The organism is Nocardia sp. NPDC004860 (assembly GCF_040609015.1).
In the GTDB taxonomy this organism is placed as follows: Bacteria; Actinomycetota; Actinomycetes; order Mycobacteriales; family Mycobacteriaceae; genus Nocardia.
This window is the reverse complement of record NZ_JBEXJI010000023.1, coordinates 113,802-160,497: the sequence shown is the minus strand read 5'-3', so window position 1 is coordinate 160,497 and position 46,696 is coordinate 113,802. Positions and strand designations below refer to the sequence as shown.

41 protein-coding genes, 1 rRNA gene and 3 pseudogenes (1 of these 45 running past the window's edge) are annotated in these 46,696 nt (G+C 69.4%); 29 read left to right on the top strand and 16 right to left on the bottom strand.

Annotation, left to right across the window (positions count from 1 at the left end):
* Window positions 1-152 precede the first annotated feature (152 nt).
* The 7 genes and pseudogenes from rrf to recN all read left to right on the top strand — a co-directional run bounded on the left by rrf (window position 153) and on the right by recN (window position 7,470).
* Window positions 153-269: ribosomal RNA gene (gene rrf, locus ABZV44_RS32785) — 5S ribosomal RNA — on the top strand.
* Between the two features lie 1,284 nt (window positions 270-1,553).
* Window positions 1,554-2,285, top strand: a pseudogene (locus tag ABZV44_RS32780) (hypothetical protein); the annotation flags it as partial.
* Window positions 2,286-2,558: 273 nt separating this feature from the next.
* Complete coding sequence (locus ABZV44_RS32775) at window positions 2,559-3,461, top strand: HAD-IIA family hydrolase (RefSeq protein WP_354844862.1); 903 nt, start codon at window positions 2,559-2,561, stop codon at window positions 3,459-3,461.
* A 165-nt stretch (window positions 3,462-3,626) separates the two neighbouring features.
* Entirely contained in the window at window positions 3,627-3,857 is a 231-nt protein-coding gene (locus tag ABZV44_RS32770) for a hypothetical protein (protein ID WP_354844860.1), read from the top strand.
* Between the two features lies 1 nt (window position 3,858).
* A complete protein-coding gene (locus ABZV44_RS32765; RefSeq protein WP_354844858.1) occupies window positions 3,859-4,749 on the top strand; it encodes a TlyA family RNA methyltransferase in 891 nt (296 codons plus the stop codon).
* Window positions 4,746-5,711, top strand: a complete 966-nt coding sequence (locus tag ABZV44_RS32760; protein WP_354844855.1) for an NAD kinase — start codon at window positions 4,746-4,748, stop codon at window positions 5,709-5,711. Before ABZV44_RS32765 ends, ABZV44_RS32760 begins: the two co-directional genes overlap by 4 nt.
* Window positions 5,689-7,470, top strand: coding sequence for a DNA repair protein RecN (recN, locus tag ABZV44_RS32755; RefSeq protein ID WP_354844853.1), 1,782 nt, complete (start codon window positions 5,689-5,691; stop codon window positions 7,468-7,470). The genes ABZV44_RS32760 and recN overlap by 23 nt, the downstream gene beginning before the upstream one ends.
* 97 nt (window positions 7,471-7,567) lie before the next feature.
* On the opposite strand, the gene ABZV44_RS32750 is transcribed toward recN, so the two are convergent.
* Window positions 7,568-7,987: an SRPBCC family protein gene (locus ABZV44_RS32750; RefSeq protein WP_354844850.1), complete on the bottom strand. Its 420-nt coding sequence runs from the start codon at window positions 7,985-7,987 to the stop codon at window positions 7,568-7,570.
* A 274-nt stretch (window positions 7,988-8,261) separates the two neighbouring features.
* Between ABZV44_RS32750 and steA the strand changes: the two genes are divergently transcribed.
* The 5 genes from steA to xerD all read left to right on the top strand — a co-directional run bounded on the left by steA (window position 8,262) and on the right by xerD (window position 14,029).
* Entirely contained in the window at window positions 8,262-9,473 is a 1,212-nt protein-coding gene (steA, locus tag ABZV44_RS32745) for a putative cytokinetic ring protein SteA (RefSeq protein ID WP_354844847.1), read from the top strand.
* Between the two features lie 7 nt (window positions 9,474-9,480).
* The gene (locus ABZV44_RS32740; protein ID WP_354844845.1) at window positions 9,481-10,401 is read left to right on the top strand and encodes a copper transporter; all 921 of its coding nucleotides are present in this window, start codon (window positions 9,481-9,483) and stop codon (window positions 10,399-10,401) included.
* Between the two features lie 152 nt (window positions 10,402-10,553).
* Window positions 10,554-12,281 (top strand): CTP synthase, encoded by a 1,728-nt coding sequence (locus ABZV44_RS32735; RefSeq protein WP_354844842.1) that lies wholly within the window; start codon window positions 10,554-10,556, stop codon window positions 12,279-12,281.
* A 95-nt stretch (window positions 12,282-12,376) separates the two neighbouring features.
* Window positions 12,377-13,030 (top strand): NUDIX hydrolase, encoded by a 654-nt coding sequence (locus tag ABZV44_RS32730; protein ID WP_354844839.1) that lies wholly within the window; start codon window positions 12,377-12,379, stop codon window positions 13,028-13,030.
* A gap of 78 nt (window positions 13,031-13,108) precedes the next feature.
* Window positions 13,109-14,029, top strand: a complete 921-nt coding sequence (gene xerD, locus ABZV44_RS32725; protein WP_354844836.1) for a site-specific tyrosine recombinase XerD — start codon at window positions 13,109-13,111, stop codon at window positions 14,027-14,029.
* A 155-nt stretch (window positions 14,030-14,184) separates the two neighbouring features.
* Here xerD and ABZV44_RS32720 read toward each other — a convergent pair whose 3' ends face one another.
* Window positions 14,185-14,757, bottom strand: a complete 573-nt coding sequence (locus ABZV44_RS32720; protein ID WP_354844833.1) for a TetR/AcrR family transcriptional regulator — start codon at window positions 14,755-14,757, stop codon at window positions 14,185-14,187.
* A 251-nt stretch (window positions 14,758-15,008) separates the two neighbouring features.
* Here ABZV44_RS32720 and ABZV44_RS32715 point away from each other — a divergent pair, with 251 nt between their 5' ends.
* Window positions 15,009-15,653, top strand: coding sequence for a nitroreductase family deazaflavin-dependent oxidoreductase (locus ABZV44_RS32715; protein WP_354844831.1), 645 nt, complete (start codon window positions 15,009-15,011; stop codon window positions 15,651-15,653).
* A 74-nt stretch (window positions 15,654-15,727) separates the two neighbouring features.
* Here ABZV44_RS32715 and der read toward each other — a convergent pair whose 3' ends face one another.
* The 8 genes and pseudogenes from der to ABZV44_RS32675 all read right to left on the bottom strand — a co-directional run bounded on the left by der (window position 15,728) and on the right by ABZV44_RS32675 (window position 25,511).
* On the bottom strand, window positions 15,728-17,143 hold the full coding sequence (der, locus tag ABZV44_RS32710) for a ribosome biogenesis GTPase Der (protein WP_354844828.1): 1,416 nt from the start codon (window positions 17,141-17,143) through the stop codon (window positions 15,728-15,730).
* Window positions 17,140-17,808 (bottom strand): (d)CMP kinase, encoded by a 669-nt coding sequence (cmk, locus tag ABZV44_RS32705; protein WP_354844899.1) that lies wholly within the window; start codon window positions 17,806-17,808, stop codon window positions 17,140-17,142. The genes der and cmk overlap by 4 nt, the downstream gene beginning before the upstream one ends.
* Window positions 17,809-17,873: 65 nt before the next feature.
* Window positions 17,874-18,731 (bottom strand): annotated as a pseudogene (locus tag ABZV44_RS32700) (pseudouridine synthase); the annotation flags it as partial.
* Window positions 18,732-19,498: 767 nt separating this feature from the next.
* The gene (gene scpB, locus ABZV44_RS32695; protein ID WP_354844897.1) at window positions 19,499-20,152 is read right to left on the bottom strand and encodes an SMC-Scp complex subunit ScpB; all 654 of its coding nucleotides are present in this window, start codon (window positions 20,150-20,152) and stop codon (window positions 19,499-19,501) included.
* A gap of 410 nt (window positions 20,153-20,562) precedes the next feature.
* A complete protein-coding gene (locus tag ABZV44_RS32690; RefSeq protein ID WP_354844894.1) occupies window positions 20,563-21,432 on the bottom strand; it encodes a segregation/condensation protein A in 870 nt (289 codons plus the stop codon).
* An 89-nt stretch (window positions 21,433-21,521) separates the two neighbouring features.
* Window positions 21,522-22,418, bottom strand: a complete 897-nt coding sequence (locus tag ABZV44_RS32685) for a ParA family protein (protein ID WP_354844892.1) — start codon at window positions 22,416-22,418, stop codon at window positions 21,522-21,524.
* Window positions 22,419-23,274: 856 nt separating this feature from the next.
* Complete coding sequence (locus ABZV44_RS32680; protein WP_354844825.1) at window positions 23,275-24,540, bottom strand: hypothetical protein; 1,266 nt, start codon at window positions 24,538-24,540, stop codon at window positions 23,275-23,277.
* A gap of 65 nt (window positions 24,541-24,605) precedes the next feature.
* Entirely contained in the window at window positions 24,606-25,511 is a 906-nt protein-coding gene (locus tag ABZV44_RS32675; RefSeq protein ID WP_354844823.1) for a LysR family transcriptional regulator, read from the bottom strand.
* A gap of 113 nt (window positions 25,512-25,624) precedes the next feature.
* Between ABZV44_RS32675 and ABZV44_RS32670 the strand changes: the two genes are divergently transcribed.
* Complete coding sequence (locus ABZV44_RS32670; protein ID WP_354844820.1) at window positions 25,625-26,965, top strand: MFS transporter; 1,341 nt, start codon at window positions 25,625-25,627, stop codon at window positions 26,963-26,965.
* Here the strand turns inward: ABZV44_RS32670 and ABZV44_RS32665 are convergent.
* Window positions 26,931-27,212, bottom strand: coding sequence for a hypothetical protein (locus ABZV44_RS32665; protein ID WP_354844817.1), 282 nt, complete (start codon window positions 27,210-27,212; stop codon window positions 26,931-26,933). The genes ABZV44_RS32670 and ABZV44_RS32665 overlap by 35 nt on opposite strands.
* A gap of 215 nt (window positions 27,213-27,427) precedes the next feature.
* Window positions 27,428-28,159, bottom strand: coding sequence for a TetR/AcrR family transcriptional regulator (locus tag ABZV44_RS32660; protein ID WP_354844814.1), 732 nt, complete (start codon window positions 28,157-28,159; stop codon window positions 27,428-27,430).
* Window positions 28,160-28,263: 104 nt separating this feature from the next.
* Between ABZV44_RS32660 and ABZV44_RS32655 the strand changes: the two genes are divergently transcribed.
* Window positions 28,264-29,214, top strand: coding sequence for an ATP-binding cassette domain-containing protein (locus ABZV44_RS32655; RefSeq protein ID WP_354844811.1), 951 nt, complete (start codon window positions 28,264-28,266; stop codon window positions 29,212-29,214).
* Window positions 29,214-29,981 (top strand): ABC transporter permease, encoded by a 768-nt coding sequence (locus tag ABZV44_RS32650; protein WP_354844808.1) that lies wholly within the window; start codon window positions 29,214-29,216, stop codon window positions 29,979-29,981. Before ABZV44_RS32655 ends, ABZV44_RS32650 begins: the two co-directional genes overlap by 1 nt.
* A 141-nt stretch (window positions 29,982-30,122) precedes the next feature.
* Here the strand turns inward: ABZV44_RS32650 and ABZV44_RS32645 are convergent, their stop codons facing one another.
* The gene (locus tag ABZV44_RS32645) at window positions 30,123-30,290 is read right to left on the bottom strand and encodes a hypothetical protein (protein ID WP_354844805.1); all 168 of its coding nucleotides are present in this window, start codon (window positions 30,288-30,290) and stop codon (window positions 30,123-30,125) included.
* A gap of 395 nt (window positions 30,291-30,685) precedes the next feature.
* Between ABZV44_RS32645 and ABZV44_RS32640 the strand changes: the two genes are divergently transcribed.
* The 9 genes and pseudogenes from ABZV44_RS32640 to ABZV44_RS32600 all read left to right on the top strand — a co-directional run bounded on the left by ABZV44_RS32640 (window position 30,686) and on the right by ABZV44_RS32600 (window position 39,218).
* Window positions 30,686-31,534 carry a lysophospholipid acyltransferase family protein gene (locus tag ABZV44_RS32640; protein ID WP_354844802.1) on the top strand — a complete coding sequence of 283 codons (849 nt, stop codon included), beginning with the start codon at window positions 30,686-30,688 and terminating at the stop codon, window positions 31,532-31,534.
* 498 nt (window positions 31,535-32,032) lie between these two features.
* Window positions 32,033-33,115: a polyprenyl synthetase family protein gene (locus tag ABZV44_RS32635; protein WP_354844799.1), complete on the top strand. Its 1,083-nt coding sequence runs from the start codon at window positions 32,033-32,035 to the stop codon at window positions 33,113-33,115.
* A gap of 496 nt (window positions 33,116-33,611) precedes the next feature.
* Window positions 33,612-34,637 (top strand): polyprenyl synthetase family protein, encoded by a 1,026-nt coding sequence (locus ABZV44_RS32630; protein WP_354844797.1) that lies wholly within the window; start codon window positions 33,612-33,614, stop codon window positions 34,635-34,637.
* Window positions 34,591-34,881 (top strand): annotated as a pseudogene (locus ABZV44_RS32625) (4-hydroxy-3-methylbut-2-enyl diphosphate reductase); the annotation flags it as partial. The gene ABZV44_RS32630 and the pseudogene ABZV44_RS32625, both read left to right, overlap by 47 nt.
* Window positions 34,882-34,939: 58 nt before the next feature.
* The gene (locus ABZV44_RS32620; RefSeq protein ID WP_354844889.1) at window positions 34,940-35,245 is read left to right on the top strand and encodes a flavodoxin-dependent (E)-4-hydroxy-3-methylbut-2-enyl-diphosphate synthase; all 306 of its coding nucleotides are present in this window, start codon (window positions 34,940-34,942) and stop codon (window positions 35,243-35,245) included.
* Complete coding sequence (locus tag ABZV44_RS32615; protein ID WP_354844887.1) at window positions 35,242-36,318, top strand: polyprenyl synthetase family protein; 1,077 nt, start codon at window positions 35,242-35,244, stop codon at window positions 36,316-36,318. The genes ABZV44_RS32620 and ABZV44_RS32615 overlap by 4 nt, the downstream gene beginning before the upstream one ends.
* Before the next feature lie 173 nt (window positions 36,319-36,491).
* A complete protein-coding gene (locus tag ABZV44_RS32610) occupies window positions 36,492-37,061 on the top strand; it encodes a hypothetical protein (protein WP_354844794.1) in 570 nt (189 codons plus the stop codon).
* An 88-nt stretch (window positions 37,062-37,149) separates the two neighbouring features.
* Complete coding sequence (locus ABZV44_RS32605) at window positions 37,150-38,259, top strand: PrsW family intramembrane metalloprotease (RefSeq protein ID WP_354844791.1); 1,110 nt, start codon at window positions 37,150-37,152, stop codon at window positions 38,257-38,259.
* A gap of 59 nt (window positions 38,260-38,318) precedes the next feature.
* Complete coding sequence (locus ABZV44_RS32600) at window positions 38,319-39,218, top strand: GNAT family N-acetyltransferase (RefSeq protein ID WP_354844788.1); 900 nt, start codon at window positions 38,319-38,321, stop codon at window positions 39,216-39,218.
* Window positions 39,219-39,281: 63 nt separating this feature from the next.
* Here ABZV44_RS32600 and ABZV44_RS32595 read toward each other — a convergent pair whose 3' ends face one another.
* Complete coding sequence (locus ABZV44_RS32595; RefSeq protein WP_354844785.1) at window positions 39,282-40,301, bottom strand: alpha/beta hydrolase family protein; 1,020 nt, start codon at window positions 40,299-40,301, stop codon at window positions 39,282-39,284.
* A 199-nt stretch (window positions 40,302-40,500) separates the two neighbouring features.
* Between ABZV44_RS32595 and ABZV44_RS32590 the strand changes: the two genes are divergently transcribed.
* From ABZV44_RS32590 to ABZV44_RS32575, 4 genes are all read left to right on the top strand, one after another.
* Window positions 40,501-40,950: a helix-turn-helix transcriptional regulator gene (locus ABZV44_RS32590; protein ID WP_354844782.1), complete on the top strand. Its 450-nt coding sequence runs from the start codon at window positions 40,501-40,503 to the stop codon at window positions 40,948-40,950.
* Between the two features lie 5 nt (window positions 40,951-40,955).
* Window positions 40,956-41,369 (top strand): VOC family protein, encoded by a 414-nt coding sequence (locus ABZV44_RS32585; RefSeq protein ID WP_354844779.1) that lies wholly within the window; start codon window positions 40,956-40,958, stop codon window positions 41,367-41,369.
* A 46-nt stretch (window positions 41,370-41,415) separates the two neighbouring features.
* Window positions 41,416-43,797 (top strand): excinuclease ABC subunit UvrA, encoded by a 2,382-nt coding sequence (locus tag ABZV44_RS32580; protein ID WP_354844776.1) that lies wholly within the window; start codon window positions 41,416-41,418, stop codon window positions 43,795-43,797.
* 80 nt (window positions 43,798-43,877) lie between these two features.
* On the top strand, window positions 43,878-45,089 hold the full coding sequence (locus ABZV44_RS32575) for a serine hydrolase domain-containing protein (protein WP_354844773.1): 1,212 nt from the start codon (window positions 43,878-43,880) through the stop codon (window positions 45,087-45,089).
* Here ABZV44_RS32575 and trpS read toward each other — a convergent pair.
* On the bottom strand, window positions 45,086-46,159 hold the full coding sequence (gene trpS / locus ABZV44_RS32570; protein WP_354844884.1) for a tryptophan--tRNA ligase: 1,074 nt from the start codon (window positions 46,157-46,159) through the stop codon (window positions 45,086-45,088). The genes ABZV44_RS32575 and trpS overlap by 4 nt on opposite strands.
* A 152-nt stretch (window positions 46,160-46,311) precedes the next feature.
* Window positions 46,312-46,696, bottom strand: partial view of an MFS transporter gene (locus ABZV44_RS32565; protein WP_354844770.1) — the end only. 920 nt of this gene lie beyond the right edge of the window; only the last 385 of its 1,305 coding nucleotides appear in the window; its start codon lies beyond the right edge, outside the window — the gene reads right to left on this strand; its stop codon occupies window positions 46,312-46,314.

Sequence of the window (46,696 nt, the reverse complement as noted above, 5' to 3'; positions counted from 1 at the left end):
GTAACAGATGTAGGTGACTGGTACTAATAGGCCGAGGACTTACCAACAAAGAAGCTACGCGTCCACTGTGCAGTATCTGAAACAACACACAGATCACTGAGACTCACAGCCCCGCTCGGGGTTTGGCTCTCTGTGTGACAGTTTCATAGAGTTACGGCGGCTATAGCGGTGGGGAAACGCCCGGTCCCATTCCGAACCCGGAAGCTAAGGCCACCTGCGCCGATGGTACTGCACTCGACAGGGTGTGGGAGAGTAGGACACCGCCGGAACATCCTTCGCGAAAGGGGACCCTTACCGGGTCCCCTTTCGGCGTTTGACCACCCGGTGCTGCGTTGACGCTCGAGAGCGGCGTGATTGAATTCATGGGTAGGTGGGATCGCCCGCCGGCCCTCCTCACGCGCTCCAGCGCCGTGGCCGGGTACCGCAGGCTACAAGAACAGAGAGGGATCACCGTGGCGGAGCAGAACGACGGCCGCAAACCCTTCCGCCGTAACAGTGGTGGGACCGGACAGGGCGGCTATGGCCGGCGCGACGAAGGCGAACGCCGCGACCAGGGACGGTCGTCGGGCGGACCGCGCCGCGAGCGCGATGGCGGCCGTGAGGGCGGATTCAACCGCAGCGGTGGCGGATTCAACCGCGGTCGTGACAATGAGCGTGGCGGCTACCGCTCCGAGGGCGACCGCGATCGCGGCGGCTATCGGGGCGAGGGCGGCAGCCGCGGCGGGTCCGAGCGCGAAGGCGGCCGGGGCGGCTACAACCGCGAGGGCGGATTCAACCGCGGCGAGCGTCGCGAGGGCGGCTTCGACCGTGGTGACCGTCGTGAAGGCGGTTTCCATCGTGGCGAGCGTCGCGAGGGCGGCTCCGATCGCGGCGGTGATCGTCGTGAGGGCGGCTTCAACCGTGGTGACCGTCGTGAAGGCGGTTTCCATCGTGGCGAGCGTCGCGAGGGCGGCTTCAACCGAGGTGGCGACCGTGACGGTGGCTTCAACCGCGGCGGCGAGCGTCGCGAAGGTGGCTTCAACCGTGGCGACCGTGACGGTGGCTTCAACCGTGGTGACCGTCGTGAAGGCGGTTTCGACCGCGGTGAGCGTCGTGAGGGCGGTTTCCAGCGCAGCGGTGATCGTCGTGAGGGCGGTTTCCAGCGCAGCGGTGATCGTCGTGAGGGCGGATTCAACCGTGGCGAGCGTCGCGAGGGCGGTTTCGACCGTGGCGATCGTCGCGAGGGCGGTTTCCAGCGCAGCGGTGATCGTCGTGAGGGTGGATTCAACCGTGGCGAGCGTCGCGAGGGAGGTTTCAACCGGGGAGACCGTCGTGAAGGCGGCTTCAACCGGGGAGACCGTCGTGACGGTGGCTCCGATCGCGGCGGTGATCGTCGTGAAGGCGGGTTCAACCGTGGTGGGGGACGGGGCTTCGACCGGGACCGCGGGGAGCGGGAGGAGCGGAAGGGCTTCGCGCGCAACGGGTTCGCGGATGAGCGTCCGGAGTACCCGGGGGCGGGACAGGATGCCGAGCGGGCCGGGAACGGTGCGAGCGCGAGGTCGTTCGAGGGCGAGCGTCGCCGCGGTGGCGAGGGCGCGCGGGTCAGCGGCGGCCGGCCGGGGGAGCGGCGTTCGGGTCGTCCCGATGAGCCGAACCTGCCGGACGACGTGCAGGCCTCCGATCTCGAGCCGGCGGTGCGGCGCGATCTGCTGAGCCTGGACAAGGGCAATGCCGAGTCGGTGGCCCGGCACCTGGTCATGGTGGCGCAGCTGCTGGACGAGGATCCGGAGCTGGCACTGGAGCACGCCCGCGCTGCCCGGCAGCGGGCCGGCCGCATCGCGGTGGTGCGCGAGACCGCCGGTGTCGCGGCCTATCACGCGGGTGAATGGGCCGAGGCGCTGTCGGAGCTGCGGACCGCGCGCCGCATGTCCGGCGGCTCGGGTCTGCTGGCCGTCATGGCCGACTGTGAGCGTGGTCTGGGCCGTCCCGAGCGTGCCATCGAGCTGGGCCGCAGCGATGAGGCCCGGGCCCTGCAGGGCGACGAGGCCACCGAGCTGCGCATCGTGGTCGCCGGCGCCCGGATGGATCTGGGGCAGTTCGACCAGGCCGTCGTCACGCTACAGACCGCCGAGCTGGATCCGGCGCGCACCGGTTCCGCGGCCGCGCGCCTGTTCTACGCCTACGCCGAGGCCCTGCTGGCAGCCGGTCGCGAAGACGAAGCGCTGACCTGGTTCATGAACGCCGCCTCCGCCGACCTGGACGGCGAGACCGACGCCGAGGACCGCGCCGCCGAACTCTCCGGCGACGGTGACGGCGGCGCGGACTGGACCGCAGCGTTCGACGAGGACGACGACGAGGACGAGGACGACGCGGATTCCGCTGCGGCGGAGGAGGATTCCGACGCCGAGGACACCGCTGCCGAGTCGGAGCCGTCCGGGAAAGCCGCGGATGGTTCGGGCAAGCCCGCGGACGACTCCGAGAACTGAGGACCGGCAAGTGATTTCGACCGTGCGGCCGCGCAACAGCGCAGCCGCACGGTCGTTTTTGATTCTGTGAAGAGTGACGAGAGGGACGGCGTAATGCGACTGCGGGATCGGTTCGAGGCATTGCTGTTGGATCTGGACGGAACGCTGTTCCGCGGCCACGAGCCGATTCCGGGTGCGTCGGAAGCACTTTCGGCGGGCGATCCGGAACAGCGCCTGATGTATGTCACCAACAATGCGAGCCGCTCGGCCGACGCGGTGGCCTTCCACCTGCGGGAGCTCGGTTTCGACGCCCACGAGGACGAGGTGGTGACCAGCGCGCAGGCAGCCGCGCGCGTGCTGGCGCAGCGGATCCCGCCGGGGTCGACGGTGCTGGTGGTCGGCACTGATGACCTGATGGCCGAGGTGGAGAATGTCGGCCTGCAGGCGGTCCGCCGCTTCGACGGCCTGGTGCCGAGCGCGGTGGTGCAGGGCCATTCGATGCAGACCGCCTGGGCGGATCTGGCCGAGGCCGCCTACGCGCTGCGGGCGGGGGCGCTGTGGGTGGCCGCCAATACCGACGCCACGCTCCCCACCGAGCGTGGCCTGGCTCCCGGCAACGGCTCGATGGTCGCGGCGCTGCGGCAGGCGTCGGGCCTGGAGCCGATCGTGGCGGGCAAGCCGTATGCGCCGCTGATGGAGGATGCGCTCGAGCGGGCCGGTACCCGCGACGCCCTGGTGGTCGGCGACCGCCTCGACACCGATATCGACGGTGCGCACGCTACCGGCCTGGAGTCGCTGATGGTGCTGACCGGCGTGAGCACGCTCGAGGATCTGGGCACCCAGCCCTCGGATCGCATGCCGACCTACATCGCCGAATCCCTCGACGCGCTGAATCACCCTGTCGCCGACTTCGATCCGGTCGTGCCGGGCGTCGGAGACATTGCGAAGGAGATCACGACCCGCCTGGACGCGGCCCCGGGCCGCGCCATCCGGGTCTCCTCGACGCCTCGCGGGTAATCCAGGATGTGCCGGTCGGCGGGGGATCGGTAAGCGGTGGGGTACGTGTGTTCGAATGCGGGTTCGGGTAGCGTTGTCGCCACGATGACTATGCCCACGCCTCGCCCGCAGTTTCCCGCGCCGGGATCCCCTCTCGGGACGCCGGGGCCCCGTCCGGGGGCGCCGTTGCCCGGGCAGCATCTGCCGGGTGCGAATCAGGAGTTCGCCGACCCGGAGCGGGTGAAGGTGGAGGTGGCCGCGCTGCTGGCCGAATTGTCGGCGGGCGCACCGAATCCGGGCTTCCCGGGCGCGCCGAGTGTGCACTCGGAGGGCACCGATATCGTGCGGCGGGCCAAGATTCTGGAGCAGGCGCACGAGGTGCTGGTACAGGCCCTGGCCACGGTGGACAAGATCTGAGGTGGCCAGGCGCGCACGGGTGGACGCGGAACTGGTTCGCCGTGGATTGGCGCGGTCGCGGGAACACGCGGTCGAGCTGATCAACGCGGGCCGCGTCCTGATCAATGGGTCGGTCGCCACCAAGGCGGCCACGGGAGTCGAGGCGGGCACGCCGCTGCTGGTGCGGGAGGAACCCGACGAGGTGCAGTGGGCCTCGCGCGGCGCGCACAAACTGCTGGGCGCGCTCGAGGCGTTCGAGCCGCAGGGCGTGTCGGTCGAGGGCAAGCGGTGCCTGGACGCGGGCGCGTCTACAGGTGGATTCACCGATGTGTTGCTGTCGCGCGGAGCCGAGGAGGTGGTGGCCGCCGACGTCGGGTACGGCCAGCTGATCTGGCGGCTGCAGAACGATGACCGCGTCCGCGTGCACGACCGCACCAATGTGCGGCAGCTGACGCCCGAACTCATCGGCGGCACAGTCGAATTGGTTGTCGCCGACCTGTCGTTCATCTCTCTCGGCCTGGTGCTGCCCGCGCTGGCCGCCTGCTGTGCGCCGGGCGCGGATCTGCTGCCCATGGTGAAGCCGCAGTTCGAGGTGGGTAAGGATCGCGTGGGATCCGGTGGTGTGGTGCGGGATCCGGCCCTGCGCGCCGAGGCGGTGCGCGAAGTCGCCGCCGCGGCAGCGAAACTCGGGCTGCGCACGCGTGGCGTGACGGCCAGCCCGCTGCCCGGTCCGTCCGGGAATGTCGAGTATTTCCTCTGGTTGCGCAAGGAGACCGGCGCGCCGGCGCGTCCGGAGACCGAGCCCGCTGCGGCCGGTGACGGCGCGGACGTCGGTGGGGGCGCATACGATGCAGACGAGGCGGCGCGTGTGGCGGCGCTGATCGAGCGTGCGGTGCAGGAGGGTCCACAGTGAACGCGGCTAGCCCGGCCAGGGAGGTTCTGCTGGTCGCGCATCCGGGACGGCCGGAGATCCTTGATACCGCGCACCGGGTCGCGAAGATCCTGTGCGGGGCCGGGATGGGGCTGCGCGTGCTCGAGGACGAGGCGTACAGCACCCGCTTCGACATCGACGACGACGGCGCGGCCGATGGGTACCCGGTGCGGGTAATGGCACACGATCTCGACGCGGCGGTCGGCACCGAGATGGTGCTGGCGCTCGGCGGTGACGGGACGTTCCTGCGGGCGGCCGAACTCGCCCGCAGTGCCTCGGTGCCGGTGCTCGGAATCAATCTGGGGCGCATCGGTTTTCTCACCGAGGCCGAGGCCGAGCACCTGGACGAGGCGCTGTCCCAGGTGGTGCGGCGCGACTACACCGTCGAGGAGCGGATGACCATCGACGTCACCGTGCGCGTCGACGATGTGGTGGTGGAGCGCGGCTGGGCGTTGAACGAGGCCAGCATCGAGAACGCGGCGCGCATGGGCGTGCTGGAGGTGGTGCTGGAGGTGGACGGCCGACCGGTGTCGGCCTTCGGCTGCGACGGTGTGTTGATCGCCACGCCGACCGGGTCCACCGCCTACGCCTTCTCGGCGGGCGGGCCGGTGGTGTGGCCGGAACTCGAAGCGCTGCTGGTGATCCCGTCCAATGCGCACGCCCTGTTCGCGCGGCCCCTGGTGACCAGCCCGAATTCGCTGATCGCGGTGGAAACCGTTGCGACGGGCCATGATGCGATCGTTTTCCTCGACGGCCGACGCACCCTCGCACTGCCGCGGGGCGGCCGGGTCGAGACGGTCCGCGGGACCGACCCGGTGCGGTGGGTTCGGCTCGACTCCGCGCCGTTCGCCGATCGGATGGTGCGCAAATTCCAGTTGCCCGTGACAGGCTGGCGTGGCCGACGGCGAACGGAGAGCACGAGTGCTGACAGAGATCAGGATTGACGGGCTGGGCGTAATTTCCACCGCCACCGCACAATTCCACGAGGGTTTGACCGTTTTGACCGGTGAGACCGGTGCGGGCAAGACCATGGTGGTGACGAGCCTGCACTTGCTCAGCGGCGCCCGCGCCGATGCGGGACGGGTGCGCCTCGGGGCGTCGCGGGCCGTGGTGGAGGGCCGTTTCACCGTGGACGAGGTGCACGACGGCGCCCTCGGCGAGGTCGAGCAGGTGCTGGAATCCACCGGCGCCGAACGCGATGACGACGGCAGCATCATCGCCGTCCGCACGGTCGGATCCGATGGCCGCTCCCGCGCCCACCTGGGTGGCCGCAGCGTGCCGGCCGCGGTGCTCGCGGACTTCACCACCCCGCTGCTCACCGTGCACGGGCAGAACGATCAGCTGCGGCTGCAGCGGCCCGACCAGCAGCTGCACGCGCTGGACCAGTTCGCCTCCGACGCGGTGGCGCCGCTGCTGGCCAAGTACCAGAAGGCCCGAAAGGCCTGGCTGGACAAGCGCAATCAGCTGCTCGAGCGGACCGCGCGCAGCCGGGAGCTGGCCCTGGAAGCCGACCATCTGACGCAGTCGCTGGCCGAGATCGACGCCGTCGCGCCGGAACCCGGCGAGGACGACCACCTGGTGGCCGAGGTGCGCCGGCTGTCGGATCTGGATTCGCTGCGCGAGGCCGCCTCCACCGCGCACGACGCGCTGGCCGGTCCGGCCGATTCGCCGGGTGAGGACGCGGGCGCCCTGGATCTGCTGGGCACCGCGCGCGCCCGCATCGAAGCCTCCGACGATCCGATCCTGACCGCGCTGGCTCCCCGTCTGGGCGAGGCGATTTCGGTGGTGGTGGATCTGACCACCGAGCTCAGCTCCTACCTGTCGGACCTGCCGTCCGATCCGGGCGCGCTGGAGTCCATGCTGACCCGCCAGGCCGAGCTGAAGACGCTGACCCGCAAGTACGCGCCGGATATCGACGGGGTCATCAAGTGGGCCGAGGAGGCGCGCACGCGCCTGGACTCGCTGGACGTGTCGGAGGAGGCGCTGGCGGCGCTGGCCGCGGATGTCGAGACCGCGGCCGAGAAGGTGCGTGAAACGGCCAAGAAGCTGACCGCGGCCCGCAGCAAGGCTGCGGGGAAGCTGGCGTCGGCGGTGAGCACCGAACTGGGCGGTCTGGCCATGGGTCGTGCCCGGCTCGAGGTCGGTGTCGGTCCCGTCCTTGCGGGCGTGCAGGATTCGGCCCCGCTGGTCATCGACGGCACGGAACTGCATGCCGGCTCGACCGGCGTGGACGAGGTGGAATTCCGCCTGGCCGCCCACTCCGGCGCGCACCCGCTGCCGCTGAGCAAGAGCGCCTCCGGCGGTGAGCTCTCCCGGATCATGCTCGCCCTGGAAGTGGTTCTCGCCAGCTCCGAACATGGCACCACCATGGTCTTCGACGAGGTTGATGCCGGTGTCGGCGGCCGCGCCGCCGTCGAGATCGGCCGCCGCCTGGCCCGTCTGGCCCGCACCCACCAGGTCATCGTCGTCACCCACCTGCCGCAGGTGGCCGCCTTCGCCGACACCCACTTGGTGGTCGACAAGCTCGACGACGGCAAGGCCGTCAGATCCGGTGTCAAGGCCCTCACCCAGGACGAACGCGTCGTCGAACTCGCCCGCATGCTGGCGGGCATGGGCGACACCGAAACCGGCCGCGCCCACGCCTGGGAACTTCTCACCACCGCGGACGCCGAGAAGGTCGGCGCCGCCGTCTCGGGCGAGTAACCGGGCACCGAGACAGAAAAACCGGCCGGGACCGCGAAGGATCCGGCCGGTTCTGTCCGTGCCGCCGCGCCGACTCCGAAGGCGCGGTGGCCGAGCGTTACTTGATCGCCTTGCGCACTCCGCCGATGAGGGCGTTGGTGAGGGCGCGGAGGCCGGGCTCGAGGATCTGGGCGGGGACGGGGAGGCTGGGCTCGGACTCCATGGTGTAGACGACCCGGGTGCCGCCCGGCGCGTCGGAGAAGCTGATGGTGCCGACGTGCCGCTTGACCGGGGCGCCCGCGATGACGCGGTAGACCATGCGCTCATTGGGGACGAGCTCGGTGGTCTCCTCGGTCGGGCCGATGCCGGCCAGGCCCAGGTGGTACTGCGCGCCGACGCCGGACGGGCTCCCGATACCCGGCTTCTTCAGTGAAATCTGAATGGGCAGAAAGGCATTGAGGCTGTCGCGCTCGGTGAAGAGCTTGTAGACGACCTCACGCGGGGCGGGTAGGACGGTATCAACGGTGGTGCTGGCCATGTCCGGAGCATAGCCTTACCGGTCGGTAAGATGGAAGGTGCGATCGGCCTGCGCCCGCGGCGCCCGTATGCGGGCGTGACTACTGATTTCGTGCCGATTGGGGTAACTCGCCGGGTACGTCCGACATAGATTCGGCACCAAACTGATAGCACGGATGCATGACCGTTGAGGGCTCTCGGCTGCCCGCTGAAGTTCCGGGGGAGGCGGAGCGGATAGTTTGCTGACCGGCGCGCCTCCATCAAAGGTTGAGACTTTGCCGTAATCATCGATCGTTATGAAGATGCTGGCCCTCTTGTCGCGTAATACCGAAACGCTGCCGGGTCTGACCGGGATGGCCCGGGTGGACCGCAACACCAGGCGTTTGCTCCAGCGCGTGGGGCCTGGCGACGTGGTGGTGCTCGATGAGATGGACCTGGATCGGCTCACCGCCGACCGGCTCGTCGAAGCACAGGTGGCGGTGGTGGTGAACGCCTCGCCGTCGATCTCCGGGCGATATCCGAACCTCGGTCCGGAAGTGCTGGTGGCCAATGGCATCCAGTTGCTTGACGCGGTGAGCTCGGATGTCTTCAAGAAGATCAAGGACGGCGCCAAGGTTCGCGTCGAGGGTGGCGTCGTCTACGCGGACAAACTGGCGAAGAAGGAACCCGAGGCACTCGTCGAGGGCATCGAGCTCACCGAGGTCACCATCGCCGAGCGCATGATCGAGGCGCGCAACGGGCTCGCCGACCATCTGGAAGCCTTCTCCGGCAACACCATCGAGTTCATCCGCACCGAATCCTCCTTGCTCATCGATGGAATCGGCGTGCCGGATGTCGAAGTCGACATGAAGAAGCGGCATGTCGTGGTGGTGGCCGACGGTCCCGAGCACATCGACGACCTCAAGCGCATCAAGCCGTTCATCAAGGAGTACGCGCCGATCCTGATCGGCGTCGGCCGGGGCGCGGACACCCTGACCCGCCACGGCTACCGGCCCGACCTCATCGTCGGTGACCCGGAGGAGATCACCGCGAACACGCTGAAGTCCGGCGCGGAGGTGATCCTGCCCGCCGATACCGACGGCCACGCCAAGGGTTTGGAGCGTATCCAGGATCTGGGCATCGGCGCGACCACCTTCCCGTCCTCGGGCGCGCCCGCGGATCTGGCGCTGCTGCTGGCGGATCACCACGGCGCGTCGCTGATCGTCACCGTCGGTGCGGCGGCCTCGCTGGACGACTTCTTCGACCGTGGCCGGCGCGATTCGAATCCGGCCACCTTCCTGACCCGCCTGAAAATGGGCACCAAGCTCATGGACGCGAAAGCCGTTGCCTCGCTGTACCGACACCGGGGCTCCGGCTGGGCGGTCGCGCTGGTGGTGCTCGCGGCGCTGGTGGCCCTGGTGGTCGCGCTGCTGGCCACCCACATGGGCGTTGAGGCGCTGACCTGGACCGCCGACACCTGGCATCGCGGATCGCACTGGGTGCAGGGCCTATTCGACCGGCACAGGTAGGGGACCGATGATTTCCTTTCGCCACCACGCGATTTCGATCGCCGCGGTATTCCTGGCCCTGGCGGTCGGCGTGGTGCTGGGCACCCGCGCACAAGGCAATGGGTTGTTTCCCGGCACGGGCGACCGGCAGCAGATCGACGATCTGCGTGCCGAGAACGGGCGTTTGAACGAACAGGTGAAGGCGGCCGACGCCTTCCTGTCGGGCTCGGCGGGCAAGCTGCTGGCGGGCGCGCTGGCCGACCGATCGGTCCTCGTCTTCACCACCCCCGACGCCGACAGCGGCGACGCCGATGCCGTCACCGCGGCCCTCACCACCGCGGGCGCCGCGGTCACCGGCCGGATCGGCCTGACCGGCGCGTTCGCCGACTCCTCCGAGGGCGACCGACTACGTACCGCGCTGCTGAACGTGGTCCCCGCCGGCGCGCAGCTGAAGGTCGACGCCGTCGATCAAGGCAGCCTCGCGGGCGATCTGCTCGGCCAGGTGCTGCTCGACGATCCGGTCAGCGGGCAGGTGCGCGGCACCCCGCAGGAGCGGGGCCTGGCCCTCGAGACATTGCGCGGCGGCGGCTTCCTGACCTTCGCCGAGGTGCAGCCCGCCCAGCTGGCCGTGGTGGTCACCGGCGACGGGGCGCGGGCCGACGAGAACAACCGCGGCACCATCATCGCCCGGTTCGCCGGGGGTCTGCGGTCCCACAGTGCCGGGGTGGTGCTGGCGGGTCGCTACGGGGCCGCCGAGGGGCCCGGGGCGATCGCCGTGACACGGTCCGAGGGTGGGCTGTCGACCGTCACGACCGTCGACAATGTCGATCGTGAGATCGGGCGGATCACCACCGTGCTCGGGCTCACCGAGCAGTTGAACGGCGGTACCGGCCGTTACGGCACGGGTGAGAAGGCGACCTCGCTCACAGTCGCGGCCATGCCGCACTGAGACGATCCCCGGGCCGCAGGTCGGAAAGCCCCGGCCACGCCGATGGCGGCATGGGGAAGGCTTCCCGCGACACGCGGAATCGAGCCAATCGCGGGCAACCAACATGCGCGGCATGCGATCGGCGTCGCCGATCCGTGTTACCGTGAAGTCCCGTGGGTCAATCACGGATTCCGGCGCGCGCGGCCACGAAACATATCTTCGTCAGCGGTGGCGTCGCCTCTTCACTCGGTAAGGGTCTGACCGCCTCCAGCCTCGGTCAGCTGCTCACTTCACGCGGACTCCGCGTCACGATGCAGAAGCTGGATCCGTACCTGAATGTCGATCCCGGCACCATGAACCCCTTCCAGCACGGTGAGGTGTTCGTGACCGAGGACGGCGCGGAGACGGACCTCGATGTCGGCCACTACGAACGGTTCCTGGATCGCGATCTGTCCGGGGACGCCAATGTCACCACCGGTCAGGTGTACTCGAAGGTGATCGCCAAGGAGCGCCGGGGTGAGTACCTCGGTGACACCGTGCAGGTGATCCCGCACATCACCGATGAGATCAAGAGTCGCATTCTCGCCATGACGGGACCGGACCTGCACGGGCAGGCGCCGGATGTGGTGATCACCGAAATCGGTGGCACCGTGGGCGATATCGAGTCGCAGCCGTTCCTCGAGGCGGCGCGGCAGATTCGCCACGAGGTGGGTCGCGACAACTGCTTCTTCCTGCACGTCACGCTGGTGCCCTACCTGGGTCCCTCGGGCGAGCTCAAGACCAAGCCGACCCAGCACTCGGTGGCGGCGCTGCGCAATATCGGTATCCAGCCCGACGCGCTCATCCTGCGCTGCGACCGCGAGGTGCCGCAGCCGCTGAAGAACAAGATCGCGCTCATGTGCGACGTGGATGTGGACGCCTGCATCTCCACGCCGGACGCGCCGTCGATCTACGACATTCCGAAGGTGCTGCACCGGGAAGGCTTGGACGCCTACGTCGTTCGCAAGCTGGGACTGCCCTTCCGCGACGTCGACTGGACGGTCTGGGGCGATCTGCTGGACCGCGTGCACAACCCGCGCGAAGAGGTCACCGTCGCGCTGGTCGGCAAGTACGTGGACCTGCCCGACGCCTACCTGTCGGTCACCGAGGCGCTGCGCGCGGGCGGTTTCGCCTCGCGGGCCAAGGTGAACATCCGCTGGGTGCAGTCCGACGAGTGCGAGACCGAGGCGGGTGCGCGGTCGCACCTGGCCGACGTGGACGCCATCCTGATCCCGGGCGGTTTCGGCATTCGCGGCATCGAGGGCAAGGTGGGCGCCATCCACTACGCCCGCGAGCACAAGATTCCGCTGCTGGGCCTGTGCCTGGGTCTGCAGTGCGTGGTCATCGAGGCGGCGCGCTCGGTGGGCATGAAGGACGCCAACTCGGCGGAATTCGAGCCCGACACCAAGTACCCGGTCATCTCGACCATGGCCGACCAGGAGCAGATCGTGGCCGGCGAGGCCGATCTGGGCGGCACCATGCGGCTCGGCGCGTACCCGGCTGTGCTGCAGCAGGATTCGCTGGTGGCGCGGGCGTACGGCGAGACCGAGGTCTCCGAGCGGCACCGGCACCGGTACGAGGTCAACAACACCTTCCGCGACAAGATCGCCAAGAGCGGCCTGAAGTTCAGCGGCACCTCCCCGAACGGCCACCTGGTCGAGTTCGTGGAGTACTCGCAGGACAAGCACCCGTTCCTGGTCGCCACCCAGGCGCACCCGGAGCTCAAGTCCCGTCCGACGCGCCCGCACCCGCTGTTCGCGGCGCTGATCTCGGCGGCGCTGGAATACAAGGCCGCCGAACGGCTTCCGGTGGAGATTCCCGACGAGGTGCCCGCCGCGGAGGCCGAGAAGGTCTCCAAGTGATCCCCGCCTGACCGGGATTCCACGGCCCGCCCGAGCATTCGACGAGTGCTCGGGCGGTTTCGTATCCGCCCGGGTATCCGCGCTACGGTTCTGGAATGACCTCCTCGGAACCGGTCCCCGGCACACACGATTTCGATGTCCTGTCCAGTCGCACGGTGTACTCGGGCGCGATCCTGGCGCTGCGGTTGGACCAGGTGGTCATGCCCGGTGGCAGGGTCGCCGAGCGAGAGGTGATCGAGCATCACGGGGCGGTCGCCGTGGCGGCGCTGGACGACGACGACAATCTGGTGCTGGTGAATCAGTATCGGCATCCGATCGGGCGGCGGCTGCTGGAGCTGCCGGCCGGACTGCTGGACAAGGCGGGCGAGGATCCCCTCGAAGCCGCCCATCGGGAGCTGGCCGAGGAGACCGGGCTGGCCGCGCGCGAGTGGTCGGTGCTGGTCGATGTGGCGCTCTCGCCCGGGTTCACCGATGAGGCGCTGCGGGTGTATCTGGCGACCGGGCTCTACGAAATCGACCGTCCGGACCCGGAAATGGAGGAGGCCGACCTCCAGATCCTGCGGATGCCGTTGACGGAGGCCGTACACGCCGCGCTGGCGGGCGACATCACCAATGCCACCGCCGTGGCCGGGGTGACCGCGTTGATGACGGCCCGGTCCAGCGGGGCTCGGCTGCGGCCCGCCGATGCGCCCTGGCCGGGTATGCCCACCGCGTTCCTGGATCGCAAGGCGCGGGAGGCATCGCAGTAGATCCCGATTGGGAAACTTGTTCGCTTCGCCGGGTTCGGGTCGGGGAGTTCGTCGGTGGCGGCTGCAAAGATGTGAGCCGTGCTGAAGCGGCAGATCGACGCGTACCTCGACCATTTGGCGGTCGAGCGCGGCGCCGCGCGCAATACGCTCAGCGCCTATCGGCGGGATCTGGGTCGCTACCGGTACTTTCTGACCGAGCGCGGAGTGGAAACGCTTGCGCGCGTGGCCGAATCGGACATCGCCGACTACATGGTGTCGCTGCGGTCGGGGGACTCCGAGCATCCCGCCCTGGCGGCCTCGTCGGCGTCGCGGGCCCTGGTCGCCGTCCGCGGGCTGCACCGGTTCGCGACCGCGGAGGGCATCACCGACGCGGATGTAGCGCACCCGGTGAAACCGCCGACACCCGCCCGCAGACTGCCGAAAGCCCTTCCGTACGACCAGGTTTCCCGCTTGCTCGACGCCGCCGGGGGAGATATCGCCGACGGCCCGCGCGGGCTGCGCGACCGGGCACTCCTGGAGTTGCTGTACTCCACGGGCGCTCGCATCTCCGAGATGGTCGGGCTCGACGTGGACGACATCGACACCGCCGAACGCGCGGTGGTCCTGCGCGGCAAGGGCGGCAAACAGCGCATGGTCCCGATCGGCCGCCCCGCCCTGGCCGCCCTCGACAACTACCTGGTCCGAGGCCGCCCGGCCCTCGCCACCCGAGGCAAAGGCAACGCCGCCCTCTTCCTCAATCACCGCGGCGGCCGCCTCTCCCGCCAATCCGCCTGGCAGGTCCTGCAATCAGCAGCCGACCGGGCCGGGATAGCCGCTCAGGTCTCCCCCCACACCCTGCGTCACTCCTTCGCCACCCACCTCCTCGACGGCGGCGCCGACGTCCGCGTCGTTCAGGAACTACTCGGCCACGCCTCGGTGACCACCACCCAGATCTACACCCTGGTCACCGTCGGCACCCTGCACGAGGTCTGGGCCACCGCCCACCCCCGAGCCCGCTGACCCCGCGTACAGCCTTCGAGTTGGCAACAGGGCCCGGACGATTGGCGGACGCGGTGCCGATTGTTCCGCGGAGTCCGGCGCTCGGAGATGTCGGGCTGCGTGCGATTCGGGAATTTGGGTGGCGGCGGGACCGGTCATGCCGCGGATGGCAGGGCTCAGAGACGCAGGAGGGTACGGATGATCTGGCGGACTCGGGTGGGGGCGAGTTCTGTGCCCTGAGAGGTGAAGAACAGGTGGTGGATCGAGCCGACGAGGGCGAAGGCGAGGGTGTGGGTGTCCTGGCCGGGCAGGAGGCGGCCGGCGGTTTGTTCGGCGGACAGATAGTCGGCGAAGAACCGCTCGCTGGTGTTGAGGGCCGAGTCGGCGGCGATCGCGGTGCCGATGCGGGTGGCCAGTGCGGGCCGGGCGGAGATCAGGGCGGCGGTCGGGAGGGCGCCGGAGTCGAAGAGAGTGACGGCGGCCTCGGTGAGGTTGTCGAGGATGTCGCCCTGCCCGGCGCGGGCCGGGAGGCCGGAGAGCTCGTCGACGGCGCGTTGCAGACGGTCGGCGGCGTACTCGGTGAGGAAGCCTTCGAGTCCGTCGAAGTGGTTGTGCAGGATGCCTTTCGCGCATCCGGCCTCATCGGTGATGGCTCGGCTGGTGAGGCCCGCGGCACCCTCGCGCGCCAGGATCCTGTCCGCGGCGGCGAACAGTTCGGGGCGCAGATCGGGCCGTGGAACGCCACGCATGCTTCGCTCTTCCCCTTCCGGCGTCGGATCGACCGATTCGCCGACCGCCCTGAATATCCGGTCAAGTCTATTGGCCCGCGCCCGGGCAACGACTCTCGAGGCTCACACCAGGCCGGAATCTCCCGGCTCGCACATCGGCGGAAACCGTGGCTTCGCTCTCAGCGGTGCAGTGTTGCCTACTATGGGCGATCGCCCATAGTATATGGGCAAATGCCCATAGTGGTTCTTGCCTGTTGAGGAAAACGCGAATCATGAACCCCACGAGAAATCTTCATGCCATGCCCGGTTCCCGCCGCCGCGGCATCGCGGCCGTCGGCGGGCTGGGCACCGTGCTCATCGCCCTGCATCTGGCGATCGCCGCGTTCGGCGCCGCCGCGCTGTGGGATTGGCTCGGCGGGCTGCTCGCCGGATTGTTCCTGGTCGTCTTCGCCGCCGTGCATGTCCTCGGCGGTGCGCGACTCGGCCACAACCTGGTGGGACGAGCCGTCTCGATGCTGGCGCGGTCCGGCGTCCGGCTCGGACCGGTCGCGCTACTGACCGTGGCAGGCAGGCAATCCGGCCTTCCCAGAACCAATCCCGTGGACGTCTTCGGTGAGGGCGACCACCGCTGGATCATCGCCACCCATTCCGGCAACGCCCAGTGGGTCCGCAACCTCCGCGCCGCAGGCCGCGCCTCCCTGGGCACCGGCCCCACCCGCACCGACTTCACCGCTGTCGAACTACCCACCGACCAAGCCACCCGGATCCTGAAAGACGTTGTCGCCCCGAGACTCTCCCGCCCCGTCGGCGGCCTGGTCCTACGCCGCACCCTCGGCCTGCCCACCCAGCCGACCACAGCAGACCTCGCCCGCACCGCCGCCACCCACCCCGTCTTCGCACTGACGCCACTGCCCTAGTCTGCGGCGGCAACGAGAAAGCCCGGGGAACGGTGCAGACCGTCACCCGGGCTTGTCTTCGGCCGTGGCGTGAGTTACTTCTTGCGTTCGCGCTTTTCGCGGACGCGGACATTCACGCGGACCGGGGAGCCGTCGAAGTTGAACTCCTCGCGGAGCTTTCGTTCGAGGAAGCGGCGGTAGCCGGCCTCGAGGAAGCCCGTGGTGAAGAGGACGAACGTCGGGGGGCGGGTGGAGGCCTGGGTGGCGAACAGGACTCGGGGGAGGCGGCCGCCGCGCATCGGGGGCGGGGTGGCGGCGATGACCTCCTTGAGCCAGTTGTTCAGGCGGCCGGTGGAGATGCGCTTGTCCCAGGAATCCAGGGCGGTTTCCATGGCGGGGACCAGCTTCTGGACGGCGCGACCCGTCTGAGCGGAGATATTGACGCGCTGGGCCCAGCGGACCTGGACCATTTCGCGGTCGATCTCGCGCTCGAGCATCTCGCGCCGGTCCTCGTCGACCAGATCCCACTTGTTGTAGGCGATCACCAGGGCGCGGCCGGCCTCGGCCACCATGGAGATGACGCGCAGGTCCTGCTCGGTGATCGGCTCCGAAGCGTCGATCAGCATGACCGCCACCTCGGCGGCCTCGATGGCCGACTTGGTGCGCAGTGACGCGTAGAACTCGTGGCCGCTGGCCGTGCTCACCTTGCGGCGCAGGCCCGCGGTGTCCACGAAACGCCAGGGCTTGCCGCCCAATTCGACGAGCGAGTCGACCGGGTCGACGGTGGTGCCCGCGATATTGTGGACGACCGAGCGCTCCTCGCCCGCCAGCCGGTTCAGCAGTGAGGACTTGCCCACATTCGGCTTGCCGACCAGCGCCACGCGGCGCGGGCCGCCGGTGAGGCCCGTTCCCTCGCGCGGGGTTTCGGGCATCACCTCCAGAATGAGGTCCAGCAGATCGCCGGTGCCGCGACCGTGCGCGGCCGAGACCAGGCGCGGCTCACCCAGGCCCATCGACCACAGCTCGGCCGCATCGGCCTCCAGCTTCTGATTGTCGACCTTGTTGGCCACCAGGATGACCGGGGTCTTGCTGCGACGCAGCGTCCGCGCCACCGCCTCGTCGGCGGAGGTCGCGCCCACGGTGACGTCCACCACCACGACGATCGCGTCGGCGGTCTGCATGGCGACCTCGGCCTGCCGGGCCACCGACTGCTGCAGGCCCTTGGCGTCGGGCTCCCAGCCGCCGGTGTCCTGCACCAGGAACCGGCGTCCGGCCCAGTTGGCCTCGTAGGAGATCCGGTCCCGGGTCACGCCAGGAATGTCCTCCACGACGGCCTCGCGGCGCCCCAGAATGCGGTTCACCAGGGTCGATTTGCCGACATTCGGCCGGCCGACGATGGCCACCGTCGGCAGCGGGATGTGCTCGGCGTCCTGCTCGCCCTCGAATTCGGCGATGTCCCAGTCGGATTCGTCCGACCAGATGCCATCACCGGCGAAGGTGTCCTGCGTCACTGCGCGCCTCCCGCTGAAATCCGTTCGGCCACTACGCGGTACAGCTCGTCGATGACCTCGTCCTTGTTCAGATCGCTGGTGTCGACCAGCACGGCGTCCTCGGCGGGACGCAGCGGCGACACCTTGCGGGTCGAATCCAGGGTGTCGCGGCGCTGCACATCGGCCAGCACGGCCTCGAAATCGTCACCCCGGCCCTCGGCGATGTTCTGCGCATTGCGTCGCGCGGCGCGGGCCTCGGCCGAGGCGGTCAGGTAGATCTTCACATCGGCCTCGGGCAGCACGACGGTGCCGATATCGCGGCCCTCGACCACGATTCGCCCCGCCGCCGCGGTCAGGTCCCGCTGCAGGGCCACCAGCTGCTCGCGCACCTCGGGCACGGCGGACACCGCCGACACCGCCTTGGTCACCGCATTGCCGCGGATCTCGTTCGACACATCCTCATCGTCGAGCAGGATGACCTCCCGGCTCGGATCGGTGCCGATGGTCAGCGGCAGCTCCTTGACCGCGACCGCGATGGCCGCGGCGTCGTCCAGGTCCACGCCGGTGCGCAGCACGCGCAGTGTCGCCACCCGGTACATGGCACCGGTGTCGAGGTAGCTGGCCCCGAGCCGGGTCGCCAGCAAGCGCGACACGCTCGACTTGCCGGTGCCCGACGGGCCGTCCATGGCGACGACCAGCCGCGCCCACCCGGTCAGCGCGCCGGTCGCGTCGATCAGACTTCCCACACCGTTCACAACGACACCGCCTCGTAGAGCTTCCCGATTTCGTCCCGGCCCAGCACGCGCAGCGTGCCCGGCCGCTGATCGCCCAGTGCGACCGGTCCAATGTGGGTGCGCACCAGCGCGGTCACCGGGTGGCCGACCTCGGCCAGCAGGCGGCGCACGATGTGCTTGCGGCCCTCGTGCAGCACCACCTTCACCAGCGACTTGCCCTGGCCGACCTCGAGCACCTGGAACCGGTCCACCTTGGCGGGGCCGTCCTCCAGCTCGACGCCGTCCTTGAGCAGCTTGCCGACCTCGCGGTTCTTGACCTCGCCGTTGACCGTGGCCAGGTAGGTCTTGGACACCTCGAAGGACGGGTGCATGAGCCGGTGCGCGAGATCGCCGTCATTGGTGAGCAGCAGCAGGCCCTCGGTGTCGGCGTCCAGGCGGCCGACGTGGAACAGCCGCTGCCCGGCCGCGATCCGCTCGGCGACGATGTCGCCCACGCACGGGCGGCCCATCTCGTCGGACATGGTCGACTGCCAGCCCTTGGGCTTGTTCAGCGCCAGGTACACCTGCTCGTCGCGGATGACGACACGCACACCGTCGACCCGGACCACGGCGGTCTGCGGATCGATGCGCAGGCCCTGCTCGCGCACGATCTTGCCGTCGACCTCGATGCGGCCGGCGTCGATCATCTCCTCGGCCGCGCGGCGCGAGGCCACACCGGCCTTCGCGAGGACCTTCTGCAGGCGCTCGCCCTCGCCCCAGGGCAGCTTCTTCGGACCGCGCTCCTCGAGGTCCACGTGCTGGTGACGCGCGGGCTTCGCATTGCTGATCAGCACGGGCGCGACGATCTTGCGCTCCGGCTTGGCGGCCTTCTTCTTGGCGGGAGTGTTCGGGGAGGTGTGCGGAGCCAGCGGGCTACCGCCGCCGATCCGGCCGCGCGAGGCATTGCGGTCCTGGCCGAAACCGGAACGGTCGGAGCCGAATCCGGTGCGCGACTGGCCGCCACGGCTGTCGCCGCCACGCCCGCCACGCGAGTCGGAACCCCAATCACCGCGAGACTGGTTGCCGCGCGCGGAGTTTCCGTACGACGAGCCGCCACGCGAGGGCGCTCCACCGCGCGAACCGCCACCGCCCCACTGGCTTTCGCCACGCGAGCCGTAGCCTTCGCGCGAGCCCGAAGCGCCGCGCGAACCGTACGAGCCGGAACCGCCACGCGACGCACCGGTTCGGGAGTCGCCGTAGGAGCCGCCGCCGCGGGAAGCGCCGCCGCGGGAGTCGCCGTAGCCGGAGCCGCCGCGGGAATCGCCGTACGAGCCGCTGCGGGATCCGCCGGCGCGCGAGTCGTAGGACCCGCTGCCGCGTCCACCGCCATACGAGCCACTGCCGCCGCGCGAATCACTGCCGCCGCGCGAGTCGCCACGGGAATTTCCGCCCCACGAGGGCGAGTCACCGCGCGAGCCGCCGCGATTCGCGGAGCCGCCACGGGGGTTGGCGGAGCCTCCGCCGTACGAGCCGCCGCCTCGCGCGGACCGGTCGTCTCCGGTCCGGCCGCGGGCGGCGCGGGAACCGCTGGGCGGTTCGCTGCCACGTTTTCTACGATCCGGTGTGCCATCTCGGCGAGCGGGTGTATTCACGTTGTCCTATTTCAATCATCGGTACCGAGGTCGATATCGGCCTCGGCCGGTTTCTTCAGCCTGGTGTACCGGGGGTCGGTGTCCAGGCTCTCGTTGATCTCGTCGATCAGATCGACGCCCGGGAGCAGTGGGGCCAGCGGCGGTAGATCCGCCAGTGACGCAAGTCCGATCCGTTCCAGGAACAGCTCGGTGGTGATGTACAGAGTGCCGTTGGTCTCCGGGTCCGCTCCGGCCTCCGCGATCAGGCCCCGCGCCAGCAGGGTCCGGATCACGCCATCCACGTTCACACCGCGCACCGCACTCACGCGTGCTCGGGTAACCGGTTGACGGTACGCGATCACCGCCAGGGTTTCCAAAGCGGCGCGTGTGAGCTTCGACCGTGCGCCGTCCAACAGCATACGTTCCACATAGGGGGCGAATTCCGTCCGCGTGTAGTAGCGCCACCCGTCGCCCACGAACCTGAGATCCATGCCACTGCGTCGCGCGGTCAGTTCCGCCGACATCTCCCGCAGCGCGGTCTCCACCCGGATCGGATGATCCCGCAGAGCGGACGCCAGCAACTCCACCGGCGCAGGCGCATCCACCACCAGCAGCATCGCCTCGAGCGCCGCCCGGAACTCGTCCTCCTCGAGCGCCTCCTCGTCCTCGAACTCCTCCGCATCGATGCCCGGCCCGTCCGGCGCCACGACCCCCGCCCCAGGTCGAGAGACTTCAGCCACAGACTCGGCAGCGCCGGTGATGGACTGGGAGGCATCTGCCACGGCCGCCGGGCCGTCGTTCACGGACTCGGGCGCGTCGGGCGCGGGCTCCGTGGCGGCGGACTCGAGCATGGTCACTTCGCCGGTGAGCGCCGCACCCTCCGCCGGGGCCTCGACGCCCTCGGCCGTTGTTTCGGCGCTTCCACCGCTGGGCTCGGTGACCTCGGCCGCGGGCTCGGCGGCATTCGCCCGGGCTGCGCGGGCCTTCGCTGCCGCGGCCGCTTCGGCCACGATCCTTTCGGCCAGGGTCGGTTGGGGCGCTGCCTGGTTGGCGGCGGCCGGGTCGTGCGCGTCGTCACCCAAGTTCTGCACCTCGGTCACCCGTAATCCTCTTCAATCGTCACCGGTTGGGCCGGTTGGTCTTCGAGCTCGCCGATCCAGCTGATGGACAGCGGGCCCAGGGGGTCGGGCTGATCGAACTCGATCGTCTTGCCCCGGTAGAGTTCGAGCAGCGCGAGGAAGCGGGCCACGATCTGGATCGGCAGTTCGCAGTCGGCGCAGAGTTCGTGGAAGGTCGTCCAGCCGCCCGCGCCACGGCTTTTCAGCATCTCCAGCACCAGCGCGGCCTGTTCGGCGATCGAAATCGCATGGGCGTGGATGTGATCCAGCCCCACCCTCGGTTTCGGACGCGGCCGGAACACGGTGGCTGCGACCTCGGCGAACCCCGCGGCGTCCACCCCCAGCGTAACCTCTGGCAACAGCGCCAGATACCGCTCCTCCAGCGACACCGCGCGCGGATAGCGTTGCAGCGCCGCGGCCTCCAGCTCGCCCAGCAGTGCCGCGACCTGTTTGAAGGCGCGATACTGCAACAGCCGTGCGAACAGCAGGTCGCGGGCTTCGAGGAGCTCGAGGTCCTCCTCGTCGGAGACCTCGCCGGAGGGCAACAGCCGGGCCGCCTTCAGATCCAGCAGGGTGGCCGCGATGAGCAGGAATTCGGTGGTCTGGTCGAGGACCTTGTCGGCGCGCAGCCCCTTTTCCTCCGAGAGCCGGGCGGTGAGCGCCTTGGTGTGGGCGATGAATTCGTCGGTGACCTTGTGCAGCGCGATCTCGGTGACGTCGAGCCGTCGCGAGCTGATGAGCTGCAGCAACAGGTCGAACGGGCCCTCGAAGTTGGCGAGCTTCAGGTGAAATTTGCCCGTTGCGTTCCGATCGTCCGATGGTCCGGCAGTACCGCCGCCTGCGACGATATCCGCCAGGACCGGCGAGTCCGGATCTCCGGCGGGCAGGGCTGTATCCGCGTCCGCCGGGTCGTGCTCGGACGAATCGAGAGGATCGCTCAACGGCCCGACCGCTGGATGACTTCCCGGGCCATGGCCCGATAGGCTTCCGCGCCACCGGATTTCGGCGCCCAGGTGGTAATGGGCTCGCCGGCGACACTGGCGTCGGGGAAGCGGACGGTCCGCGAGATCACGGTGTCGTACACGAGGTCGCCGAACACCTCGACCACGCGCGTCATCACCTGACGTGAATGCAATAGGCGAGCATCGAACATGGTGACCACGATGCCGTACAGGGTCAGTTCCGGATTCAGCCGGTCCCGCACCTTCTCCACGGTGTCGTTGAGCAGGGCCAGGCCGCGCAGCGAGAAGTATTCGCACTCCATGGGAATGATGACGCCGTCGGCGCAGGCCAGGGCGTTCACGGTGAGCAGGCCCAGCGAGGGCTGGCAGTCGATCAGGATGTAGTCGTAGCGGTCGCGCAGCGGCGCGATGGCGCGGCCCAGCGTCTGCTCCCGGCCGACCTCGTTGACGAGCTGAATCTCCGCCGCCGACAGGTCGATATTGCTGGGCAGCAGATCCATGCCCTCGACCTTGGTGTTCATCAGCACGTCGTCGACATTGACCTTGCCGGGGCCGACGAGCAGGTTGTGCACGGTGACGTCCAGATCGTGGTGCGCCACACCGAGTCCCGCCGACAGCGCGCCCTGCGGATCCAGGTCGACCAGCAGCACCTTGCGCCCGTATTCCGCCAGCGCCGCACCGAGATTGATGGTCGAGGTGGTCTTGCCGACGCCGCCCTTCTGATTGCACATGGCGACGATGAGGGCGGGTCCGCTGTGGTCGGCGTCGAGCGGCACGGGGATCTCGCGCACCGGGCGTCCGGTCGGACCGACTTCCCGGCCGTCGTGCACCACATCGGGTGCCTCCCACAGTGTTTGCGCGGCGGTTTCGATCCGCTGGCCCGCACCACCGGTAGTCGTCACGTCCGCTGCTCCTTCGACGTTCCTGCCCTTGCTCCGTGCACCGACCTGCCGTGGACGAAGCGCCCGGCCACGTGTGCGACCGGGTCCCTCCTAGACGCTACCGCCTGTTCACGCAAGACCAACGCTCGGACACGCACCCTAAACCTGCACTTCAGGGCGGGTAAGGGTGTCCTCGGTCGGACTGGTGTCCGGTCAGGAGCATTCTTCGCTTGTGGGACAGCAGGTTACGGCCTATGCACCAGGACTGCGGGAGATCAGCGGGGGTTTCCCCGAATCCTGTCCGATCCGGCCCACCCGATTTCCCTCCGGCTCGGTCGATTTCCCTCCGGCTCGGTCGATCCCTCCCGGCGAAACCGCCTCCCGTCGCCGCCCCCCACACCTCGACCCCGCGACGTGATCCGCCATCAACCCTGACGGCAACTGCCCACTATAAGCCCCGAGCCGCCAATCGCGACACCGCAGCGCGCCCGGACACCGATGTCCGCGCCCCCCGCCCCGGACGACCTCGGCCACCGCCAGCAAACCCCCGAGCCGACAGCGCACCCAGTATCGCGAACTTGGATGGGCACCGGTCCTCACGTGAACCTCACCGTCTCCCGGACGATCGACCGACTACAGCCACAGCATGATCAAAGCAGTCGAACTGGCATGTGATTCACCGCCTGGGCGACGGGTTCGGCTGTCACCCAGACGTTCTCGTCCCGCGATTTCTTTCGGATCGGTGCGGTGAACGCCAGCTACGATCCGGACTTCCGGACCCTCGCGAGTCCGGCGGCCACCGGCACCCTGGCGAACTCGGCGATCCCCTGATCTTGTGGTATCGGATCTACTGATCCTGCTCGACCCGCTCGGGCCGCAGACGTCGCAGCGCGATGACGGCGGCCAGGCATCCGGCCCCGAGAGCGATGGCCATCCAGGCGGCGCGGTCACCCGATTCGGCGGTCCGGTTGGGATGCAGCGGGAACGCCTCGCAGCCACGGAATTCCAGCGTGAGCACGGCGGTCGGAATGAACAGCAGGCCGATCGCCAGCACGGTCCCGGCCGTGCCGCGGGTGGTGACCGCGCCGAAGCTGTACCCCGCCAGCGCGGCAATGGCGCAGCTGCCGATCAGCGCGCTCCACGAATCATCGTGCCGCGTGCTGGGAACCAGTAGCGCGAACACCCCGAGGGCGACGATCGCGACCGCGGCGACGACCGGCGCCGCGCGCCGCAGGCCCGTCGCCAGGCCGATCGCCAAGACCGAGAGAATCGGCGCGAGCTTCCAATGCGCCTGGGCCGCGATGGCGATCGCGCTGCCCGTCGCGGCGAGCGCCACCGCGAGCAGGGTGAGGGTGCCGTCGCGTTCCGGCAGCAGCAGCGCGGCGATCACCGCCGCCGCGAGCACCGCGAGCGTTCCGGCCACGATGACCGCGGTGCCGCTCGTCGCCGTGGTGAGCCGCTCCGACACCATGTCGACGGTGGTGACCACCACGGCCGCGGCGAGCACGGGCGCGAACGGCAGGTTCAACGCGGTGGGGTAGAACGCCTCTCCCGCGCGCGGGCACAGGACGCAGCACACGGCCAGCAATCCCATTGTCGGTACGGTGACCCAGACCGGCGGCAGATCCACGAAGGCGCGTTCGAGCAGCGACAGGGTTCCGTGCTCGGCCGAGATTTTCTCGATGTGGTCGCCCACCGTGACGCCGATGAGCCCCCCGAGCAGGTATCCGATTGCGGGCGGCCGGTATTCGAGCGCCGCCGCGCCCGCCGCGCCGAGCAGCACCCCCGCCGCGATCGAATCGACGAAGTTGGCGGTGGCCATGGTCACGGAGGGGGTAGGCACCAGGTGGTCGGTGACCAGAATCAGTGTCGCGACCGCGGCGGTGCCCCAGGCGGTGCGAGAGCCGAACATGCGCACGCACACCGCGGCCAGCACCGCGACGATCACGCCCGCGGCCGTGGCCCGGGGCACGGTCACGCTCAGCAGCGTCATCTGCAGCGCCGACGAGCCGGCGGCGCACCCGGTGTCGACGGGCACGATGAGGGCCAGGCCCGCGATCGCGGCGGCCGCGCACGCGCCCACCGTGTCGAGGGCCGCGCGATACCGCTGCACGGGCGGCTCCCAAGGTCTGAAGCAACAGGTCAGTTACCGTCCAGTCACCGTAACAGCGCGCGCATTCACCGGGGGTGACGGCGGGCCGCCCAGTCGGCGGCGAAATCGCGGAACCGCCGCACCGCCTCCGACGGCGTGGCGGTCGCCGACCAGATCAATCCGACATCGCGGGACGCGCCCGCGTCGGCGAGCGGGACGACGGCCAGCCCCGGCGGCATCGGTTCCTCGGCGGGCACCAGCGCGACGCCGAGCCCGGCCGCCACCAGCCCGGAGACCGTCACCAGATCGCTGGACTCGAAGACGATGCGCGGCCGGATCCCGGCCGCCGCGCACAGTTCGTCGAAGATCCGCCGCATGCCGAATCCCGCATGCATGGTGATGAATTCGGCGTCGGCCAGCTCGGCCAGCCGGATCGGCCGCTGCCCGCTCTTGCCGGACGGGGCGGCCAGCCGGTGGTCGGCCGGAACCGCCAGGACCAGCGGCTGATTCAGCAGGGTGCGCCACCCGATGCCGGGCTCACCGGGCCGCGGCGACACCAGCGCCAGATCGGCCTCGCCGTCGAGCACCTGCCGGGTGATGACCTCGGCCGCGCCCTGATACAGCGTGAAGCCGACCCGCCCCGAGCCGCGCCGGAATTCGCCGATCAGCTGCGGGGCCAGCCGGCCGCCGAAGGAATGCAGGAACGACAGCCGGACCACTCCCTTGGCCGGATTGATGCGGTCGGCGACGGCCTGCTCCCCGGCGTGCAGTTCGGCGCGGGCGCGGCGGGCGTGCTCGTAGTAGAGGCGGCCGTACTCGTTGAGCCGGATGCGCTTGCCGTGCCGGTCGAACAACGGTGTGCCGAGCCGCTGCTCGAGCCGGGCGAGCATGCGCGACAGCGTGGGCTGCGCCAGGTGCAGCCGGTCGGCGGCCGCGCTGACATTCTCCGTTTCGGCGAGTGTCGTGAACCACTCCAGATCCGAGCCGAGCACGCCGCCTCCTCACTATATGTCGGCAGAGCATGAGTACTTCCATAATCATGCATTTCCGTTCTAAGTGCCAGCGTCGCACCCTGGATCCCGCACCCCCGTACCGAGAGGATCCGATGACAACCGTGCAAGGGACCACCAGCACCGCCGCGTCAGGGCCGACCGGTACGGCGACATCGCAACCGACGGCAGCGCAGGAGCTGACCAGCGTGGCCACGCAGGAGCCGACCAGCGCGGCCACGCCGGGGCCGACCGGTACCGCCGGACCCGGCCGGCCGACGCACGCACACGAGAAGCGGGTCACCGCAGCCCTTTTCGCAGCCGGGCTGACCACGTTCGCGGCCATGTACTCCACCCAGTCGCTGCTGCCGAGCCTGTCGGCCGCCTTCGCGGTCCCGCCCGCGCACGCGGCCCTCGCCGTCTCACTGACCACGGGTTTTCTTGCGCTGGCCATCGTTCCGGCAGGTGCGCTGTCGGCGCGGATCGGCCGCACCCGGGTGATGATCGGATCGGCGGTGGTGGCTTCGGCGCTGGGTCTGCTGCTGCCGCTGTGCCCGACCCTCGACACCCTGCTGGCGGTGCGGGCCGTACAGGGCGTTTCGCTGGCGGGCGTGCCCGCGGTGGCCATGGCGTATCTGGCCGAGGAGATCGGGGCGGCCGGACTCGGCGCTGCCATGGGCGTCTATATCGCCGGGACCACCATCGGGGGGCTGGCGGGCCGGTTGATTCCCTCGCTCGCCCTCGGGCTGGCCTCGTGGCGCTGGGCGGAGCTGGCGGTTTCGCTGGCCGCCGCGGCGTGCACGGTCTGGTTCGCGTGCACCCTGCCGCCCTCGCGCGGATTCGCCGCGCGCCCGGCCGGTTTCGGCACCATGATCGGCGATCTCACGGCGCAGCTGCGGCATCGCGGCCTGATCGCGCTCTTCGGTCTGGCCTTCCTGCTGATGGGCAGCTTCGTGTCGGTCTACAACTTCCTGGGCTACCGCCTGACCCATCGTCCCTTCGAATTGCCCGCGGCCCTGGCCGGATCGGTGTTCGTGCTGTACCTCGCCGGGACGGTCGCCTCGGCGTACACCGGCAGGCTCGCCGATCGTCGCGGCCATGCACGGGTCCTCACCGCCGCGGTGACATTGATGGCCCTCGGTGCGCTGATCACCATCCCCGATCACCTGACCACGGTGCTGATCGGCATCCTGCTGTTCACCACCGGGTTCTTCGCCGCGCACACCACGGCCAGCGCGTGGGTGGGCACGCTGGCCGAAAATCGCGGCGCGGCATCGTCTCTCTACATGTTCGCGTACTACCTGGGCAGCGCGGTGGTCGGCAGCGCGGCCGGGATCGCTTACGCGGCCGGCGGCTGGGCCGGGCTGGTGGCCTGTGTGGCAGCGCTTTTCGTGATCGCGGCGCTGCTGCTGATCTCGCTGGTCACGGCCGGCCGGCCGGCGCGGGGTCGGCACTGATGTCGGTATCGGTGTCCGCGCACGCCGGATTCGGGCTGTCCTCGGTGACCTCGGCGCACACCGGCGGTACCGCCGGGGGATCGGTGTGGACCTCGATCGGCGCGGGCGCGCGTTCGGCCGGACCGGCCACGGCGGGCACCGCGAGGTAGACGAAGGCAGTGGTCAGCCCGGCCAGGACGAGAACCATGGCCCCGGCCGCCAGCGTGGGGAGGGCGGTGGTGGAACGTGCCCACGCGACAACGGCCATGCCCCTCACCTCCTCGCAGCAGGACGACGATGCGTCTATCTCTCATCGCGTCGTAACGCGAGCCGCCCGCACCGGCCGTGCGGGCCCCATGAGGCCATGGTCGGGTTCGGCTCGGGGCCGGTCAAGCGGTAGCGGGGTCCATTTGCATGATGTTTACGCACGGTCGACACGGGCCTGTGCCGTTCCCGCCCAGCGCAATCCGGCGGTGACCGGAATCAGGCTCCGGTGTGCCTGTCGATGAAGACCTGGTAACCGTCCAGCAGCCGATCCAGGGCGAAGCTGAAATCGGCTTCTTCCCAGTGCATGTCGTCGGCGTCGAAGGCGCGGTTGGCGAGGGCGGCACTCACGATGGGGAAGCGCCCGGGATCGAGCACCGCGGTCAGGATGGCGGTGAAGTCCTGGTCCTGATTGTTCTGCTGGATGGTGTCGCGCAGGAAGCGGGTGCGGCCGATGACATAGATCGAAAGGTTCACCAGCAGTTGCAGTTTGAGCGGTTCGGCGAGGTCGAGACCGGATAGCACGCGCATGCCCGCCTCGAGCCAGGCCATATTGTTCGGGCCCAGCGGGGGCGAGGTCATGGGGATGTCCAGCCACCAGTCGTGGGCGCGGATGGTGTGGAATTCGGCCCAGGCCCAGGCTTCCAGCCCGGCGCGCCAGCCGTCGGCCGGCAGGTCCGGGGTCACGTCGAAGATGCGGTCGTGCAGCAGCTCGACGAGGGTGTCCTTGCTGTCGACGTACCGGTAGAGCGACATCGTGGTGAACCCGAGCTCCTTGGCGACCCGGGCCATGGACAGCGCGGCATAGCCCTCGGCGTCGGCGACCCGCACGGCGGTGTCCAGGATCTGATCGAGGCTCAGCCCGCGCTTGGGTCCACGGCTGCCCGCGTCGTCCAGATCCCACAGCAGCTTCACCGCCTTGGGCAGGACTCGTTCGTCGGGCCCCTTCATCTGACCTCCTGTCGTCGTTCCGCCTCCATCTTGCGCCATCCCGGAAACTGTGTAGCCTATAAACGAAGTATACGGCATAAACAGTTTCTGATCGGAGTCCCTCCATGACCACATCCAGACCCGAACCCGCCATCGCGGTCACCGGCCTCACCAAATCCTTCGGTGATCAGCCCGTGCTGCGCGGCATCGATGTGACCGTGCCCGCCGGCACGGTGTTCGCCCTGCTCGGCCCGAACGGCGCGGGCAAGACCACCGTGGTGCGCATCCTCACCACGCTGAACCGGCCCGATGGGGGACAGGTGCGGGTGGGCGGCCACGATCCGGTGCGCGAGCCGGACGCGGTGCGCGCGGCCATCGGCGTCACCGGGCAGTTCGCGGCCGTGGACGAGATCCTCACCGGCGCCGAGAATCTGCGCCTCATGGGGCGGTTGCTGCATCTGGGTTCCGGCGAAACCGGCAGGCGCACCGCACGATTGCTGGAGCAGTTCGATCTCACCGATGCCGCGGGCAAGCGCGCGGGGTCCTATTCCGGCGGTATGCGCCGCCGCCTCGACATCGCCATGAGCCTGATGGGGCGGCCGCGCATCGTGTTCCTCGACGAGCCGACCACCGGCCTGGATCCGCGCAGCCGCCGCGAGCTGTGGCGGGTGATCCGGGGTCTGGTCGCCGACGGCGTGACCATCTTCCTCACCACCCAGTACCTGGAGGAGGCCGACCAATTGGCCGACCGCATAGCGGTTCTCGACGCCGGGCGCATTGTCGCCGAGGGCAGCGCGGCGGAGCTGAAACGGCTGGCGCCGGGCGGCCACCTGCGACTCGGCTTCGCCGATGAGCACGGCCTGGCGGCGGCCGCGCGGGCCCTGCCCGGGGCCGAACCGGATACCGAGCAGCTGGCGCTGCGGGTGCCCTCGGACGGCAGCGTCGGCGATATCCGCAAGCTGCTCGATCATCTCGACGACCATGCCGTGGCCATCGGCGAATTAGCCATCCACACACCGGATCTCGACGATGTCTTCTTCGCGCTGACCGGCGCCACCGTGAAAGGCGCTGCGTGATGGGCACTCTCGTGCAGTCGGTCCAGGACTCCGCCGCCATGGTCGGGCGCAATCTGCGCCACACCCTGCGCAGTCCGGACACCATGATCATGACCATCGCGGTGCCGGTGACCATCCTGCTGATGTTCGTCTACGTCTTCGGCGGCGCGATGAATGTCGGCGGCTCCTACATCGACTACGTGGTGCCCGGAATCCTGCTGCTGTGCGCGGGTTTCGGATCGGGCGCCACGGCCGTGGCGGTGGCCACCGACCTGCACAGCGGCATCGTGGACCGGTTCCGGGCCATGGCGGTCTCCCGCGGCGCGGTCCTGGCCGGGCACGTGCTGGAGAGCGTGCTGCGCAATCTGCTCACCACCGGGGTGGTGGTGCTGGTTGCGGTGGCGCTCGGCTTCCGGCCGACCGCGGACCCGCTGCGCTGGCTCGCGGTGGCCGGCATGCTGGCGTGCTTCGTGCTGGCGCTGTCCTGGGCGGCCGCCGCCCTGGGCCTGCTGGCCTCCAATCCCGAAGCGGCCAACGGCTTCATGTTCATCTTCATGTTCCTGCCGTACGTCAGCAGCGCGTTCGTGCCGACCCACACGCTGCCGAGCTGGCTGCGCGGCTTCGCCCAGCATCAGCCGGTCACCTCGATCGCCGAGACGGTGCGCGGGCTGCTGATGGATACCCCGGTGGGGGACTCCGCGCCGACCGCACTGGCCTGGTGCGCGGGCATCGCCCTGATCGGCTATCTGGGCGCGGGCGTATTGTTCCGTCGCCGGCGGGCACACTGAGATACGTATACGCTGATATGCGCATCTTGGCATGAAAGTTCTGTATGTCCAATTCCGACTTAGCGGAACGAAAAAGCCGGGCACCGAGGATCTCGCTGCCCGGCTCGGTCTGCCGGGTACTTCCGGGATCACGCGCGCCGCTCAACGCCGGCGCAGCACCGCGACCAGCACTGCCACCAGGGTGAGCAGCAGGATGGCCGAGCCGATCCAGATCTCGGTGCGGCTGTAGTCCGGAACCTGGTCCGGTACCGAGCCCGTGGCCAGCAGGATCGCCCCCAGGTAGCCGGCCGGGCCAGCTATCGTCACCATGATCGGCACATCCTTCCGAATCGCCGTGACCCGAATCGCCCTCGCTGTGAACGTCGCGTCCGGGGCACTCTCGCCATGGTCGATCCGATCGCGCCGCCGGGCAAGCACCGCCGCGTAAGGATTTCGTCCTGAATCGGATGAATGTTGGGATTCGCACACTCTATACCAAGCAAACGCTTGGGTTTGATAACGTCGGTGGGGCAGGAGGACGGTGACGGGCATCTGTCGCAACGCAGCGACGTCCGTACGCTGAACCGGACCGCGCATGCGCGGCCGTCGGAGCTATCAATGGGGATGTGACCCGGGGGCAATTCAATTCGGCTCGACGTTGTTCGACGACGTGGGCGTCGTTGCGTGCCGCCCGTCCCCGGCATGGCAACCGACAGGAATGGCTCATGACCGAAACCAAGGTAATTCCCGACCCGAACCACCCGCTGCTGCCCCTGGCGCGGGCCTACACCGACTACTTCACCCCGACGGTCACCGGGCTGGAGAATCTGCCCGCGTCCGGCCCGGCCCTGGTCATCGGCAACCACTCGTCCATCTACTGGGCCCCCGAGGTGTGGATAACCTTCATGGCCATGCTGGAACGCCGCCCGGACGAGCCCAGCTACGGCGTCGCGCACGACATCCTTTTGCGCGCACCGATTCTCGGCGACAGCCTGCGCCAGTTCGGCGTCATCGCGGCCTCGCGCGAGTCGGCGGCCAAGGGGCTCAAGGACGGTGGCGCGGTCATGGTGTATCCCGGCGGCGACTGGGAGGCGTGCCGCCCGTGGACCGATCGCGGCAAGATCGACTTCGCCGAGCGCAAGGGCTTCGTGCGGCTCGCCCTCGAAATGGGTGTCCCGGTGATCCCCGCGGTCGCCAATGGCGGCCACGACTCCATCTTCGTGCTCAGCCGCGGTGAGCGCACCGCGCGGCTACTGCAGCTCGACAAGCTGGTGCGCGCCAAGGTGTTTCCGTACACCCTCGGCCTGCCGTTCGGTGTCGCGCCGATTCTGCCGCAGGTGCCGCTGCCCGCCTCGGTGACCGTCAGCTTCCTGCCCGCACTGGACTGGTCGGTCGAGCCGGGCGATCCGGAGGACGCCGACCTGGTCGACGAGTACTACACCCGGTCCGTCCGGACCATGCAGACCGAGCTGGACCGGCTGCGTGCCGAGACGCCGAACCCGGTGGCCGCCGGGATCAAGAAGCATGTGGCCGGACTGCCCGGGCCGCTGAAGGGCCTGGCCGATCTGCTGTAGCCGGACCGCTCTGCTCCAGGGGGACAGCGGATTTCGTCGTATGGTCCAGAGCCGGATGCCGGGTGCGAATCTCCACGTCGCACCCGGCATCCCGCGTCCCGCGTCCGGGTGTGTCGGCGACGATGCTGAGCGGTAACGCTTTACCGTCGGCGATCGTGCGTATTACACTTTTCTCGGTTCAGGTCACGTTTCGCTCATTGGCTGAAGACTAACCGGATTGGGTCTGCGCACTGCTGGCGCAGCGCTGGAACGCATTGGCGTACATCATTTTCGACCACATGGATTGATCACAGAGCTCACAGCGACATCGCGTGGATTCGATTGCGCGCAGGGAGTAGTCGGAACATGGTCGGGGTAACAGGTTTCGGGGGATTTCCGGGGGCACGAGGCGGCCTGTGGCACAAGGTCGTTCGCGGCGAAGCAGGGGGCTGCTCATTCCGAGACCGCCCGGCCCCGCGTCCCGCGATCGAAATCCGATGCCAGGAGAGGTGTGTCGACATGGTCGAGCCCGTGTGCGCCGAATGGACCGTTCCCCACGACATGACCGGGGTGCGCGACCGGGTGGACGCCGTCCTCGAGGGCTTCCTGTCCGAGAAGGCGCGGGTAGCGGACCGCGAGCGGCTACCGACCGACCTGGTGGATGGCCTGCACTCGTTCGTCTGCCGCGGCGGCAAGCGGATTCGCCCGCTGCTGTGCGTGCTCGGCTGGTTCGCGGCCGGTGGCAGCGATCGGCTGCCCACGGCCGTCGTGCGGGTGGCCGCGGCGCTGGAGTTGCAGCACGCCGCAGTGCTCATCCACCGCGATGTCATCGAACGCCGGCTCACCCGGCGCGGCTTCCCCACCATGTCCTGCGCCATGGCGGCCCGCTTCGCGCACAAGCCGGATCGGGAGCGCTTCGGCCGGCAGGCCGCGGTTCTGCTCGGCGATCTGGCCCTGGCCTGGTCGGACGAGCTGCTGTGCTCGGCACATCTGAGCGCCCGTCAGCGCGCGGCCGCCGGCGCGGCCATGTCGGCCATGCGCATGGAGGTCGTCTACGGGCAGTACCTGGAGGTGCGCGCGGCCGGTGATCCGGTCGCCGACCTGGAACGCGCCCTGGAGATCGTGCGCTACACGACCGTCGGCTACACCTGCGAACGGCCGCTGCAGCTGGGGGCCCGCCTTGCCGGGGCCGACGAGAATACCCATCCGGCACTGTCGGTCTACGCTCGCGCGCTGGGGGAGGCCGTGCATCTGACCGAGGACCTGCACCGGGTCTTCGGCGACCGGGCCGGTACCGATTCCCGGCTCGAGGATTTGCGCGACGGCCGGCACACCGCGCTGGTCGCCTCCGCGCTGGGCCGGGCGGTGGGCGCCACCGCTGTGGAATTGCGTGCGCTACTGGGCAATCCGGGCTTGGACGTGCGCGGGGCCACGCTGTGCCGGGACATCATGACCGAGGTGGGCGCGCGCGAGGAGATCGAGCAGATGGTCGCCCTGCGTCGCGAGCAGGCCTTGGACGCGGTTGACGATATGCATGTACCCGCGCCGGCCCGGCAGGTATTGCGCGCACTCGCCGAACACCTCACCAATACCGACGGCTGAGGGTAGAATTCGATAATGTCAGCGTACCCGCAGTGCCCCGAATTTCGGGAGCCCGATCGGTCGCGGAATATCGCAGCTTCGTAATCGCCTGTCGCGCACGGATTCCCATTTCAGCACCTGGGGCCGAGTATGCAGCCTTTTCGGCTTCCCAATTGCTACTGCCATTTCCGCACGCCTGAATCCCCATCCGGACGATGCCGGTGGGCACAGGACATGTGACTGATGGAACAACAACAGGGGCAATAGATCTGGAGCGGAGAGGAGCTGAACGGACACGGCTGCCGGCTGCTGTGAGTTCAAGCCCATCCGGCACCGATACGACGCGGACCCGGGCTCGTATGCGAGGAGGTCGAATTCGACGGCGATCTACAGAATCTGGTGGTTGTTCTCGAGCGCGCGGCCGAACTTCAGGCTCGGTCGGCGTCCTCGGTGAATTGTCACGCCCACGCCGACCGTGTGAGCCGAATTCCCTTCGCGCACCGAAAGAAGCGTCTCCATGACCGTGACCGCCTTCGTTCCCCCCGTGCACCGCCCCGCCGAGATTCTGGCTCGCGCCCGCACCGTGCTCGAACCGGTGCTGCGCGAGGCGGTGCTGTCCCTGCCGCAACCGATCCAGCGTATGGCCGGATACCACTTCGGCTGGTGCGACGAGCACGGCGCCGCCACCCGCGGCGCGTCCGGCAAGATGCTCCGGCCCGCACTGGTCACCTCCACTGCCCTCGCCTGCGACGGCGTCCCCGTCGAGGCCGCCGGCGCGGCCGCCGCGGTCGAGCTGATCCACAATTTCACCCTGCTCCACGACGACGTCATGGATCTCGACGCGGTGCGCCACGGCCGCCCCACCGTCTGGAAGGTCTGGGGCGTCCCGGACGCCGTGCTGCTCGGCGACGCCCTGCACGCGCTGGCGGTGAATGTCCTTGCGGCGGCGCTGCCCCCGGCCGTTGCCGTCGCCGCCATCGACCGGCTCGCGACCACGGTCACCGAGATGTGCCGCGGCCAGCACGAGGACTGCCACGCCGGGGCCGCCCAGGCCACCGCCGCCGGGTGGGAGCGAATGGCGATGGGCAAGACCGGCGCGCTGCTCGGCTGCTCGTGCGCGCTCGGCGCGCTGAGCGCGGGCGCGAATGCCGAAACCGTCACCGTTTTCGAGCATTTCGGGCGGAACCTCGGGGTGGCGTTCCAGGCGAGTGACGACATCCTCGGCATCTGGGGCGATCCCGCGCACAGCGGCAAGCCCGCCGGGGATCTGGCCCGGCGCAAACGATCACTGCCGATCGTGCTGGCGCTGGAGTCCGGTACCGACGCAGGGCGGGCGCTGAACCGGTTCTTCGATACAACCACCCCGCCCTCGGCCGACGAGATCGGCAGAGCCGCAACGCTCGTCGAACAGGCGGGCGGTCGGCACGGCGCCGAACGACTGGCGCAGCAGCGCCTGCGCGCGGCGGTGGCCGCACTGCCGGACCGGCCCGGGTGCGGTGATCTCCGCACCCTCGCTCAGCTCGTCGACCATCGGAACAAGTGACGAAGGAGAGGTCGTGAACGAGAACACCTGTGCCAGTTCGGTACTGGAGCGGCTTCCGAAGCAGCGCCGGCGCACCGTGCTGCTGGCCGCCCCGCGCTCGTTCTGCGCGGGGGTGGAGCGCGCCATCGTGACGGTCGAGCGGCTGCTCGCCGCGCCGGGCCGCACCGCGCCCGTCTACGTGCGCAAGCAGATCGTGCACAACACCCACGTGGTCCGGGGTCTGGCCGCGCGCGGCGCGATCTTCGTCGAGGAGCTCGCGAACACGTCGTCTTCGCCGCCCCCGCCGCGATGCGGAGGCGGCCATGATCACCACCCGGCTCGACCTCGCCGCGGCGCCACCGGTGCGCCGCCGCACCCGCCGCATCCGGATCGGCCGCGTCCCCGTGGGCGGCGGCGCGCCGATCCCGGTCCAGACCATGACCACCACCCCCACCCGCGATGTCGACGCCACTCTGCGACAGACCGCGGAGGTGACCGCCGCGGGCAAGGGGCAGATCTTCGTTCGCGGCCGCGTGGTGCGGACCGTCGCCGAACACCAGATCGTCGAGGCGCTGCTCGCCGAAGCAGTCGCCCTCACCGAGAACGCCGGATCGGAGGACACCCTGTGAGTACCCCCGCGATCGCCCCATCCTCGCTGGACCGCACCGCCATCCGGGTGCGGGTGGAGGCCGCGCTCTACGAATTCCTCGGCGACAAGGCCGAATCCGCGGCCACCGCCGGACTACCCCCCGACGTGGTCGACGCGGTGCGCGCGTTCCTGTTCGCGGGCGGCAAACGGATCCGGCCGCTGTTCTGCGTGCTGGGCTGGTACGCCGGCGGCGGCGGTGAGCTGCCCGATTCCGTGGTCCGGGTGGCCGCGGCGGTCGAGCTGTTCCACGCCGCCGTGCTCATCCACGACGACATCATCGACGACAGCGCCACCCGCCGCGACCGGCCCACCGTGCACCGGGCCGTGGCCGAGGGTGCCCGCGGCGACCGCCCGGCCGCCGCCCGCTTCGGCACCCACGCCGCCCTGCTCATCGGCGACTTCGGGCTGGTGTGGTCGCAGGAACTGCTGCACACCGCGGGCCTCTCGGCGGCCCAGAATGCCGCTGCCGCACCGATTCTCGACGCCATGCGTACCGAGGTGAACTACGGCCAGTATCTCGACCTGCTCACCACCGGCCGACCCACCCGCGACCTGGACCGGGCGCTCGAGATCATCCGGTACAAGACGGCGGCCTACACCGTGGAACGGCCGCTCCAACTGGGCGCCGCGCTGGCCGGGGCCGGACCCGACGTGGCGCGGGCACTCTCGTCCTACGGGCGGCCTTTAGGCGAGGCGTTCCAGCTCCAGGACGACCTGCTCGGGGTTTACGGTGACCCGGCGGAGACCGGCAAATCCAACATCGACGACCTCCGTGAAGGCAAGCACACCGCGCTGCTCGCACTCGCCCTGCGACACGCGTGCCCCGAGCAGCGCGCCCAGCTCGGCGCCCTGGTCGGCAATGCCGGACTGGACCTGCGCGGGGCCGAACTCTGTCGCGAGATCCTCAGCGCCACAGCGCGTCCCACGGTGGAACGAATGATCCGTGCGCGCTGGCTGCTCGTGCAGCGGACCCTCGCCCACGCCCCGTTTCCGCCCGCCGCGGTGTCCGGGCTGCGCAGCATCGCCGACGCCGTCATCGCGCGCACCTCCTAGCCGCGCTCCCGATCACCCCCGGGCCCGCCCGGCGCTGCGACCCCGATCGCGCCCGCCGGTGTGGTTAACTCGCGGCAAGCGCTGGGCGGGCGACTGCCCGGACCCCGACCCGGGCGTCCGGAACGCATCCGCCCTCCCCGGCGTTGCCTCAGGGAGCCGAGAGGGTGGAAAGCATGGTGCGCCTTGTGCATTCGGTAGTCCCCGCGATCGGGGCGGTGGGGGCGCTGGCGGTCGCCCTGGTGGTGCCGCCCCTGCTGTCATCGGCGGTACCGGTCCGCGAGACCGAGGTGGCGGCGGGGACCAGTATCAAGATCATCGCGACCGGGATCGGCGCCGTGCACGGCGCCGCGAATCCCGCCAACGCCATGGTCTTCCGGGCGCCCGAGCAGATGCGGCGGCGGGCCACCGGCGACGAATCCATCGCCGTCCTGACCTCCGACAGCGGCGACCAGCGGGTATCGGTGTCGGTGGTCGACGGCATCACCGACTTCGCCACCGCCGCCCCGCGCATGCTGCTGCCGCTGCGCGCGGCCGGGGTCACCGTGCGCTTCGACGGGGGAGCGGTGGATGTCGGCGACTTCCACGGGCTCACCTGCGTGCTGCCCGACACCACCGGCGGAGTGTGCGCCGTGGCCAGCAGCGGGGACGTGGGCGTGACCGTCACGGCCACCGGAACCACCCGCGAAGCCGGACTCCGGATGGTCGCGGACGTGCTGAACTCGAGCAAGGCGGTCGAGGCATGAGCGGTCGAGCCCGGTGGCGGCGCTCCGCCTCCCTGCGCTCGCGCAGCGTAATCATGGAGGGCTTCGCTCAGGCCGGAAAGGATGCGGCATGAGCTGGTTCCAGCCGCGCTCGCTGCTGTTCTGGGTGTACTGCCTGGCGGTGATGGCCGGGCCGCTGCTGTTCGTGCTGCAGGCCGCCGGGCAGGTGTGGTTCGCGGGCGCGGCCGCCCTCGCCGCCCTGCCGATCACCGCCCTCACCCTGGTGGTCATCGGGCGAATCCTGTTCGCGCTGGACCCCTTCCGGGCCCGCCGTCACCTGGTCGCCCCCATGGTGATGGGCGCGATCTGGGGCGCCACGGTGTGGACCGGGCTGGCCATGTGGGCCAACGACCACGTGAGTCGCGCCATCACCAACCTGTTCGGCGACCGCTTCGCCGTCAACTGGAGCGCCGCCATCACCGCGCCCATCGACGAGGAGTACATCAAGGCCATCGGCATCGCCGTGGTCGCGCTGCTGTTCCGGGGCCGGCTGACCCGGCCCATGCACGGCCTGCTGCTCGGCGCGGCGGTCGGGCTGGGCGCGCAGATCGCCGAGGATTGCCTCTACAGCACCCAGACCGCACTGTCCTCCCCGCAGGATCCGGTGGTGGATGTGATCCTGGTGGCGGTGCTGCGACTTTTCACCGCACTGACCTCGCACTGGGCCATGTCGGCGCTGGCCGGTGTCGGCATCGTGCTGCTGATCAGCCGCACCGACCGGTCGTGGTTGTGGCGGCTGGGCGTTTTCGCGCTGTTCTACGGGCTGGCCGTCACCATGCACGTCCTCTTCGACGCCCCGCGCCCGCCCGGTCCGGCGCTGTTGTCGACCTACCTGCCCATCCTCATCGACCTGGTCATCTTCGCCGTCGCCTACGCCTGGGTGCTGACCACCGAGCGGCGCTGGTTCGGGGCGCTCATCGCCCGCCCGGCCGCCCGCACCGTCGGCACCGAGGCCGGGCTGGCGCCCCTGCTCACCTATCACCGCCGCCGCAAAGCCCGTGCCGCGCTGCGTCATTCGACCGGATGGTCGCGCAGGCAGGCCCTGGTCTACGAGCACGGGCTGCTGGACCGGGTCACGGATCTGGATTCGGTTGCGCCCCAGCAAACTTCACTGCCCCAGTGGTACGGGCCCGGGCCGGGTGGCATCCCCGGTGGCGCGGGTGCGCGTTCCGGCTGGTAGCGCAGTTTCTGCGTGCCGGTGACCAGTGCATAGTCAACTGGACGCTAGCGTGAGTCAGTATGAGTGAGGGTCGGACGCTGCCCATCGAGCCCGGGCGAGAGCGCGCGAGGGAGCTGTTGGAGCGCAGACAGCAAGCGCTGTGCAACTATCTCGACGCGAGCGCTGATATCGCCACCACCCGCATTCGCGCCAATCTGACCGGCTGGCAACGCTGGCTGCAGCAGCTGCCCGGCTCCCCGGTCGCCCGCGCCACCGCCCGCCGCGACGCCCTGGTCCGCGAGCTGGCCGTGCACGGCGTCGGCGCCGACGACCATCGCTGGGGCGTGCTGTCGGGCGCCGTCGTGCGCAGCCTCGGCGCGCCCTTCTGCCTCGAGGACACCCTCGCCGACCTGGCCCTGCGCCACGGCGACGACGCCCCGCACTGGGCCCGCCGCCTGCCCGCCCTGGCCCACGCCACCGAGGAGGCCCGGCCCATGGCCGCGGTCGGCGACCGCGCGGTGGTCGCCGACCTCAGCGAGGAGGTGCTGGCCCTCGCGCGCACCGCCCCCGACGAGGCCGCGCGGCAACGGCTGTCCGACCACCTGCCCGGCGTGCTGAGACCGGTGCCCTTCGACATCGGATTCCTGCGCCGCGCCGACCCGCTGGTCGAGGTGGTGTTCGACATCTACGCCGACACCATCAAGCTCGACAACATCACGGTGAATCCGGAACTGCGCGGCACCGGCCTGGGCACCGCGGTCCTGCAGCACCTGTGCCGCGCCGCGGATGCCCACCACCTCTACATCGTCGGCCAGCTGGTGCCGACCTTCCGCGACGACGATTCCGCGGTCCCCATCCTCGCCGCCTGGTGCCGCCACCACGGCTTCACGGTCAACGAACGGCTGGGCGGCCGCATCGCGCGCTCACCGATGAGCGTCCCCGACCCCGCGACCCCGATGGCGAACCCGGACAAGCGGTAGCAACCCCGGAAAACAGCAGCGCCGCATGCCGATCGACGGCATGCGGCGCTCGCGAACTGTGACTCAGGCGGGAATGCCCATACCCGAGGCCAGCAGCGGCCACGAGTCGTGCAGGGCGGTCTCCCAGTACGGCCAGTAGTGGGTGCCCACGGGGTCGAACTGGTAGGTCGCGGGGATGTTGATCGAGTCCAGCTTGTCCTTGAGGTTGTGGGTGCAGGCGTTGACGCCGCCCTCGATGATCATGCCCAGCGCCAGGTTGATGTCACCCTGCGGGCCGGGCGCGGACTTGGTGTAGTACTCGACGTCCTTCATCAGCGGAATGCCGCTGCCGCTGGAGATGTAGAGCTGGGTGCCGCGCAGCTTCTCGGCATTGATGACCGGGTCGTTGGCGGTCCACAGCGGGCTGTTGTCGGGACCGTACATGTTCTCGGTCTTGCCGCCCGCCCAGGTCTCCACGGCGAACTTGAGGAACTGCTTGCCCATCGGGTCGGCGATCTGCGCGCACCCGCTGTAGGCGGCCACCGACTTCCACAGACCCGGCTGAGCCTCGGCCAGCTGCAGCACCGAGGTGCCGGAGGTGGACAGGCCGGCCAGGGCATTGAGGCCGGTGGAGCCGAGCGCGGCATCGAGCAGCGGCGGCAGTTCCTGGGTGAAGAACGTCGTCCACTTGTTGCGCCCGAGCTGCGGGTCGTCCTTGATCCAGTCGGTGTAGTAGCTGCCGCGGCCACCGATCGGCTGGATCACATTGACCTGCTTGTCGGCCAGGAAGCCGAGGGCATTGGTCTGGGCGTTCCAGCTGGCGGTGCCCAGGCCGCCGTCGAGGCCGTTGAGCATGTACAGGTTCGGCGCGGCCTGCGACTCGTCGGCCGGACGCTGCACGTCCACGGGGATGTCCTGGCCCATGGCCGCGGAGTAGACCTTCAGATGCCAGGTCCGTCCATCCTTCTGGATGGAGCTGATGGCCGAAGGCTTGTCCGGGTCGGCCGAGCCGGTGCCGGTGGCCAGGGCCACGGACAACGCGGCGGTGAGCGCGACGGCGGCGGTCCGCAGGGCGGTCCTATTACGTAGTGCAGAGAGCTTCATCGAACAGCTGATTCCAGTCCTCGGGCCACGCTCGGCCTCATCGTCGATCCGTGCCGGGGTCCCGGCCGATCCGGTTCCCCCGACACGCTATGTCTTGTGTCAAGGCAAAACTGTTACCTGACAAAACGTTTGCAGGGTAGCCCCCAATCGCCGGGTACGCCGTCGCGACAGTATTCGCCCAGCGTGCGACCATCGAGAGGTGACCGGCAAACCCGACGAGGAACAGCGTCTGCGCGATCTGGCGCGGCTGCGCCGCGTGCGGGACCGTATCGACCGCGAGTACGCGCAGCCGCTGGATGTCGAGGCCCTCGCCCGCGACGCGCACATCTCCGCCGGGCATCTGAGCCGGCAGTTCCGGGCCGCCTACGGCGAATCGGTGTACGCCTACCTGATGACGCGGCGCATCGAACGGGCCATGGCGTTGCTGCGGCGCGGGGACCTGAGCGTCACCGAGGTCTGCTTCGCGGTCGGCTGCTCCTCGCTGGGCACCTTCAGCACCCGCTTCACCGAGCTGGTCGGGGTGCCGCCCAGCGTGTACAAACAGCAGATGGCCGATGCCCCCGAGGGCATGCCCTCCTGCGTCGAGAAGCAGGTGACCCGACCGATCAGGAATCGAGAAGCCCAGGCAAGCGCCCCGCAACTAGCCTGATCGCCATGGATATCACCATTGCAGCGAGCTTCCTCCCGCACAATGACGCCGATGCCGCGCTGGCCTTCTACCGCGACGCGCTCGGCTTCGAACTCCGCAAGGACGTCGGCTACAACGGGCTGCGCTGGCTCACGGTCGGCCCGGCCGATCAGCCCGGAACCTCCATCGTGCTGCACCCGCCGGCCGTGGATCCGGGCATCACCGAGGACGAGCGCAAGCTCATCGTGGAGATGATGGCCAAGGGCACCTACGGCGCCATCCTGCTGGCCTCCGCGGACGTCGACGCCGCCTTCGAGAAGCTGCAGGCCAGCGACGCGGTCGAGATCGTCCAGGAGCCGACCGATCAGCCCTACGGCGTGCGTGACTTCGCCGTGCGCGACCCCGCGGGCAATCTCGTTCGTATCCAGCAGGTTTCCTGACCCGCTCTTCCGCCCCACCGGTACGCCCGCACAGATGGAGACACGCATGGCCCCGAGCAAGTCCCCGCAGCCCGCCCTGCCCGCCGCCGACGCCCACGACCTGATCCGGGTCGTCGGCGCGCGGGTGAACAACCTCAAGGACGTCTCCGTCGATCTGCCCAAGCGCCGGCTCACGGTGTTCACGGGCGTATCCGGTTCGGGCAAGAGCTCGCTGGTCTTCGACACCATCGCCGCCGAATCCCAGCGGCTGATCAACGAGACCTACAGCGCCTTCGTGCAGGGGTTCATGCCGACGCTGGCCCGTCCCGAGGTGGACGTGCTCGAGGGCCTGACCACCGCCATCAGCGTCGATCAGCAACGCATGGGCGGGGATCCGCGCTCCACCGTCGGCACCGCCACCGACGCCAACGCCATGCTGCGCATCCTGTTCAGCCGCCTCGGGCAGCCGCATATCGGCTCACCGCAGGCCTTCTCGTTCAATGTCGCCTCGATCAGCGGTGCGGGCGCGGTGACCGTGGAGAAGGGCGGCAAGCAGGTCAAGGAGCGGCGCAGCTTCTCGGTGACCGGCGGCATGTGCCCGCGCTGTGAGGGGCGCGGCGCGGTCAACGACATCGACCTGACCCAGCTCTACGACGACAGCAAGTCGCTCAACGAAGGCCCGTTCACCATTCCCGGCTACAGCATGGACGGCTGGTACGGGCGGATCTTCATCGGCAGCGGCTACTTCGACCCGGACAAGCCGATCAAGAAGTACAACAAGCGCGAGTTCGCCGACCTGCTCTACCGCGAACCGACCAAGATCAAGGTCGAGGGCATCAACCTGACCTACGAGGGCCTGATCCCCAAGATCCGAAAGTCCATGCTGTCCAAGGACATCGACTCGCTGCAGCCGCACGTGCGCGCGTTCGTCGAGCGCGCGGTCACCTTCCAGATCTGCCCCGACTGCGACGGCACCCGGCTCAGTGACCTCACCCGGTCCTCGAAGATCCGCGAGATCAGCATCGCCGACGCCTGCGCCATGCAGATCAGCGATCTGGCCGACTGGGTGCGCGAGCTGAACGAGCCGTCGGTCGCGCCGCTGCTGGAATCGCTGCAGCAGGTGCTGGACTCGTTCGTCGAGATCGGGCTGGGCTATCTGAGCCTGAACCGCGCCTCGGGCACGCTGTCGGGCGGTGAGGCGCAGCGCGTCAAGATGATTCGGCATCTGGGTTCGGCGCTCACCGATGTCACCTATGTCTTCGACGAGCCGACCGTCGGCCTGCACCCGCACGACATCCAGCGCATGAACGATCTGCTGCTGCGGTTGCGGGACAAGGGCAATACCGTGCTGGTGGTCGAGCACAAGCCCGAGACCATCACCATCGCCGACCACATCGTGGACATCGGCCCCGGCGCGGGTTCCGGCGGCGGCGAGATCTGCTTCGAGGGCACTGTCGACGGGCTGCGCAGCAGCGGCACCATCACCGGACGCCACTTCGACGACCGGGCCGCGCTCAAGGATGTGGTCCGGAAGTCCAAGGCGGCATTGGAGATCCGCGGCGCGACGGCCAACAACCTGCAGAAGGTGGATGTCGACATCCCGCTGGGCGTGCTGGTGGTCATCACCGGTGTCGCGGGCTCGGGCAAGAGCTCGCTGGTGCACGGGTCGATTCCGGCGGGTGAGGGCGTGGTGTCCATCGACCAGGGCGCGATCAAGGGTTCGCGGCGCAGCAATCCGGCCACCTACACCGGCCTGCTCGAGCCGATCCGCAAGGCGTTCGCCAGGGCCAATGGCGTGAAACCCGCTCTGTTCAGCGCGAATTCGGAGGGTGCGTGCCCGACCTGCAACGGCGCGGGCGTGATCTACACCGACCTGGCCATGATGGCCGGGGTGGCCACCGTCTGTGAGGAGTGCGAGGGCAAGCGTTTTCAGGCGGCTGTGCTCGAATACCAGCTGGGCGGGCGCGATATCAGCGAGGTGCTGGCCATGCCGATCGGCGAGGCGCTCGGGTTCTTCGCGGACGGGGAGGCGAAAATCCCTGCCGCGCACAAGATCCTGCAGCATCTCGACGATGTCGGCCTCGGCTACCTGAGCCTGGGGCAGCCGCTGACCACGCTGTCCGGCGGTGAGCGGCAGCGGCTGAAGCTGGCCACCCACATGGGGAACAAGGGCGGCGTGTATGTGCTCGACGAGCCGACCACCGGTCTGCACCTGGCCGATGTCGAGCATCTGCTCGGATTGCTGGACCGCCTGGTGGATTCCGGCAAATCGGTCATCGTGATCGAGCATCACCAGGCCGTCATGGCGCACGCCGACTGGATCGTCGATCTGGGACCGGGTGCGGGTCACGACGGCGGCCGGGTCGTCTTCGAGGGCACCCCCGCCGATCTGGTGGCCACCCGCTCGACGCTGACCGGTCAGCACCTCGCCGCATACGTGGGTGCCTGAGCGAACTACCCGGACCCCGCCGGGAATATCGGCGGCCGTCGGCGGTTGATCCCGGCTGCCGACGGAAGGGAGCGATTGCGGTGAACGGGTTTTCGGCCGAGGGGCTGAAGAAGGTGAGCGAGGTACTCGACGGGTACGTCGAGCGGGACGAGGTGGCCGGCGCGGTGGCCGTGATCTACCGGCACGGCGAACTGGTGCAGGTGGACACGGTGGGGTGGCGGGATCGGGCGGCCGGGCAGCCGATGCGGCGCGACACGCTGTTCCGCATCGCCTCCATGACCAAGCCGATCACCGCGGTGGCGGCGCTGACCCTGGTGGACGAGGGCCGCATCGCGCTGTCGGATCCGGTGGACGCCTGGCTGCCGGAACTGGCCGGCCGCACCGTCATGCGCGACCCGGACGGCTCGCCCGCGGACGTGGTCCCCGCCGAGCGCGCGATCACGGTGGAGGATCTGCTCACCTACCGGCTGGGCCTGGGCTGGGGCCGCTCCAGCCTCGCACCGCAATTGTTCGCGCTCACTGCCGACCCCATCGCGAGCGCCATCGGCGTCGCGAACGCCGAACGGCTGGCACCGGACGAGTGGCTGCGCCGGGTCGGCGAGCTGCCGCTCATCGCGCAGCCCGGCACGGTGTGGCGCTATCACACCGCCTCCGACATCCTCGGCATCCTGATCAGCCGGGTGACCGGGCAGCCGCTGGAAACCGTACTGCGCGAACGGGTCCTGACGCCGCTGGGCATGGTGGACACCGGATTCACGGTGCCCGAATCGGAACGCGACCGCCTCTCGGTGCTGTACGGCCCCGACCGCACCGAACTCGACCGGCCCGCCACCACCGCATGGGGCGAGGAGCCGCTGTTCCCTTCCGGCGGCGCGGGCCTGGTGTCCACCGTGGACGATTACGCGCGCTTCGCCCGCATGCTCCTCAATGGCGGTGAGCTGGACGGGGTCCGGATCCTGTCGGCCGAAACGGTTGCCGCGCTGAGCCGGGACCGCCTCACCCCCGAACAGCACGCGGCCGCCCCCTTCAATCCTCCGCTGGGCCAGGATATCTGGGCCGGCCAGGGGTTCGGCTACAGCGTGAGGATGCAAACCGAACCCGGCGGCGGCATTCCCAGCGTCGGCACCCTCTCGTGGCCCGGCGGCCTGGGCACCGCCTGGTACGCCGACCCCGAAAAGGATCTGGTGACACTGCTTTTCGTGCAGTCGGCCAACATCATCATCGCCGCCGAGTGGCGCAGCCCGCTCGGCGGCGACTTCCTGACCGCGGTCTACGGAGCCCTAGCGGACTAGTACACCGTCCCCATCGCCGAGCGCACCTCATCGAGGGTGCGTTCGGCGATCTCGTTGGCGCGCCGATTGCCCTCGCGCACAATGCCGCTCGCGAAATCCTGGTCCGCGGCCAGCTCCGCGCGCCGGGCCCGATGCCCCGCGAAGAAGTCGTTCACCGCGTCGGTGGCCAGCTTCTTCAGCGCCGCACCGCCGCCGTCGCCGAGCTTGTCCGCCAGCGTCTGCTCATCGGTGCCCAGGCACAGTGCCGCCGTGGTGAGCAGCGCCGAGACGCCGGGCCGGGCATCGGGATCGAAGGTGATGCGCCGGTCGGAATCGGTTGCGGTGCGGCGGATGAGCGCCGCGGTCTCATCCGCGGTCATGGACAGCGAGATGGCATTGCCGTAGCTCTTGGACATCTTGCGGCCGTCCAGGCCCGGGATCTCCGGGGTCGAGGTGAGCAGCGCCTGCGGTTCCGGGAACACCCGGCCGTAGCGCTCGTTGAAGCGCCGCGCGATGACCCGGGTGACCTCCAGGTGCGGCAGCTGGTCCTTGCCCACCGGCACCAGATTGCCCTTGCAGAACAGGATGTCGGCGGCCTGATGCACCGGATAGGTGAGCAGCAGCCCGCTCAGCGCCCGCTCCGAGGCGGCCAGCTCCGCCTTCACCGTCGGATTGCGGTGCAGCTCCGACTCGGTGACCAGACTCAGGAACGGCAGCATGAGCTGATTGAGGGCCGGCACCGAGGAGTGGGTGAACACGGTCGCCCGGCTCATATCGATCCCGGCGGCGGCGTAGTCCAGCACCGCGCTGTAGACGTTCTCGCGGACCTGGCCGAGGCTGTCGCGGTCGGTGATGACCTGATAGTCGGCGAGGATCACCCACAGGTCCACGCCCAGTTCCTGCAACCGCACCCGTTCCCGCACGGTACCGAAGTAGTGGCCCAGATGCAGTCTGCCCGTGGGCCGTTCACCGGTGAGGACGCGGAATCGGCCGGGATGCGCGGCCACCTCGGCGGCCAGCTCGTCGCTGCGTTCGCGGGACGCGGCGAAGGAATCCGAAGGGGTGGTCACGTACAACTCCTGAAAGTTCATGGAGGGCTGCACGAGCTGAGTGTTCCGGTCGGGAATCACGGGCCGCGTACAGCCCGTGGTCATGGTTCATCGGGCTGCTAGTGCAGCCAGCGCCATGCCTGCCGGGTGGGAATCACCTGTCCACCTTAACAAGCCGAGGCCGCGATCGCCGGTCAGGGGTGCGCCGACACCACCCGCGGCATCGGCGCGACCGAGCCCGGGCACGGCGCCGGGCACAGATGTCCGGCCAGCGCGGTGTGCGGACTGCGGTGGCGCAGCGACCCGGCCAGGGCGACCGCCTCCATCGCGATCACGATCAGGCCGTAGCCGTAGGTCGTGGCGGCCAGGCCGAACCGCTGCACGCACAGCCCCGCGATGACCGCGGGCACACTGAGCGACAGGTAGGAGACCACATAGATCGCGGTCACCACCTCCGCCCGGGTCTCGGCCGGTGACAGACCCGTCAGCATGCGCAGCGCACCCGAGAACGACGGCCCGAAGCCGACCCCGGCCACCACGCTGGCCGCGAAGAACAGCCCCACCGACTCCGTCGCCGCG

Coding starts and splice junctions, on each gene's coding strand:
- ABZV44_RS32775 (WP_354844862.1), top strand. CDS start 2,559: ATGCGACTGCGGGATCGGTTCGAGGCATTGCTGTTGGATCTGGACGGA.
- ABZV44_RS32750 (WP_354844850.1), bottom strand. CDS start 7,987: ATGGCCAGCACCACCGTTGATACCGTCCTACCCGCCCCGCGTGAGGTC.
- steA (WP_354844847.1), top strand. CDS start 8,262: ATGAAGATGCTGGCCCTCTTGTCGCGTAATACCGAAACGCTGCCGGGT.
- ABZV44_RS32740 (WP_354844845.1), top strand. CDS start 9,481: ATGATTTCCTTTCGCCACCACGCGATTTCGATCGCCGCGGTATTCCTG.
- ABZV44_RS32730 (WP_354844839.1), top strand. CDS start 12,377: ATGACCTCCTCGGAACCGGTCCCCGGCACACACGATTTCGATGTCCTG.
- ABZV44_RS32720 (WP_354844833.1), bottom strand. CDS start 14,757: ATGCGTGGCGTTCCACGGCCCGATCTGCGCCCCGAACTGTTCGCCGCC.
- ABZV44_RS32715 (WP_354844831.1), top strand. CDS start 15,009: ATGAACCCCACGAGAAATCTTCATGCCATGCCCGGTTCCCGCCGCCGC.
- cmk (WP_354844899.1), bottom strand. CDS start 17,808: ATGGACGGCCCGTCGGGCACCGGCAAGTCGAGCGTGTCGCGCTTGCTG.
- ABZV44_RS32670 (WP_354844820.1), top strand. CDS start 25,625: ATGACAACCGTGCAAGGGACCACCAGCACCGCCGCGTCAGGGCCGACC.
- ABZV44_RS32665 (WP_354844817.1), bottom strand. CDS start 27,212: ATGGCCGTTGTCGCGTGGGCACGTTCCACCACCGCCCTCCCCACGCTG.
- ABZV44_RS32660 (WP_354844814.1), bottom strand. CDS start 28,159: ATGAAGGGGCCCGACGAACGAGTCCTGCCCAAGGCGGTGAAGCTGCTG.
- ABZV44_RS32655 (WP_354844811.1), top strand. CDS start 28,264: ATGACCACATCCAGACCCGAACCCGCCATCGCGGTCACCGGCCTCACC.
- ABZV44_RS32650 (WP_354844808.1), top strand. CDS start 29,214: ATGGGCACTCTCGTGCAGTCGGTCCAGGACTCCGCCGCCATGGTCGGG.
- ABZV44_RS32645 (WP_354844805.1), bottom strand. CDS start 30,290: ATGGTGACGATAGCTGGCCCGGCCGGCTACCTGGGGGCGATCCTGCTG.
- ABZV44_RS32640 (WP_354844802.1), top strand. CDS start 30,686: ATGACCGAAACCAAGGTAATTCCCGACCCGAACCACCCGCTGCTGCCC.
- ABZV44_RS32635 (WP_354844799.1), top strand. CDS start 32,033: ATGGTCGAGCCCGTGTGCGCCGAATGGACCGTTCCCCACGACATGACC.
- ABZV44_RS32630 (WP_354844797.1), top strand. CDS start 33,612: ATGACCGTGACCGCCTTCGTTCCCCCCGTGCACCGCCCCGCCGAGATT.
- ABZV44_RS32620 (WP_354844889.1), top strand. CDS start 34,940: ATGATCACCACCCGGCTCGACCTCGCCGCGGCGCCACCGGTGCGCCGC.
- ABZV44_RS32610 (WP_354844794.1), top strand. CDS start 36,492: ATGGTGCGCCTTGTGCATTCGGTAGTCCCCGCGATCGGGGCGGTGGGG.
- ABZV44_RS32605 (WP_354844791.1), top strand. CDS start 37,150: ATGAGCTGGTTCCAGCCGCGCTCGCTGCTGTTCTGGGTGTACTGCCTG.
- ABZV44_RS32600 (WP_354844788.1), top strand. CDS start 38,319: ATGAGTGAGGGTCGGACGCTGCCCATCGAGCCCGGGCGAGAGCGCGCG.
- ABZV44_RS32595 (WP_354844785.1), bottom strand. CDS start 40,301: ATGAAGCTCTCTGCACTACGTAATAGGACCGCCCTGCGGACCGCCGCC.
- ABZV44_RS32585 (WP_354844779.1), top strand. CDS start 40,956: ATGGATATCACCATTGCAGCGAGCTTCCTCCCGCACAATGACGCCGAT.
- ABZV44_RS32580 (WP_354844776.1), top strand. CDS start 41,416: ATGGCCCCGAGCAAGTCCCCGCAGCCCGCCCTGCCCGCCGCCGACGCC.
- trpS (WP_354844884.1), bottom strand. CDS start 46,159: ATGAACTTTCAGGAGTTGTACGTGACCACCCCTTCGGATTCCTTCGCC.